This is a genomic window from Amycolatopsis sp. NPDC049253 (genome assembly GCF_040678995.1).
GTDB lineage: Bacteria > Actinomycetota > Actinomycetes > Mycobacteriales > Pseudonocardiaceae > Amycolatopsis.
Genome location: NZ_JBFAQX010000004.1, coordinates 525,837 through 567,335, shown reverse-complemented (window position 1 = coordinate 567,335; position 41,499 = coordinate 525,837). Strand labels below are relative to the sequence as shown.

General features: G+C 72.0%; 20 protein-coding genes (1 of these 20 cut by a window edge). 11 read left to right on the top strand and 9 right to left on the bottom strand.

The genetic code is table 11. The features are described from left to right. Positions 1–154: 154 nt before the first annotated feature. From cutA to AB0K15_RS13135, 4 genes are all read left to right on the top strand, one after another. A complete protein-coding gene (gene cutA, locus AB0K15_RS13150; protein ID WP_364048983.1) occupies positions 155–475 on the top strand; it encodes a divalent-cation tolerance protein CutA in 321 nt (106 codons plus the stop codon). Positions 476–627: 152 nt separating this feature from the next. Further along, positions 628–1,053: a hypothetical protein gene (locus AB0K15_RS13145; RefSeq protein WP_364048981.1), complete on the top strand. Its 426-nt coding sequence runs from the start codon at positions 628–630 to the stop codon at positions 1,051–1,053. Positions 1,054–2,008: 955 nt separating this feature from the next. Then, the gene (locus tag AB0K15_RS13140) at positions 2,009–2,650 is read left to right on the top strand and encodes a hypothetical protein (protein ID WP_364048979.1); all 642 of its coding nucleotides are present in this window, start codon (positions 2,009–2,011) and stop codon (positions 2,648–2,650) included. Positions 2,651–2,991: 341 nt separating this feature from the next. Continuing rightward, the gene (locus AB0K15_RS13135; protein ID WP_364048977.1) at positions 2,992–3,342 is read left to right on the top strand and encodes a hypothetical protein; all 351 of its coding nucleotides are present in this window, start codon (positions 2,992–2,994) and stop codon (positions 3,340–3,342) included. 581 nt (positions 3,343–3,923) lie between these two features. Here AB0K15_RS13135 and AB0K15_RS13130 read toward each other — a convergent pair. After that, positions 3,924–5,585, bottom strand: coding sequence for an MBL fold metallo-hydrolase (locus tag AB0K15_RS13130; protein WP_364048975.1), 1,662 nt, complete (start codon positions 5,583–5,585; stop codon positions 3,924–3,926). Between AB0K15_RS13130 and AB0K15_RS13125 the strand changes: the two genes are divergently transcribed. Beyond that, the gene (locus AB0K15_RS13125) at positions 5,466–6,059 is read left to right on the top strand and encodes an LLM class flavin-dependent oxidoreductase (protein WP_364048973.1); all 594 of its coding nucleotides are present in this window, start codon (positions 5,466–5,468) and stop codon (positions 6,057–6,059) included. The genes AB0K15_RS13130 and AB0K15_RS13125 overlap by 120 nt on opposite strands. 129 nt (positions 6,060–6,188) lie before the next feature. Here the strand turns inward: AB0K15_RS13125 and AB0K15_RS13120 are convergent, their stop codons facing one another. From AB0K15_RS13120 to AB0K15_RS13110, 3 genes are all read right to left on the bottom strand, one after another. Then, the gene (locus AB0K15_RS13120; RefSeq protein ID WP_364048971.1) at positions 6,189–6,872 is read right to left on the bottom strand and encodes a hypothetical protein; all 684 of its coding nucleotides are present in this window, start codon (positions 6,870–6,872) and stop codon (positions 6,189–6,191) included. Beyond that, positions 6,869–6,994, bottom strand: coding sequence for a hypothetical protein (locus tag AB0K15_RS13115; RefSeq protein ID WP_364048969.1), 126 nt, complete (start codon positions 6,992–6,994; stop codon positions 6,869–6,871). The genes AB0K15_RS13120 and AB0K15_RS13115 overlap by 4 nt, the downstream gene beginning before the upstream one ends. A gap of 221 nt (positions 6,995–7,215) precedes the next feature. After that, a complete protein-coding gene (locus AB0K15_RS13110; protein ID WP_364048967.1) occupies positions 7,216–8,391 on the bottom strand; it encodes an alginate lyase family protein in 1,176 nt (391 codons plus the stop codon). Between the two features lie 208 nt (positions 8,392–8,599). On the opposite strand from AB0K15_RS13110, the gene AB0K15_RS13105 reads away from it, so the two are divergent. Next, the gene (locus AB0K15_RS13105) at positions 8,600–9,172 is read left to right on the top strand and encodes an RNA polymerase sigma factor (RefSeq protein WP_364048965.1); all 573 of its coding nucleotides are present in this window, start codon (positions 8,600–8,602) and stop codon (positions 9,170–9,172) included. Then, on the top strand, positions 9,165–10,034 hold the full coding sequence (locus AB0K15_RS13100; RefSeq protein WP_364048963.1) for a CU044_5270 family protein: 870 nt from the start codon (positions 9,165–9,167) through the stop codon (positions 10,032–10,034). The genes AB0K15_RS13105 and AB0K15_RS13100 overlap by 8 nt, the downstream gene beginning before the upstream one ends. Positions 10,035–10,038: 4 nt before the next feature. Here AB0K15_RS13100 and AB0K15_RS13095 read toward each other — a convergent pair whose 3' ends face one another. Beyond that, a complete protein-coding gene (locus AB0K15_RS13095; RefSeq protein WP_364048961.1) occupies positions 10,039–10,809 on the bottom strand; it encodes an enoyl-CoA hydratase/isomerase family protein in 771 nt (256 codons plus the stop codon). Then, entirely contained in the window at positions 10,806–11,717 is a 912-nt protein-coding gene (locus tag AB0K15_RS13090) for a PaaX family transcriptional regulator C-terminal domain-containing protein (RefSeq protein WP_364048959.1), read from the bottom strand. Before AB0K15_RS13090 ends, AB0K15_RS13095 begins: the two co-directional genes overlap by 4 nt. Before the next feature lie 132 nt (positions 11,718–11,849). On the opposite strand from AB0K15_RS13090, the gene AB0K15_RS13085 reads away from it, so the two are divergent. Beyond that, entirely contained in the window at positions 11,850–13,487 is a 1,638-nt protein-coding gene (locus AB0K15_RS13085; RefSeq protein WP_364048957.1) for an ABC-F family ATP-binding cassette domain-containing protein, read from the top strand. A gap of 226 nt (positions 13,488–13,713) precedes the next feature. Here AB0K15_RS13085 and AB0K15_RS13080 read toward each other — a convergent pair whose 3' ends face one another. Together AB0K15_RS13080 and AB0K15_RS13075 are read right to left on the bottom strand one after the other, a co-directional pair. Next, positions 13,714–14,142 (bottom strand): PPOX class F420-dependent oxidoreductase, encoded by a 429-nt coding sequence (locus AB0K15_RS13080; protein WP_364048955.1) that lies wholly within the window; start codon positions 14,140–14,142, stop codon positions 13,714–13,716. A 116-nt stretch (positions 14,143–14,258) separates the two neighbouring features. After that, positions 14,259–15,206 (bottom strand): methionyl-tRNA formyltransferase, encoded by a 948-nt coding sequence (locus AB0K15_RS13075; RefSeq protein WP_364048953.1) that lies wholly within the window; start codon positions 15,204–15,206, stop codon positions 14,259–14,261. Between the two features lie 148 nt (positions 15,207–15,354). On the opposite strand from AB0K15_RS13075, the gene AB0K15_RS13070 reads away from it, so the two are divergent. The 3 genes from AB0K15_RS13070 to AB0K15_RS13060 are packed head-to-tail and all read left to right on the top strand — an operon-like array spanning position 15,355 to position 40,449. Beyond that, a complete protein-coding gene (locus AB0K15_RS13070; protein WP_364048951.1) occupies positions 15,355–16,695 on the top strand; it encodes a lysine N(6)-hydroxylase/L-ornithine N(5)-oxygenase family protein in 1,341 nt (446 codons plus the stop codon). A gap of 50 nt (positions 16,696–16,745) precedes the next feature. Continuing rightward, positions 16,746–40,226: a non-ribosomal peptide synthase/polyketide synthase gene (locus AB0K15_RS13065; RefSeq protein ID WP_364048949.1), complete on the top strand. Its 23,481-nt coding sequence runs from the start codon at positions 16,746–16,748 to the stop codon at positions 40,224–40,226. 13 nt (positions 40,227–40,239) lie between these two features. Next, positions 40,240–40,449: an MbtH family protein gene (locus AB0K15_RS13060; RefSeq protein WP_364048947.1), complete on the top strand. Its 210-nt coding sequence runs from the start codon at positions 40,240–40,242 to the stop codon at positions 40,447–40,449. 127 nt (positions 40,450–40,576) lie between these two features. Here the strand turns inward: AB0K15_RS13060 and AB0K15_RS13055 are convergent, their stop codons facing one another. Continuing rightward, positions 40,577–41,499, bottom strand: the 3' portion of a protein-coding gene (locus AB0K15_RS13055) for an iron-siderophore ABC transporter substrate-binding protein (protein ID WP_364048945.1). The gene runs 154 nt beyond the window's last position; the window shows 923 of its 1,077 coding nt (coding positions 155–1,077); its start codon lies off the right edge, out of view; it ends in the stop codon at positions 40,577–40,579.

Here is a 41,499-nt window from a genome sequence, read left to right as displayed (position 1 = left end):
GCTTGTTCGGGCTCCAGCTCATGGACGAAGACCTCGGGCCGGCGAGCCATGGACACCACCTCCACCAGGCAGCCTGCCAGGCCTGATCAGCCAGCCGATCCGGAGGCCATTACCTCGCCAACCTTCTGAGGTGCGGCACTAGTAGCCTGGCGGGATGAGTGAGGTCTGGCTGGTTCAGGTCGCGGCGCCGACCGAAGCCGTCGCGTTGAAGCTGGCCCAGGGGGCCGTTGAGGCGCGACTGGCCGCCGGCGGGCAAGTGGTCGGTCCGGTGACGAGCGTGTTCTGGCATGAGGGCGAGTTCGGTACCGGCGAGGAGTGGCAGACGATCCTCAAGACCACTGATGAGCGCTACGCGGACCTTGAGCGGTTCCTGGTTGAGAACCACGAGTGGACGAATCCGGAGATCACGGCACTTCCGCTAGTTGCCGGCCTCGCGCCGTACCTCGCTTGGGTTCAGCGGACGACGAGCCAGTAGCGCGCCGACGCCCGGCTCGGTCTGGAATGCCGTCAGTCGGTCGAGCACATCACCAAGCCGCTCAGCCGGAGGAACGCAAAGACGGCCTTTGGTTAGACCGAAATCACTGGACGGTTCCTCTGATTGGTGCCCTACTTGGTTTCTGTGGGTTGTTGGCGTGGTCGATCATTGACGCGAATCCAGTAGTGCTGGCTGCAGCCAAGCAGCCAGTGCGGCAGCAGATCTACTCTTCTCTTGCCAGCTCGTCAGGATCGCTGCTCGGTTTTACGATCGCCGCAGTGACGATTCTTGCTGCTTTTGGCCAGGTAAAAATGCCATCGCGCGAACAGCGAGGACGCGAGAAAGACCTAGCAAAGGCGCGAGAAATTGTATCCGGTGCACTTCTTGTGTCCGCACTTCTGCTCTTAGCGGTCCTGCTGGTGTCCACGGTTCTTATTGGAGTAGATAGCTCCGAGCATGCGCCCGAAACCTGGATAATTATTGACTTGTCACTATCGCTCGGCGCAGTTCTTGGTTTGATTATCGGTGGTTTTGGTTTGGCGCTAGCTATTCTTGAGCGAAATAGATTGGTTCCATAAGCTCCCACCTACAAGTGGGTGGCCTCTTCGCCATCTCGTCGACCTGGCGTAGCCCGATCACGTCGTGTCAAGGGGGCGCCTTCGTGCGGTCCGTAGCGCGCCGGCATGACTGCCCCCTTGACGCGGCGTGATAGCCCTTGTGGAGGTCGGCGAGATGGCGGCAGGCCGCTCACGAACGCGACGTGCCCGCTCTGCCACCCATCTCGGAGACCTGCCCGTCCGGCGAGGACATGTTCTTCTCTCTTGTCGTCGGCCCCGGTGCAGCCGCCGGCCGGTCGCGTGGGGTGCCGGAGGCGGGGCCCCGCGCGTGCCGGCCGATAGCGGCGCGGCCCCGGAGGGGCCGCCTTGAAGAAGAAGAGAAACTCTGAACAGTGGTCGTCGGCTGTGTGGCCTCCGGCGGGCGATGTCCGCCAGGCGTCCGACAGTTGATGCGCGACGCTAGCTGCCAGGGTTGCACTTCGGCCGGGATGTCCCGCTTTAGCAAGCTCCAGCGCACGGGGAGCGCTCAGGCGGCGGACTTGGACATTCTGGCCGTACGGTTCGACCGTGCTCGCGTTTGAAGTTGCTGATGACGAAGCGTGGCTGGATGCCTTCGGCGTGCTGCCGGAGACCGAGGAGGCATCTGGGGACGAATACGTTCGCGAGCTACGCATCCCGGTCGGCCCGGCGGAGCTGCTTCACCTCACCTGGGACGTGAATGATGGCAGTGTTCGCGTCCGACACCAGAGGCACGGACACATCGTCGTTGACCTGTTCCACGAACTGGCAACCCGACTGCTTGTCGAACGCCGCAGTCAGTCGGTCGTTGCCGGATCCAAGTCGGCCCCGCAGTGGTTATCGCGGACACACTCAGCTCGTCGACGCTACGCCGGTGCCGGGAAGTTTGCCCTGTTCATCCTGTTCACACGGCGGAGTGTGATTCACTACGGCTTTGCCCGTCGAGAGGACTTGAACCGTGGTTGCCGAACGGCTGAACGCGACCGACCAGGCGGCACCCGCCGTCGACGTGTACGACCTCGACTTTCCCGGTCAGCACAAGCGGTGGGTCGCAGCGATCGAGAACTCGGCTGCGACTCCGGTGTGGCTTGGTCACCGTACCGACGACGGGGCCCAGGCGGCGCTGGTGGGCACTCTGCCGCGGAATGCGTTCCCCTCTGGTACGGCACCGTTGGAGTGGCGTGCGCCCGGTATGGCGCTCGGTCAGCTGATGAACGTCATTGAGCCAACCTCCCTCAGCGCCGAACGTGCTGCTCTCGGCAGGGCGGTTCAGGCGCATCTCATCGAGCGGGCCACCAACGTGGCCGGCTGGCCGCGGGCGACGTGGACGGTGGGCGATGCCCTCGTGCGGGCGGCGGTGCTGCATTTCGCGGGAGCCTGGCTCGCACTCACCAACGAACTGCCGGATGCGTATCTCGTCGCTATCGGCGTGGGGCTCTCTCACGATGGGCTGCAGTTCCGTAAGACCCACGGCGAAAAATACGGGGTCGACTTCTCAGCACCCCTGACAGTCGGGGAGCTTCACCGCCTGCCCGTCGAGCAGATGCCGCACCCACCCCAGCCTCACCCGGACCTGCTCCGACTTCTCACCCATCGCTGACATGGTGGTGGGCGTGGACCAGACGTGGACCACCACACCCGCGACAGGTGCGAAACACGCAAGTCGAGGAGACTCACCTGAGCGCCTGCATCGCTGTTTTCGCAGGTCACGCACGCTGCGAAATCCTGGGGGTCAAGGGGTCGCAGGTTCGAATCCTGTCAGCCCGACCGGACAAAAGAGCCGTTTGACTTGGTTAGAGTGCCAGGTCAAATGGCTTTTTTGATATCACGCTCTTGATCTTGCTGACGAGCGCTGCGCTGCAGCTTGGGACCATCGTCGAACGTGCTGGGCCGATCCGGTGACCATGAGCGCCCCACTCGATTGAGCATGTGGCGCGTCGCTTGACCGTAACCAACGGTGCGATGGAGGATTATTCGGTGGCGAAAGAACCGACCGACGAGCTGACCCTCGAGATCATGCGCCACCTCGAGATTGACCAGCAGTGGGTGCGGCACTTCGACCCGACGAACGTCAATGGCATCGCTGAGGCGCGAGCAGCAGGCCGCCGAGCAGGGCGTGGGCTCCAGCTCAAAGTACTGACCCACCAAAGCAAACCCGAAGATCGCGACGACAACCGAGTTGTCGTCATCGTTGTCGTAAACCAAGAACGGTCACCGGAAGACGAAGAACGCCTGCAGGAACGCGCACGGCTCCTCCTTGACGAGGCGTACAAGCACTTCCGCACTCCGTGATCAGACCGCGCGCAGTCTGGCTGGCTGTGGCGATCGCAGGGCCGTCCTGGCCGAAAACGTGCATGCCATGGCCACTGCCGAGGACGGCGGCCACCTTCACGTCGACTACTTCCCCGGGCACCCCTACCTTGTCGAGGGATCGCTGCCCTTGGTGATACAGCCCGCACGGAGGTATGCCGGCCCGGTGAACCACTTTCCGCGCTTGCAGGCGGGGCCAACGCGGGGCTCGGCACGGGGTTGGCCCGCAGTGTGTTCCGCAAAGGCCTCCGGCACAGGGCGGCCAGGCCGGTGTCGAGGACGACTGGCGCGTAGTCGGTGCAGTGCCTGACTGACGAAGAGCGGCACGACGGTGGCCCAGAGCCCTGGTCCGGTCAAGGTGTGGCACCGGCAGCTGTGGCCGAACAACCCGGGCACTGCTCGTGCGCGGCATCGCCCAAGTCGGGCAGGGCGCGGGTCTTTCTCGTCGCCGATCGAGTCGTGCCGCTGCACCTCAAGTCGCCGATGTCTCGGGACTTCCGGTGGCGGACCGTGCGATCTCTTCCCGGGCGGCTGTACGTTTCCGCGGTGCCGAGGTCCAGCACTCAGTCGATCATCCCGGCAACGGTGACGCCCGCGAGTTCCGAGTAGATGACGAACTTGAACGGGGCCGTCTGCTGGTTGCGTTCCACCAGCCGGATCAGCGTCGTCTGGCGGAGTTCGGCGGCCGCCGCGCTGTCAGGGTGGTGCTCAAGTGCGGCGTCGGCCAGTCTCAGGGCCAGGGTGAGGTCGTCGCGTTCGAGCAGGTCTTCGATGGCGGCGAGGTAGGCCTCGACCTTGCCGCCGCTGAGTATGGCCAGGACGGCGTTCCATTCCGCCGGGGAGATGAGGTCGATGCTGTCGAGCTCTGGCCGCCAGTAGCCGGTGCGTTGCCGTTGGACGCGTCGGATCACGTTGTCCCGTAGCAGGATGTAGGGCAGAGCCGAGTCGGGGTGGGAGCGCAGGACGTCGGGCATGTGGTTGCGGCCGAGGATGTCGTGCACCGAGCGTCCGGCTGCGATGTCGCTGCGGATCACCTGGTGCAGGTCCTCCAGCGCGGGAGACAGCCCGGTCAGCGCGGCCGGGGTGAAGCTCGCGGTCAGGGGTGCGTGTCCGTGGATCAGCAGGGCGGGTTCGAGGTCTTGCAGCAGCTGGAGAGTGTCGAGCAGAGCTTCGAGGGAACTTTCGGTGAAGAACGGCGCGCCCAGATGCGGCATCAGGATGTCGCCGGCAAACACGATGCCGCGTTCTGGCAGGTGGATGAGCAACGCGTCGTGCGTTTCCCCTCCGTGCACGGGAATCAGCCGCAGTTCGACGCCTCCCACGGTCAGCGATTCCGGGTGCTCGACCAGCCGATCCGGCACCACGTCGTGCCGATGTCCGGCGCCGGCGGGGAGGAATCTGGTCCAGGGCAGGGACCCCGCGTTCTGCGACTCGACCTCGGAAGCGAACCCGGCTTGGGCGATGACCTCGGTGCCGGGGCCGCGGAGCGCGTCCACGCCTCCGATGTGGTCCCAGTGGCCGTGCGTCAGAATCACGTGGCTGACCGGCAGGCCGGAGATCTCGCGCATCGCCCGCAGCGCCGCACGGGCCTGGTCGATGGTGCCACCGCTGTCGATCACGACCAGCGAGGTGGCGGTGACGACGAACCCGATCTCACCGAACCCGAAGCCCTGGGTGACGAAGACGCCCTCCGCCAATTCACGGAACTGCCGTGGCGCGAACCGGAAGCCGTCCTCGTCGTTGACCCAGTAGTCGGTGACGAGCTGCGGCAGGTCCGGCCGAGCCTCCAGTCCTGCTTTCCGCCGTGCATCGGCTGCGTCCTCTGCCCGCCCCAGCAGCTCGTAGGCCTTGGCGAGAGCGCGAAACGCACCGCGCCTCAAGCCGGGCGGCACACCGTCGGTCAGCGCGAGGACGGCCAGCAGATCGGCGACGGCGCGTTCCGCGTGCACCGGCACCTCCGCCAGCACCAGGCCGCGGAAGTAGTTCGTCAGGCCAGGCGCGGCTTCGACCGCCGCGTCCAGCTCGTCGACGGCGTGCTCGAGCTCGCCGGGCAGCCTCGCCTGGAACGTCGCGGCGACGGCCGAGAGCAGGGGCTGATCAGGGCGTTGCTCGGACAGTTCGCGGAAGAAGCTGGAGGCCTCACCGAATCTGCGGCCCGCAGTCAAGGTTCCCGCCAGTGCCAGCACGAGCTGCGGCGAGGCGTTCGGCCACCGCGCCGCGGCCATCAAGGCCTCCGCGGTCAGGTTCCGCGAGATCCTCGGCTTGGGAGAGGTTCATGGTGTCTCCAGAGGGAAAGACGTCACGCCGGCCCACCCGTGTGGATCGGCGGCCACAGCGACGTCGCTCTGCGTCGTGCGCTGCGGTTCGGTGACGGCTGGTACGGCACCGGCGCGGACGTCGCGGAGGTCGCCGGCCTGCGCCGCCGCCTGCGCGAACTCGCCGCCGACACAGCGGATTCCGGCCGCTTGACGCTCGCTTCGGCCGCGTTCCTCACCCCACCCGGCATCCCCGCGGCGGTGCTGTCTCCGGGACAGCCGCTCGGCGGCGTTTCGCCTACCGCAACGAGCGTCGCCGACGCCCTCGGGCGGCTCGTCGAGGAGGGACTTACCGCCTGCACCCTGTGGCTGCCCGTTGCGGCCGAGCATGTGGAGAAGGCGATGGAGTGGATCGCAGCCGAGGTCATGCCGCAGCTCGCCTGATGCCGAGAAAAACGGGGTTGATCTTCAATGGATCGCCATGGTGTGCACATCGGGAAACATCGTCGGCGATGGGAATCAACGGGCCTGCTTCGAAGCCACGCCTCCACCCCGCGCGTGGTTACGTGGTCCCTAGCCGGGGCTTGGTGATGTCGTCGTGGACGGAGCCGGCCAGTTTTCGGTGTGTCCGATGAACATTTCCGTCACGTCGACGGGCCACCGGGGCTTGTCCACGACGTCGAACTCGGCGCAGTACTCCCAAGGACTGGTCTTGGGGTGGGCACTGGGATGGCCGGCGACGTCGCCGAACTCAGCGACGACGAGGCCGAACACGGCGGCGCTGCCGGTGAGGAACAGCGTCCCAGCGTGCAGGTGGTGCACGAAGCGGTCCCGATTCTCGCGGTACCGGAGCTGGGGATACTCCTGATCGAGGCGGGTCCGCAGTGCTTCGTCGGGCAGGTCCACGGTCTGTGGGCGGCCGGCGCCGAGGCTTCGCCGGATCTGCGGCCACGCCGAGGGCCGTAATTGCAGGGAGTGGTGAACGAGGACCAAATCCAACGCGGGCATCTCGGCTTGCCAGCCCGATTCGGTGTCCAGAGCGTTGCCCCGGAGGGGAAGGTGGACGATCGAGCTCGGTGATCGTGCTGCCAGTTCCCACAGGCCGGCGAACTGCCAGGCTGTTGCCTGGTCCAGGCGCAGGTGGAAGCACGTCTGCGCATCCCGAAGCGTCGCGTGCAGGGGAAGGGGTCGTGGTCGGACGACCCGATACTGCCTGGAGCCGATCCAGACCTGGTGCCTGGTGACGCGAAGTTTCACAGCCGCCGCACGACGAGGATGGCACCGTTGTACCCGATCACCGCGATCTGGGTGGTACGTGTCGTCTCGGGGTCGCGGGGGACATCGAACGCCTCGGCGACAGTTTCGTGTATGCGGCGCACCTCGTGGGCCTCACTGGGCTTGAGTTCGGGTTGCTTGCCGCACTTTACCGGTGGTGATGGCAGTGCCCGGCCCGATATGGTCCTCAGCACCGGGTCACGCCGAGCCGCAGTTCCGGCGTCGTCTGGGTCGTGAGCCACGAAGTCGTTGACACCGCGTACCTCACCGCCACGGAGGACAAGCCCCGAGGCCCGCCGAAGAGCCCCGGGGCAACCACTCGACCTCAGTTCGGGTTGTCGGCGTGCGTCAATGTCTGCCAGGCGACGAACAGGTTGTTCGTCCCCGCCGGGCGTTGGCGTTCGGTCAGGGTCTGGGTGTTGGTCATGGCGATGCCGAGGCGGCCGTGGAGTGCGTTGAAGCCCACTTCGGTCACCGGGCCGAGGCCGAGGGTCAGCGAGCCTCCGCAGAGGTTCGAGGGGACGGCCGCGCCGAGTTCGTACTTGGACTGGAAGCCGAGGGCCTGGCGGAGGCGTTCGCCGACGTCCGTGGAGTACAGGTCCTGGCCCTGGATGCGCGAGGTCTCGGCGACGTCGGCGATGGAGGCGATGCCGTAGCCGGTGTGGACGAAGTCGCGGCAGGTTTCTTGGGTGAGGCCGGTGGTGAAGGTGCCCTGTTTCTGCCAGTAGTTGACGATCTGGTCGCGGGTCGACAGCCCGCTGCCGGGCACCGTGTGGGGGAGCGCGCCGTCCGTGGACAGGTAGACGTACGCGGCGACGCGGTTGCGGTAGCGGGTCATGGCGGAGTCGTAGCTGGACTTGTCGTCGAGGAAGACGGAGATGCCGACGGCGGCTTCCGTCATGACCAGCTCCCAGTTGCCGTTGCTGTTGGAACCGGCCAGAAGCTTCGGCAGGTAGACGTTGCGCAGCATCGTCGCGAAGCGGCCGGAGTTGGGCCAGCTCGAGTAGGTCGACTTGATGAGCTCCGCGGCGCGTGACCACGACGCGCCGGCCCAGCCCGTCTGGAGGGGCGCGTTGCTGTTGGTGTGGCTGGTGATCGTCGCGGACCACGCGTCCATGAGCGCGATGGCCTTCTGGGCGTAGCGCGCGTCCTGCGTGAGGTACCAGGCCAGCGCGTCGGTGTAGGCGGCGATGGCGTCTTCGCGTTCGTCGGTGCAGCCGTTGTTCGGGTTGGAGTACGAGCCGCACTCCACGACGGCGCGGGGTTTCGCCGTGCGCGTGAGCGAGGCGTACTTGCTGCCCATCATCTGGTCGAACGCGCTCTTCCACGGCTGCGCGCCGGCGTTCACCTCGGCGCGCACGAAATCCAGCTGCGGACGGCTCACGAGCACGCCCGGGTGGGTGAACGTCGCGGGAGCGGCGGAAGCCGGTGCGGTCAGCAGTCCCAGCGCGACGGGGATCGCCGCGACCAGCGACGCGAGTTTTCGGGCCCGAAAGGACATGGCTCTCCTCGGTGAGGGGGAAGGGAGGTCGTCGTCGATCTCGGTCACCGGTGAGCGCTGCGCACCAGTGTCGTGGTCCAGACCACCTCACGTCAAGCACACACGTGGACATCATTCGCATTCGAAACGTGCGTTCAGCCCGCTGAATGAACTCGAATGGCGGCTGCTGCGGATAACCCGTGACACTGCATCCGAGAAGGGGTGATCGATGGACGACGCGGGGGTGATCGGCCGGTCCTTGGCCGAGCCCGACCTGTTCGCCGCCATCTTCGACCGGCACGCACCGCACATCCACCGCTACCTCGCGCGGCGGCTGGGCCGGGACGTGGCCGACGACGCGCTGGCGGACACGTTCCTGGTCGCGTTCGGCAAACGGGCCCGCTACGACGGCACCCGGCCCGACGCGCGCCCGTGGCTCTACGGCATCGCGACCAACATCGTGAGCCGCCACCGCCGCGACGAGGTGCGCCAGTACCGCCTGCTGCGCGCCGTCGGCCCGCAGGCCGCGGTCGACGGGCACGCCGACCGGGTGGCGGCCCAGGTCAGTGCCCAGGCACGCGGGCCGGAGCTCGGCGCCGCGCTGGCGGCGTTGTCTTCCAAGGACCGCGACGTCGTCCTGCTCGTGGCCGCCGAGCAGCTCGCCTACGAGGAGGTGGCCCAGGCGCTGGGGATCCCGGTCGGGACCGTGCGGTCCCGGCTCAATCGCGCCCGCCGCCAGCTGCGCGCTGCCCTCGGCGGCGCCGAACACCCCGACGTGAAGGAGGTCCCGTCCCATGGATGAGCTTCAGCTGGTCCGCGACCGCGCGGTCGACGTCCCGCTGCCCGACCTGGCCGAGCTGGGTGCCGCCCGCGCCCGCCTGCTCGCGGCCGCCGCGAACGAATCCCGCCGCAAGACCGCGAAACGCCGGTGGCAGGCCGGTGCCGCGACGCTGGGGCTCGCGGCGGCCGTCACCGCCGTCGTCTCGTTCGCGCCCACCGGCGACGGGCCACTGACTCCTCCGCGGGCCGCGGCCGACCCCGCGCGGGTGTTGCACGGTGCCGCGGCCCAGGCCCTGAAGCTGCCCGACACCCCGCCGCGGCCCGACCAGTTCGTCTACGTCAAGACGCAGTACGCGAACAGCAACCGCGAGGCCTGGATCTCCGCCGACGGCAAGCACGACGGCTATGTCAAGCAGGACGGCCGGACGCTGACCCTGCCGGGGTGCGTCGACGGCAAGTACCGCGTCGAGGGCGCCAACAATCCTGCCGCGAACGGCACCGAAGAACCGTGTGTGGTGACGCCGGCCTACCGCACCGATCTGCCGACCACCGCCGACGCGATGTTCGGCTACCTGAACAAGAACCACAGCGGCGACGCCGGTGACGCGAACGCCATGGGCAAGGACGTGCAGCTGCTCGCCGGCGAGGCCTACCTGCCGCCGCGGACGAAAGCCGCGCTGTTCGAAGCGGCCGCGGAGATGCCCGGCCTGCAGGCCGTGGACCACGTGACCGACGCGGCGGGCCGCCCGGGCGTCGGCATCACCTGGCCCGGCCACGGCGTGACCCTGGTCTTCGACGCGAAGACCTACGCCTACCGCGGCACCACGCAGGGCGCCGTGGTCGGCTACGGGATCGTCGACCACGTGGGGCAGCTGCCGCGCTGAGGTCTCAGCGGCCGGTGAAGCTCGCCTTGCCGGGCCCCTCGGTGAGGAACGACTTCACCGCGCCCCGCAGGTCCTCGGTGTCGAACAGCTCCGCGGCGATCGCCGTGACGTGGGCGTTGGCCTCGGGCACACCACCGTGCTCGAAGTGGGCCAGCACGCGTTTGGTGGCCGCGTGCGCCTGCGTGGGGCCCGCGGCGAGGCGCGCGGTGAACTCGCGCGCCGCGGCGTCGAAGCCCTCGTCGGGCAGCACCCGGTTCACCACGTTCCAGCGTTCGAGCGTCTCGGCCGAGTAGGTGTCGCCGGTGAACACGAACTCCTTGGCCCGGGCCACTCCGGCGCGGGCGGCGAGGCGCTGGGTGCCGCCCATCGTCGGCGTCAGGCCCACCACCTTCTCCACGAGCCCGAATTTCGCGCGTGAAGCGGCCAGCAGCAGGTCGCACGCGACGGCGACCTCGAACGCCCACGTGAGGCACAGGCCGTGCGCGGCGAACACCGTGGGGAACGGCAACGCGGCGATACGGTCGGGCACCGTGAGCAGCTCGTCGAAGAACATCTTCGCCTCGGCCGGTGAGCCCTGGGCGTCGAACAGCGCGACGTCCACACCGCCGCTGACCACGCGGCCCTCGGCGCGGATGAGCAACGCCCGAGCCGGCCGGGCTTCCAGGGCGGCGATGGCTTCGAGCAGGTCGCGTTGCAGCGAAGCGGTGTAGAGGTTGAGCGGCGGCGCGTCGATCGTCAGCACCGCCAGGCCGTCTTCGCGGTCGAGCCGGGTCACGCCTTCTCCTCGTTGTCCAGCAGGGTGTCCCAGTAAGCCTGGGCCGCGGGCCGCCACTCCACGTGCTTGCGGTGGAACAGCTCGCTCGCCTTGCGCCCGCTCCATTCGGCGGGCAGCAGCTCGGCGGGCAGCCGCGGGTCGAGGAACGGGAAGCGCCGCCATTCGTGCACCAGCTCGGTCTGCGCGCGCAGCACGGCCGGGTCGCCCGTGGGGCGCAGGCCGGTGAAGCGGTCGATGAAGTCTTCGTAGCGGTCGGTCAGGTCCGAGAGGTCCCACGACCGCTCGACCATGCTCTCCTGCTCGCCGACCTCGCCGTACGCGGCCGTGAACGACATCGCCTGGGCGTCGAGCTGCAGCTCCGCCACGATCTGCTGCGCTTCGTGCTGCCGGCTCGGGTCGGGGCTCACCCACACACCCGCGACGGGTGACCCGAACCCAGCCCACGTCAGGCGGGTTCGCAGCCGGTGGCGCAGGTCGCGCTTGGCTTCGGGCACCGACACGATGAGCATCAGCCAGCGGCCCTCCCACGCGACGGCCTCGCGCCCGAACGCGTAGATCCGCTCCGCGCCTTCGGTGAGCAGCCGCCGGCCCGGCGGGGTGAGCGACCAGCGCACGCGCCGGCCGACGCGTTCGGACACCAGCCAGCCTTCGGCGGCCGAGCGCGCGAGGGCCTGGCGTGCCGACTTCTCCTCGATGTCCAGCATGCCCAGCGCTTCGACGAGCATCGACGTCCACACGGGACGGTCGCGGGGCAGCACGTACTCGCCCAGCACGGTCATCAACAGGGACCGGGCACTCGCGTGGCTCACCTCGCGGCGCCTGCTGACCGTCGGCCGCGGCGCCGCCGGGCGGGGTTCCCGCTGCTTCGCGCGCTGGCCGAGCGTGACCGACGTGGCGGGTTCCGCCATCGCTTTCACCGACCTCACTGCTCCGTGGTTCGTAACCTGCCCAGGTTACCCACGTTGAGTGACCGGGACGACACTCGACACACTGGGAGTGCGTCCGCGACCGGAGCGCGCACCCGTAGAATCGGCCGGGAAATGAGCGCAACACTCGTCGCGAAGGGCCTGGCCTCCGGCCACGGCGACCGCATCCTGTTCTCCGGCCTCGACCTGGTCGTCGCTCCCGGCGACGTCGTCGGGCTGGTCGGCGTCAACGGCGCCGGCAAGTCCACGCTGCTGCGCACCCTCGCGGGCCTGCAGCCGCCCGAGTCGGGGGAGATCCGGCTGAACCCGCCGACGGCCACCGTCGGTCACCTCCCGCAGGAGCCCGAGCGGCGGCCGGGGGAGTCGGTGCGGCAGTTCCTCGCGCGCCGCACCGGGGTCGCCGAAGCGCAGCGTGAGCTCGACGCCGCCACCGAAGCGCTCACCGAAGGTGCCGCCGGTGCCGACGACACGTACGGCACGGCACTCGACCGCTGGCTCGCGCTGGGCGGCGCCGACCTGGACGACCGTGCCGGCGAGGTGGCGGCGGAGCTCGGCCTCGCCGTGGATCTCGACCAGCCGATGATCTCGCTCTCCGGCGGACAGGCGGCTCGCGCCGGGCTCGCGTCGCTGCTGCTGAGCCGGTACGACATCTTCCTGCTCGACGAGCCCACCAACGACCTCGACCTCGACGGCCTCACCCGCCTCGAGCGGTTCGTCACCGGCCTGCGCGCCGGCACGGTGCTCGTGAGCCACGACCGCGAGTTCCTCGCGCGCACCGTGGACCGCGTCGTGGAGCTGGATCTCGCGCAGCAGCAGGTGAACGCCTACGGCGGCGGCTACGAGTCCTATTTGGAAGAACGCGCTGTCGCGCGCCGCCACGCGCGCGAGGACTACGAGGAGTACGCCGCCACACGCTCCGCGCTGGAGGCGCGCGGGCAGATGCAGCGCTCGTGGATGGAGAAGGGCGTCAAGAACGCCCGGCGCAAGCAGACCGACAACGACAAGGTCGGCCGCAAGTTCCGCAGTGAGGCCACGGAGAAGCAGGCGTCGAAGGCGCGCCAGACCGAGCGCATGATCGAGCGCCTGGAGGTGGTGGACGAGCCGCGCAAGGAGTGGGAGCTGCGCATGGAGATCGCGGCGGCCCCGCGTGCCGGCGCGGTCGTCGCCACGCTGCGCGGCGCCGTCGTGCACCGCGGTCCCTTCACCCTCGGTCCCGTCGACCTCCAGGTGGACTGGGCGGACAAGGTCGCCATCACGGGCGCCAACGGCGCGGGCAAGTCCACGCTGCTGGCGGCCCTGCTCGGCCGGCTGTCCCTCGACGAGGGCAGTGCGGCGCTCGGCCCCGGCGTCGTCGTCGGCGAGGTCGACCAGGCCCGCCGGCTGTTCCTCGACGACGTCCCGCTGGCCGACGCGTTCGCACGCGAGGTCCCGGAGCTGCCCGACGCCGAGGTCCGCACCCTGCTCGCGAAGTTCGGCCTCAAGGCCGCGCACGTACTGCGCCCCGCGGCCACGCTCTCGCCGGGCGAGCGCACCCGCGCCGCCCTCGCGTTGCTGCAGGCGCGCGGGGTGAACCTGCTCGTGCTCGACGAGCCGACCAACCACCTCGACCTGCCCGCGATCGAGCAGCTCGAGTCCGCTTTGGACCGTTACCCCGGCACGCTGCTGCTCGTGACCCACGACCGCCGCATGCTCGACGCCGTCTCGGTCACGCGGCGCTTCGAAGTGGCGGACGGGAAAGTCACCGAGTCCTGACGCGTCAGCCGGAACGGCTCCCGGCGGCAGCTCGCCGGGCCGCGCCGAACACCGCGACGGCGGAACAGCTCGCGCCGGCCGTCGCGATCGGTGCTCGACGCGGCGGCGGGACGGCCGTGTGCGAGACCGGCGGCGCGGTGGCCGGGAGTCGCAACAGGGGTTTCCCGGTCGAAGGCACGTTTGCGGCGCCAGGCGAAACCGGCGGAGTTCCGCTGATCGGGACGCGTCAGCCGGCCACGGCGTCGACCCCCGTGGTGTGCGTCGGGTGGACCACCACGAGGACCTTGCCCGGCGAGGTGGCGTAGCCGAGGAACTGGTCCACGCCTTCGGCGGGCAGGTAGCGGCGCGCGATGGTTTCCGAACCGCTGCGCACGCGCGCGGGGTCGGTGACGATCTCGGCCGTCCCGTTCACCGAGACGAAGCTGTAGGGCGGCACGTCGTCGTGCACCGTGAGCGCGACCTCGGACGAAGCGGCGATCGCGCGGCCTTTCACGCTGTCCTGGGTGATGTTGACCAGCAGGTCCTCGCCGTCGGGGGCGAACCAGACGGGGACGGCGTGCGGGCGGCCGTCGGCACGGACGGTGACGAGGATGGCGCTGCGGCTGCCTTCCGCGAGGAAGGCGCGGGCACGTTCGGCGGACATCGGGGTGGCCATCTCGGGTTCCTCCAGTGGTCGGGCCCGGCGCGCTCACGCCGGGTCACGGTTGCGGCCACCGTAACCCGGCGCACCGACAAACCCGGCTCATCCGGAAGTTTCAGCCGATCGGCACATCACGGCCGGTCGGTGAGATACCCGCCCATCGTCGTGAAGTAGTCGGCCGCCGCCAGCTCCGTGCCGTCCTCCGTGCGGACGCGTTCGACCAAGAGCCCGGGGGAGTGACCGCGCCGCGCCTCGGGACCGGCGACGATCACCACGCCGTCGCCCTCCTTGATGAAGATGCGCCCCGGAGTGCCGCCGTAGTGCCCGGCCGACACCGACGCGCCCACGATCCGCAGCCGCGCCCCGCGGTGGTAGGCGAACGCGTTGGGGTACGGGTCGGACTGCGCGCGCACCAGCCGGTCGATGTCCGCGGCGGGCCACGTCCAGTCGATGAGACTGTCTCGTGGCGCGCGTTTGTGGAAGAAGCTCGCCTTCGACCGGTCCTGGGCGATCGGCACCACGGTGCCCGTCTCGATGAGCGAGAGCGCTTCGGCGACGATCGGCTCGATGAGATCCACCGTGCGGTGGAACAGATCCGTGGTCGTGTCCTTCGGCCCGACCGGGACCGCGCGCTGCACCACGATGTCGCCGGCATCGAGCTGGGCATTCATCATGTGGGCGGTCACGCCGACCTCGGGTTCGCCGTTGACCAGCGCCCAGATCAGCGGCGAGAAGCCGGCGTACGCGGGCAGCAGCGAGTCGTGGACGTTGAGCGTGCCGTGCGGCGGCAGGTCGAAGATCTCCGGCGGCAGCCAGGTCCGCCAGTTGTTCGCCACGATCAGCTCCGGCTCCGCGGCCTTGAGCTCGGCCAGCAGCTCGGGATCGTCGGGGCGGTTGCGCAGCAGGGCGCGGATCCCGTTGGCCTCGGCCAGCTCGGCCACCGAATCGTCCCAGATCTTCTCGTACGCGTGGTCGCTCTTCGGGTGCGTGACCACGAGGACGACCTCGTGACCAGCGTCGATGAGGGCCCGCAAGGTGCGGTACCCCCAGGTCTGGTAGCCGAACATGGCCACGCGCATCGGCGAATCCCTTTCCCGGTCGAGGGGACGAACATCACCCACAAGGTACTAGCTGAGGCTGTCCTAAGTTAGGTTAGGGTTTCCTGAGCTTTTTCGAGTGGGAGCTGAGCCGAACCGAGATGCGGCAGTGCCGCGCTAGGGGACTTTCATGTCACGAGCAGTGGTCGATGGCCAGGTGCCGGTGTACGACGTGGTCGGGGTGGGGTTCGGACCATCGAACCTCGCCCTCGCGATCGCGCTGACCGAGCACAACGCCGCGCCCGGGTCCGGCGACACGGTCACCGCGCACTTCCTCGAGCGCCAGCCGCGGTTCGGCTGGCACCGCGGGATGCTGATCGACACCGCCACGATGCAGGTCTCGTTCCTCAAGGACCTCGCGACCATGCGCAACCCGACGAGCGAGTTCAGCTTCCTCAACTACCTGCACGCCAAGGGGCGGCTGATCGACTTCATCAACCACAAGAACCTCTTCCCGCTGCGGATCGAGTTCCACGACTACTTCGAGTGGGCGGCGGCCAAGGTCGACGACGTCGTGTCCTACGGCACCGAGGTGCTGTCGGTGGAGCCGGTCCGCGACGGCGACGAGGTGGTCTTCTTCGACGTCCGGGCGAAGTCCGACAAAGAGATCGTGGAGCTGCGTGCGCGCAACCTCGTGCTGGGCACCGGACTGCGGCCCAATCTGCCCGAGGGCGTCACCGGCGGTGAGCGGATCTGGCACAACAGCCAGCTGCTGCCCCGCGTCGAACGGCTGCGCGGTACCGAACCGAAGCGGTTCGTGGTGGTCGGCGCCGGACAGAGCGCGGCCGAGGTCGCGGCCCTGCTGCACGACGAGTTCCCGCGCGCCGAGGTGTGCGCGGTCTTCGCGCGCTACGGCTACAGCCCGGCCGACGACAGCTCGTTCGCCAACCGGATCTTCGACCCCGAGGCGGTCGACCACTTCTACGGCGCGAGCGAGCCGGTGAAGGACCGGCTCATGCGCTACCACGGCGCCACCAACTACTCCGCGGTCGACCTCGACCTGATCGACGAGCTCTACCGCCGCGTGTACCAGGAGAAGGTGCTCGGCGTGGAGCGCTTGCGGTTGTTCAACGTCTCCCGGCCCGTGGACGTGACCGACCGCGGCGCCCACGTGCGCGCGACCGTCGAATCGCTGACCACCGGTGACCGCGCGGTGCTCGACGCCGACGCGGTCGTGTACGCCACCGGGTACCTGCCCGCGGACCCGACGCCGCTGCTCGGTGAGCTCGCCGCGGGCTGCCTGCGCGACGCCGAAGGCCGGCTGCGCGTGGAGCGCGACTACCGCATCACCACCGACGCCGCCGTGCGCGGCGGGCTCTACTTGCAGGGCGGCACCGAGCACACGCACGGCATCACGTCGTCGCTGCTGTCGAACACCGCGGTCCGCGTGGGCGAGATCCTGCAGTCCATTGTGGATCGCCGAGCGGCCGTGGCGCACCTGCCCGAGTACGCGGTGAGCGGCACGCGCTGACGGCGCGGCACCCAGTCAGTCCAGCTTCAGTCAACGGTGGAGGCTCCCAGATGACCGGCGTCGTGCCCGGTTCCCCCTTGACCGCGGCGCAGGCCGGGGTCTTCTTCGCGCAGTCGCTCGCCCCGGCGGACCCGGCGTACCGCATCGGCTGGTACGCCGACGTGCGCGGCCGTGTCGACCCGGCGCGGCTCGCGGACGCGGTGCGCCGGGCGGTCGGGGAAGCCGAGGGGCTGCACGTGACGGCCGCGGCCGACGAGAGCGGCGTGCCGCGGCAGTACCCGGCGCCGCGGGCGGCCGAGGTGCCGGTGGTGGACCTGTCCGGCGAGCCCGACCCCGAGGCGGCGGCGCACGCGTGGGTGCGGGCGGCGCTGGCGGAGCCGGTCGACCTCGCGCGCGGGCCGTTGACCGCGCACGCGGTGCTGGTACTGGGACCGGACCGCGTGTGGTGGGCGCAGACGTACCACCACCTGGTGCTGGACGCGTACGGCCAGGCGGTGCTCACCCGGCGCGCCGCGGAGCTCTACGACGGCGCCGCGTCCACTGTGGACTGGTCGGTGGCGCCGCTCCTGGCCGCCGACCGCGAGTACCGGGATTCGGCGGCCTGCGAAGCGGACCGCGCGTACTGGCGCGAAAAGCTCGCCGGCCGGCCCGATCCGGTGCGGCTGGCCGGAGGGGACGGTGAGGTGGTCCGGCGGTCGGTCACGCTGCCGGCCGCCCGCGCCGACGCGCTGCGGAAGTTCGCCGGCGACCACGGCACCCGCCTGTCGCGCGTGGCGATCGCCGCACTGGCCGCCTACGCGCACCGCGTGACCGGCGCCGAGGACCTCGTGCTCGGCCTGCCGGTCGCGGCGCGGACCGACGCCGCGCTGCGCGACCGGCCCGGGATGCTGTCCAACCTCTTGCCGCTGCGGGTTTCCGCGCGGCCCTCGACGACGCCGGCCGAGCTGGTCGCCGCGGTCACCCGTGAGGTCGCGGACGTGCTCGACCACAGCCGCTACCGCGGCGAGGACCTCGCGCGCGAGCAGAACCTGACCGGCGGGATGCACGAGCTCACCGGGCTGAGCCTCAACTTCCTGCCGGAGGTCTCGGTCGCGTTCGGCGAAGCCGCCGCCACGGTGCAGAGCGTCGCGCTCGGTCCCGTCACCGATCTCGCCGTGACCGCACACGACGCCGGCGCGGGCGGCGGGCTGCGGCTCGAGTTCGCGGCCGCCGGCACCCCCGAGGCGCTCGCCGGGCACGAGCGCCGGTTCCTCGCGGTGCTCGACGCGGTGGCCGCCCACGCCGACCGGCCGATCGCGGCGATCGACCTGCTCACCGAGCACGAACGGCAGCGGGTGCTGACGGACTTCGCGACGTCGCCCGCCACGCCACCGGAGCTGAACTGGCCCGAGGCGTTCGCCCACGTCGTCGCCCGGCAGCCGGACGCCGTCGCCGTGGTGTGCGAGGGCGAGCGGCTCACCTACGCCGAGCTCGACGCCGCCGCGAACCGCCTGGCGCGCCTGCTCGCCGCCCGCGGCGTGGGGGCCGAGGACGTGGTGGCGGTGGCGCTGCCGCGCTCGATCGACCTGGTCGTGGGCCTGCTGGGCGTGCTCAAGGCCGGCGCCGCGTACCTGCCGCTGGACCTCGACCTGCCCGAGGACCGCCTGGCTTACCTCCTGACCGACTCGGGCGCCCGCGTCGTCCTGTCGGTCGCCGGATCCGCCGATCAGCTGCCCGCGGTCGGCGACGTCGTGCTGCTGGACGATCCCGCTGTGCGCGCCGAGCTCACCGCCCTGGACGGCGGGCCTGTCGACCTCAGCGGGTTGCGCCTCGACCGCGCCGCCTACGTCATCTACACCTCCGGGTCCACCGGCAAGCCCAAGGGCGTGGTCCTCTCGCACGACGGCATCGGCAGCCTGATCGTCACGGCCACCGAGCGGATCGGGATCACGGCCGAGAGCCGGGTCGTGCAGTTCGCGTCGGCCGGGTTCGACGTGACGGTGTGGGACCTTGTGATGTCGCTGTGCGTGGGCGGGCGCGTGATCGTGGTGCCGTCGCACCGCCGGGTCGCCGGCGTCGAGCTCACCGGCTACATCGCCGACAACGCCGCCACGCACATGATCCTGCCGCCCTCGCTGGTGGCCGCGCTGCCGGCCGACTGCGAGCTGCCGAAGGGCGCGGTGCTCGTGGTCGGCACCGAGACCGTGCCGCCCGAGCTGATCGCGCGCTGGGCGAAGGACCTGCGCGTGGTCGCGGCGTACGGGCTCACCGAAGCGACGGTGAACTCCACGCTGTGGCCGGCGGAAGCGGACTGGACCGGGCCGATCCCGATCGGCCGCCCCGACCCCAACACCCGCTGCTACGTGCTGGACACCGCGCTCAACCCCGTGCCGCCGGGCGTCGAGGGTGAGCTCTACGTCGGTGGCCGCGGCCTCGCGCGTGGGTACGTCGGACGCGCCGCGCTCACGGCGGAGCGGTTCGTGGCCGACCCGTTCGCCGGGCCGGGCGAGCGCATGTACCGCACGGGCGACCGCGTGCGCTGGCGCGCCGACGGGAACCTCGACTTCCTCGGCCGCGCCGACCACCAGGTCAAGATCCGAGGTTTCCGCGTGGAGCCCGGTGAGATCGAGTCGGTGATCGCGGCGCACAACGGCGTCGCCCGCGTGGCCGTGGTGCCGCGCGAGGTCAAGCCGGGGGACCGGCGGCTGGTCGCGTACGTGGTGCCGGAGAGGGCGCCGGGCACCGACCGGGACGCGGCGCGGGAGGCTGCGCAGGTCGGCCGCTGGAAGGACGTACACGAGCTGCTCTACTCGGTGGCCGACCGCGACCCGTTCGACGAGGGGTTCACCGGCTGGAACTCCAGCTACGACGGCGAACCGCTGTCGCTGGGCGACATGCGCTCTTGGCGGGAATCCACTGTGGACTCGATCCGGGCGTTGCGGCCGCGTCGCGTGCTGGAGCTCGGCGTCGGCAGCGGGCTGCTGCTGTCGAAGCTCGCGCCGGGCACCGACGAGTACTGGGCGCTGGACCTGTCCGAAGAAGTGGTGCGGCTGCTGGAAACCCGCGTCGCGGACCGGCCGGAGCTGGCGGGCAAGGTGCACCTGCGCGCACGGCCGGCGCACGAACTCGGCGACCTGCCGGCCGGGCACTTCGACACCGTGGTGATCAACTCGGTGGTGCAGTACTTCCCGAGCGCCGAGTACCTCGTCGACGTGCTGCGTCAAGTCGCGGACCTGCTCGCGCCCGGTGGCTCGGTCTTCGTGGGTGACGTGCGGAACCTGAGCCTGCAGCGCGTGCTGCGCGCGGGCATCGCGGCCGCGCAAGGGGAGGCGTCGCTTGCGGCGGTCGACGCGGCCGTGGCCCGCGAGGACGAGCTGGTGCTGGACCCGGGCTTCTTCGCCGCGCTGCCCGGGCGGATCGCCGCGTTCACCGAGGCCGACGTCCGGCTGAAGCGCGCGACGTACGAGAACGAGCTCAGCCGGTACCGCTACGACGTCGTGCTCCGGACGGAACCCGCGGCCTCGCGCGAAGTCCCGGCGGTGCCGTGGGCCGGGCTGGGCTCGTCCGGCGCGTTCGTGGCCCACCTCGGCGAGCGGCAGCCGGCCGCGCTGCGCGTCACGGCGATTCCCAACGAGCGGCTGATCCCGGACCTCACCGCGTTGCGGGCGCTCGGCGCGGAGCCGGCGTCGACCGCCGGCGCGGCCGTGGACCCGGACGTGCTGGTCGAGCTGGCGGGCGCGGCCGGCTACCGCGCGGCCGCCACGTGGTCGGGGGAGGCGGCGACGGCGTTCGACCTCGTGCTGTCACGCGAGGAGCCGATCGCGACGTACACCGGCGCGACCGGCGGTCCCTTCGCCAACGTGCCGGTGGTCTACCGCGATCCGGCGTCGCTGATGAAGGACCTGCGCACGCGTGTGGAAGAGGCGTTGCCGCACTACATGGTGCCTTCGGCGTTCGTGCCGCTGGACCGCCTGCCGATCATGACCAACGGCAAGCTCGACCGCGCCGCGCTGCCCCTGCCCGACTTCGGCGCGCTGGCGCGGGGCCGCTCGCCGCGGACGCCGCGCGAGGCCGCGTTGTGCGCCGTGATGGCCGACGTGCTCGGTGTCCCGTCGGCCGGCGCGGACGACGACTTCTTCGCGCTCGGCGGCGACAGCATCTCGTCGATCCGGCTCGTGCTCGGCGCCGCCCGGCACGGCCTCGCCCTCACACCGCGCCAGGTGTTCCAGCACCGCACCGCGGAGGCGCTCGCCTCGTGCGCCGGTGAAGTGACCACAGCCGACGAATCGGCCGAGCCGCTGCTGGAGCTGTCCGAATCGGACTCGGCCGCTCTGGGCCCGCACGCCGAGGTGCTGCCGGTGACCCCGTTGCAGCAAGGGTTCTTCTTCCACGCCGCGTTCGAGGACGACGACGTCTACACCGTCCAGGAGATCTTCGACCTCGCCGGACCGGTGGACCCGCCGGCCCTGCGCCGCGCCGTGCAGAACCTCCTCGACCGCCATTCGTCGCTGCGGTCGGGTTTCCGCCAGCTCGCCGACGGCCGGGTCGTCCAGGTCGTGGCCGCGCACGCCGAGCTGCCGTGGCGGGAGGTCTCGCCCGAGTCCGCCGCCGACGCGCTCGCCGCCGATCGCGACCGACGTTTCGCCCTCGACCGGCCCCCGCTGCTGCGGGCCACGCTCATCGGGCGCGAGCGGCTCGTCCTGACGTTCCACCACATCGTGGCCGACGGCTGGTCGGTCGCCGTGATGGTGCGTGAGATCCTCGCCCGCTACGGCGCAACCGAACCGCTTCGGCCCGAGCCCGCCTCGCGGACGGCGCACCTGCGCCGGCTGGCCGCGCGGGACCACGACGCCGCGCGGCAGGCGTGGCGCACGGCGCTCGCGGGCATCGAGGAACCGACCCGGCTGGTGACCACGCCCGCCGGGGTGGCACCGAGGCGTCCGTCGCGCGTGCACTTCGCCCTCGACGCGGCGACCACCGCCCGCGTGGGCGCGTTCGTGCGCGGGCACGGGCTCACGCTCGGCACCGTGCTGCACGGCGCGTGGGGCCTGCTGCTCGGCCGCCTGACCGGACGCGGGGACCTGGTCTTCGGCAGCACCGTGTCGGGCCGCGACCCCGGTGTCGCGGGGATCGAGGACGCCGTCGGCCTGTACATCAACACCTTGCCCGTGCGGGTTCGCTGGACCGGGGGCGACACCGTCGCCGGGCTGCTGCGGCGGCTGCAGGACGAGCAGGCCGCGCTGCTGGACCACCAGCACCTCGGGCTCGCGCAGCTGCAGCGGATCGCCGGTGTGGGCCAGGAGGAGCTCTTCGACACGCTCGTCGTGGTCGAGAACTACCCGCGCGAGAACGACGACGCGGGTGCGCTGCGGGTGACCGGCGTCGAGGTCGTGGACGCGGTGCACTACCCGGTCGCGCTCATCGCCACGCCGGGCGACACACTGGAGTTCGGCCTGAAGTTCGACGCGGCGCGCCTCGACGCGCGGGCGGCCGAGCGGCTCGCGGAGCGGTTCGTGCGTGTGCTCGAAGCGTTCGCCGCGGCCCCGGACACGCCGGCGGCGCACGTGGACCTCGTCTCGGCAGCGGAGCTGGAGCGGCTGGGCGAGCTGAACGCGACCGCGGTTTCCGTGCCGGAGCAGACGCTGCTCACGGCGTTCGAGCGGCGCGTGACCGAGACTCCGGACGCGACCGCCGTGCTGTTCGCCGACGAGCGGCTGTCCTACGGTGACCTCGATGCTCGCGCGGCCGTGCTGGCCCGGCGGCTGCGGGCCCGCGGCGCGCGGCCCGGGTCGGTGGTCGCCGTCGCCGTGCCGCGCTCGGCCGAGCTGATGGTGGCGCTGCTGGGCGTGCTGAAGTCCGGTGCGGCCTACCTGCCGCTCGATCTCGACTACCCGGCCGAACGGCTGGAGTACATGCTCGCGGCCTCCGGGGCCGCGCTGGTGGTCACCGAACCGGGGACGGCCGCGCAGGTTCCGGCGGGCCCGGAGCAGGTGCCCGTCGACGGTCCCGGGGACGGCCCCGATGACGGCCCCGAGGACGGCACTGCCGCCGCCGAGCCCGGCCCGGACGACGCCGCGTACCTGATCTACACATCCGGTTCGACCGGCCGGCCCAAGGGCGTCGTGGTCACGCACCGCGCGATCGTCAACCGGCTCGCGTGGATGCAGCACGAGTACCGGCTGGGCGCCGACGACCGCGTGCTGCAGAAGACCCCGTCGAGCTTCGACGTGTCCGTGTGGGAGTTCTTCTGGGCGCTGCGGGAGGGTGCGGCGGTGGTGTTCGCGCGGCCCGACGGCCACCGCGACCCGGCGTACCTCGCCGGCGTGATCCGCACCCACGGCGTGACGACAGTGCACTTCGTGCCGTCGATGCTGGCCGCGTTCTTCTCCGTCGAGGAGGTCACCGGGGACCCGCGCTGGGCCGCGTCGCTGCGCCGCGTCTTCACCAGCGGCGAGGCGCTGCCCGGCGAGGCCGCCGCACGCTGGCGGCGGCTGACGGGGGTGCCCCTGCACAACCTGTACGGCCCCACCGAGGCGGCCGTGGACGTGTCGTACTTCCCGTTCCGCGACGGTCCGGACACGACTGTCCCCATCGGACGTCCGGTGTGGAACACGCGCCTGCTGGTGCTGGACACGTGCCTGCGCCCCGTACCCGACGGTGTGGCGGGAGAGCTCTACCTCGCCGGCGTGCAGCTCGCGCGGGGCTACCACGGCCAGTCCGCGCTGACGGCGGAACGGTTCGTGGCCGACCCGTTCGGCGAGCCCGGCGCGCGGATGTACCGCACCGGCGACCTCGTGCAACGGCGCGCCGACGGCGAGCTGGAGTACCTGGGCCGTACCGACCGGCAGGTGAAGATCCGCGGCAACCGCATCGAGCCGGGCGAGATCGAGGCCGTGCTCGCGGCGCAGCCCGGCGTCCGCGCGGCCGCGGTCGTGGTGCGCGACGGCGCCCTGGTCGGTTACGCGGCCGGTTCCGCGGGCGCCGACGAGCTGCGGGCCGCACTGATCGCGGCGTTGCCCGCGACGATGGTGCCGAACGCCCTCGTGGTGCTCGAGGAGTTCCCGCTGACCCCGAGCGGCAAGCTCGACACCCGCGCCCTGCCCGCGCCGGCCGTCCCCGCGGCGGCGGCGCGGCGCGGCGACGACCGCGAGTCCGCGCTGGCGGCGATCTTCGCCGACGTGCTCGGGCTGGCCGAGGTCGGCGCGGACGGCGACTTCTTCCTGCTGGGCGGCGACAGCATCAGCTCGATCAGCGTGTCGAGCCGCGCCCGCCGGGCCGGGTTCGACCTGAGCCCGAAGGACGTGTTCACCCACCGCACGCCCGCCGCGCTGGCCCAGCTCGGCGGCGCGCCCGTGGCGCAGGGGCCGGCGGCCGACCCGGACGGGGTCGGCGACGTGCCGCTGCTGCCCGAGGTCCACCGCCTGCGCGAACTCGGCGACGGCGGGGCCGAGTCGATCCAGCTGCGCCTTCCGGCCGGCGCGGACACCGAAAGCCTCGCTACCGCGCTGCAGGCGGTGCTCGACCACCACGACGGGCTGCGCCTCACGCGCAGCCGCGTCGCGTCCGTGCTGTGGTCGCTCGAAACGCGCCCGGCCGGCGCGGTCGACGCCGCCGAAGTGCTCCTCGGTGAGGACTCGGCAGCCGGGTTCGATCCGGACGCCGGGATCCTGCTGCGGGCCGTCCGGTCCGGCGACCGGCTCCTGCTCACCGCCCACCCATTGCTGCTCGACGCGCCGTCGTGGCGCACGATCGCGGCCGACCTGGCCACGGCGTGGACGGCGGTGCAGGCCGGGCGCACGCCGGTGTTCGCCGCGGTGGAAACGTCGCTGCGCACCCACGCCCGCGCCGTCACGGAGCGGGCGCAGGCACCCGAGCTGCTGGCGGACCTGGAGCACTGGGCCGCGACGCTGGCGCCGGGCGCCGCGACGGTCCCCGTCGCCGGGCCGCAGTCCGAACGCACCGTGCGGTTCCCGATCGAGCAGAGCCGGGCCCTCGTCGAGCAGCTGCCGGCGTCCGTGCGCGGCGACGTGACCGACGTGCTGCTCACGGCCCTCACGAGGGCCGGGGGCGAGCTGATCGTCGACGTGCTCGACCGTCCCGAAGGGACCCCCGCCGGGGTGGGCGCGCTGCACACCGCGTGCCCGGTGCGGCTGACCGCCCGGGACCTCAAGCAGGTCAAGGACCTCGTCCGCGCGGCTCCGGACGCGCTCGGCTACGGACTGCTGCGTCACCTCAACCCGCAGGCCGTGCCGTTGTTCGCGCAGCTCGCCCGCGCCGAGGTGCTGCTGCGGTACGCGGGCCATGTGCCGTCCGGTACGCAGGACTGGGACTTCGCGGCCGGCCCGGGCGCACCGGTCGGCGCGCACGCGCTGCGCATCGGCGCGGTCTGCGAGGACACACCGGACGGACCGGTGCTGGCGCTCACCTTCGCCGGTGCCACGCCCGAGTTCGTCGACAGCGTGGTCGCCGCACTGGCCGACCTCGCCGCGACGGACGTGGCCACGGCCGGGCTGACCACGTCGGACCTCACGCTGATCGAACTGGCGCAGGACGAGATCGAGCACGTCGAACGGCTGAGCCCGCTGCCACTGTCGGACATCTGGCCGCTCTCGCCGTTGCAGGAAGGCCTGTTCTTCCACTCCAATTACGATCAGTCGCGCATCGACGTCTACACGATCCAGGAGGCCGTCGACCTCGACCGGCACCTCGACGCCGACCGGTTGCGCGCCGCGTGCGCGGCCCTGCTGGACCGCACGCCGAGCCTGCGTGCGGGCTTCACCAGCGAAGGCCTGCGCGGGCCGGTGCAGTTCGTCACCGCCGGCTTCCCGGCGCCCGTGACCGAAGTCGACCTGCGCGAGCTGTCCGAAGCGGACCGTGAGCGGCGGCTGGCCGAGCTGATGGAGCGCGACCGGACGACCCGGTTCGACCTCGCGAACCCGCCGCTGTTCCGGATCACGCTCGTACGCCTCGGCGCCGACCGCGACCGCGTCGTCCTCAACCGGCACCTGCTGCTGTGGGACGGCTGGTCCGCGTGGCTGTTCCTCGAGCAGCTCTTCGCGCGCTACGAGGGCGGCGGGCAGCCGGCCGGCGGATCCTATGTGGACTACCTGGAGTGGTTGTCCCGCCAGGACGTCGAGGAGGCCACCGCGGCGTGGCGCTCCGCGTTGTCCGGGCTGGGCGAGCCGACGCTGATCGGCCCCGACACGCAGGGCCTGGAACCCGTCACGCCGGTCAACCTCGACGCGCACCTGACGCCGGAGCTGACCGAGCGGCTGCGCGACGAGGCCCGCCGCCACGGGCTCACCGTGAACTCGGTGCTCAACGGGGCGTGGGCGCTCGTGCTGTCCACGATGGTCGGCCGCCAGGACGTGGTGTTCGGCGCCGCCGTCGCCGGGCGCCCCGCCGCCGTGCCGGACATCGAGACCACGATCGGCCTGTTCCTCAACACCGTGCCCACACGCGTGCGGCTCGTGCCCGACGAGCCGGTGCTCGACCTGCTGCGCCGCATCCAGTCCGAGCGCGTGGACCTCACGCCGTACGAGTTCATGAGCCTCGGCGTGCTGCAGCGCGAGGCCGGCCACCGCGTGCTGTTCGACACGCTGTTCGTGCTGCGCGGCGCGGACGGCGACGAGCGCTACGCCGGCCTGCGGCACCGCCACGGCATCACGAGCGTCGTGAACGTCGACGCCACGCACTACCCGCTGACCCTGGTGGTCACGCCGGGGCAGTCGATGCGCGTGACGCTGTCCTATCGCGACGACGTGATCGCGGCCGACGAGGCCGCGGTGCTGCTGAGCCGGTTCACCGGCCTCGTCGAGCAGCTCGTCGGCGACCTGACCGCACCCGTCGGCTCGCTGGAGACGGTGTCGGCCGCGCGCCGCGCGGAGCTGGCGGAGATCTGGTCGGCCACCGAGCACCCGATGGTGCCCGACACCATCGCCGACCTGCTCGCGGCCCAGGCTGTCCGCACGCCCGACGCCACCGCCCTCGTGTTCGGCGAGCAGACGCTGACCTACGCGGAGCTGGACGAAGCCGTGAACCGCATGGCGCGGTTGCTGCTTTCCCGCGGCGCCGAGCCGGAACGCGTGATCGCGCTCGGCCTGCCGCGTTCGATCGACATGGTCGTGGCGCTGTTCGCGGTGCTGCGCACAGGCGCGGCGTACCTGCCCCTCGAACTCGACTACCCGGCCGACCGCCTCGCGCTGATGCTCGACGACGCCGGTCCGCTCTGCCTGGTCACGACCACGGCCGTCGCGCAGGATCTGCCGCAGGACCTGCCGCGGGTGCTGCTCGACAGCACCGAAACGAAAGCCGAACAGGCGGCGTTGTCCGGCGGCGAACTCGTGGACGCCGAGCGCCCGTTGTTCGGCCGAGACCAGGCCGATCGGATGGAGCACCCCGCGTACGTCATCTACACTTCCGGGTCCACGGGCAAGCCGAAGGGTGTCGTCACGCCGTACCGCGGCCTGACGAACATGCAGCTCAACCACCAGGAGGCGATCTTCGGGCCGGCCATCGCATCGGCCGGTGGGCGGCGCCTCCGGATCGCGCACACCGTGTCGTTCGCGTTCGACATGTCGTGGGAAGAGCTGCTGTGGCTCGTGGAGGGCCACGAGGTGCACGTGTGCGACGAGGAGCTGCGCCGCGACGCCCGCGCGCTCGTGGCGTACTGCGACCGGCACCGCGTCGACGTGGTGAACGTGACCCCGACCTACGCGCACCTGCTCATCGAGGAAGGCCTGATCGAGGAAGGCACCGTGCGCCACCGGCCCGCGTTGGTCCTGCTCGGCGGCGAAGCCGTGTCCGAATCGGTCTGGAACCGCCTGCGCGACGCCGAAGGCGTCTACGGCTACAACCTCTACGGCCCCACCGAGTACACGATCAACACCCTCGGCGGCGGTACGACCGACAGCGCCACCCCGACCGTCGGCAAGCCCATCTGGAACACCCGCGCCTACATCGTGGACGACTGGCTGCGGCCGGTTCCCGACGGCGTGCCGGGCGAGCTCTACATCGCCGGTACCGGCCTGGCCCGCGGCTACCTCGGCCGCGCGGCACTCACGGCGGAGCGGTTCGTCGCGGATCCCTTCGGCGAGCCCGGCGCGCGCATGTACCGCACGGGTGACCTCGTGCGCCGGCGGCCGGACGGGAACCTCGACTTCCTCGGCCGCACCGACGACCAGGTGAAGATCCGCGGCTACCGCGTGGAGCTGGGCGAGATCGAGACGGCGCTGGCGCGGCACCCGCAGGTCGCGCAGGCGGCCGTGATCGCGCGGCCCGACCCGTCGGCGCCGGGGCTGCAGCGGCTCGTCGGCTACGTCGTGCCGGCCGAGCTCAGCGGCGACGAGCGCGACGCGGCCGAGGCCGACCAGGTCGGCGAGTGGCGGCAGATCTACTCCGACGAGTACACCGAGATCCCGACCGCGCTGTTCACCGAGGACTTCGCCGGCTGGGACTCCAGCTACGACGGCACACCGATTCCGTTGGCGCACATGCGGGAGTGGCGAGCGGCCACCGTCGCGCGCATCGGGGAGCTGGCGCCGCGGCGGATCCTGGAGATCGGCGTGGGCACCGGCCTGCTGATGGGACAGCTGGCGCCGCACGCGCAGGAGTACTGGGGCACCGACCTCGCCGCGCCGGTGATCGGGAAGCTCGAGCGTGAGCTGGCACGCGATCCGGCGCTGGCCGCCAAGGTCACGCTGCGGGCGCAGCCGGCACACGAGTTCGGCGGCCTCCCGCGCGGGCACTTCGACACCGTCGTGATCAACTCCGTCATCCAGTACTTCCCGAGCGCCGACTACCTCACGCAGGTGCTGACCACGGCCCTGGACCTGCTCGCACCCGGGGGTTCGGTGTTCGTCGGCGACGTGCGGAACCTGCGGCTGGCGCGGTCGTTCCACACAGCCGTCCAGCTGACGCGCGCCGACGCGACGTCCGATCTCTCCCGGCTGCGTCGCGCGATTGAACGCGGCGCGGCGCTGGAGAAGGAGCTCCTGCTCGACCCGGACTACTTCACGGCACTCGCGCACACGCTGCCCGGTGTCGGTGCGCGCGTGCGCGTGAAGCGGGCCGAACTGCACAACGAGCTCAGCCGTTACCGCTACGACGTCGTCCTCACCAAGGACCCCACCGGTGAGGTTCCGGTGGCGCCTGCCCCGCGCGTGCTGTGGGACGAGGTCGGCTCGCTCGCCGAGCTGGAGCGCCGGCTGACCGGGAACCAGCTGCGTGTCAGCCGGATCCCGGACGCGCGGCTCGCCGCGGAGTTCGCCGCCATGCGGGCGCTCGACGCGGGCGCGCCGCTGCTCGACGTGCTGGATCGCTTGCACGGCCGAGCTGACGGCGTCGAACCCGAAGCGGTGCACCGCCTCGGCGAGCGCCTCGGCTACGCCGTGCACACGACGTGGTCGACCGGCGTGGACGGGGTGTTCGACGCCGTGTTCGTCCGTGCGGAAGCCCCGGTCTCCGGCTTGTACGTGCCCGCGGCGACCGGCACCGACCTCACGCGGTTCGCCAACCGCCCCACCGCCGCGCGCGGCAGCGCCGAACTGGTCCAGGAGCTGCGCGACGAGCTGAAGCGGCAGCTGCCCGACTACATGGTCCCGGCCGCGTTCGTGACGCTGGGCAGCCTGCCCCTGACCGACAACGGCAAGCTCAACGTCCGCGCCCTGCCCGACGCCGAACCCGCCGTGACGCTCGCGGAGAGCCGGCCCGCGGCCTCGCGCGAGGAAGAGGTGCTCTGTGAGCTGTTCGCCGAGGTCCTCGGGCTCGAGAGCGTGGGCGTGGAGGACTCGTTCTTCGACCTGGGCGGGCACTCGCTGCTGGCCACCCGCCTGATCAGCCGGGCGCGCACCGAGCTCGGGGCCGAGCTGGCGATCAAGGACCTGTTCGAGGCGCCGACCGTCGCGGAGCTGGCGGCCCGGGCGGGCACGGGGGTGCCGGCGCGGCCGGCCGTCGTCGCGCGCGAGCGGCCGGAGCGGATCCCGTTGTCGTTCGCGCAGCAGCGGATGTGGGTGCTCGACCGCATGGACACCACGGCGGCGTATACGTACCCGCTGTTCGTGCGGGTGCGTGGTCACCTGGAGGCCGAGGCGCTGCGGCTCGCGTTCGGGGATGTGCTGGCGCGGCACGAGGTGCTGCGCACCGTGCTGGCCGAGCACGAGGGGCTGCCGATTCAATCCATTGCGGACTCACCCGAGATCCCGTTCTCCGTGCTGGAATGCGCCGCCGCCGAGGTGGACACCCGCGTCGCGGAGCTGGCCGAGCGGCGGTTCGATCTCGCGCGGGAGCTGCCGGTGCGGATCGACGTGCTGCGAGTCGGCGACGACGACCACGTCGTGGCCATGCTCCTGCACCACGGAGTGACGGACGAATGGTCCGACCGGCCGTTCCTCACGGACCTGGGCACCGCGTACGAGGCCCGGTTGCTCGGTTCGGCTCCCCAGTGGACTCCGCTGCCCGTGCAGTACGCGGACTTCGCCTTGTGGCAGCGGGACTTCCTCGCCGAAGCGGAGCCCGGACAGCTGGGCTACTGGACCGACGTGCTGCGCGGGCTGCCCGACGAGATCCCGTTGCCGGCGGATCGGCCGCGGCCCCCGCAGCCGACCGGCCGGGGCGGGAAGGTCCGGCTGCCGCTCGACCGGGCGCTCGCCGAAGCCGTGCGCTCGTTGTCGGCGGACGCCGGGGCGAGCCTGTTCATGGTGCTGCAGTCGGCTGTCGCGGCGCTGCTGCATCGGGTCGGCGCGGGCGACGACGTCCCGCTGGGCGCGCCCATCGCGGGCCGCACCGACGCCGCCCTCGACGACCTGGTCGGGTTCTTCGTCAACACGCTGGTGCTGCGCACGGACGTGAGCGGCGAGCCGACGTTCCGTGAGCTGCTGGAGCGGGTGAAGGCCGCGGACCTGGCCGCGTTCTCGCACCAGGACCTGCCCTTCGAGCGCGTGGTGGAGGCGCTGAACCCGCCGCGGGTGCCCGGCCGGAACCCGCTGTTCCAGGTCATGGTCGGCTACCACTACCGGCCCGACGGCGACCCCGACGTGCTCGGGCTGCCCACGACGTGGCTCGAACCCGCGCACGCGACGGCCAAGTTCGACCTGCACTTCACACTCGTCGACGAGGCCGGCGAGGGCCCGCTCACGCTGATGCTCGAATACGCGGCCGACCGCTGGACGGCGGAGTCGGCGTGGCGGCTGCTCGCCCGGCTGGGCTCCTTGCTGGCGCGGGCGGCGGCCGAGCCGTCGATCGCGGTGGCGGCACTCGACGTGGTGGCCGAAGGGGAACTGGCGCGCCTGCAGGCCTGGAACGCGACCGCGCACGACGTGCCGGAGGTGACGCTGCCGGAGTTGTTCGAGGCGCAGGTGGCGCGGACGCCGGATGCCCCGGCTGTCGTGTTCGAAGGTGCGTGTCTGTCGTACGCGGAGCTGAACTCGCGGGCGAACCGGCTGGCGCGGTGGCTCCGGCAGCGCGGTGCGGGACCCGAAGCGGTGGTGGCGGTGTCCTTGCCGCGCTCGCCGGAGCTGGTGGTGGCGTTGTACGCGATCCACAAGGCGGGGGCGGCGTACCTGCCGCTGGACCCCGACTACCCGGCGGAGCGGCGTGCGTTCATGCTCGCCGACGCGGCGCCGGTCGTGGTGCTGGACGGTCCGGTCGACGTCGGCGGGTACGACTCGGCGGGTCTCGGCGTCCGCGTCGCCCCGAGCGCGCCGGCGTACGTGATCTATACGTCGGGTTCGACCGGACGGCCGAAGGGCGTCGTGGTTCCGCACGAAGGGATCGTGAACCGCCTGCTGTGGATGCAGGACGAATACGGCCTGACCGCGGACGACCGGGTGCTGCAGAAGACACCGTCCAGCTTCGACGTGTCCGTGTGGGAGTTCTTCTGGCCCCTCGTCACCGGCGCGACGCTGGTCGTGGCGAAGCCGGAGGGGCACAAGGAGCCCGCGTACCTGGCTCGGCTGATCCGGGACGAGCGGGTGACGACGGTCCACTTCGTCCCGTCGATGCTGCGGATGTTCCTGGACGAAGCCGCGGGGTGCACCGGGCTGCGCCGGGTGCTGTGCAGCGGTGAGGCGTTGCCGTCCGACGTCGCCACGCGGTTCGCCGAGCTGCTCCCGGCCGAGCTGCACAACCTGTACGGGCCGACGGAGGCGTCCGTCGACGTGACGGCGTTCGCGGCGACCGGTCCGTTCGACGCCCCGGGTGTCCCGCTGGGCCGCCCGATCTGGAACACCGGCACCCACGTGCTCGACGCGCGCCTGCGGCCCGTGCCCCCGGGGGTGCCGGGCGAGCTGTACCTGTCGGGCGTCCAGCTCGCGCGGGGGTATCTCGCGCGGCCGGGGCTGACGGCGGAACGGTTCGTGGCGAACCCGTTCGGCGGGCCGGGGGAGCGGATGTACCGCACGGGCGACCTCGCGCGGTGGTCGGCCGGCGGTGTGCTCGAGTTCCTCGGCCGCGTCGACCACCAGGTGAAGGTCCGCGGCTTCCGGGTCGAGCTCGGCGAGATCGAGTCGGCGCTCACCGCGCTCGACGGGGTCACCGGCGCCGTCGTGGTGGCGCGGGACGAGCGGCTGGTCGCCTACCTCACCGGCACGCCGGGTGACGTGCGGGCCGAGCTGGCGAAGACCCTGCCGGAACACCTGGTCCCGGCGGTCGTCGTGCCGCTCGACGAGTTCCCCGTGACGCCCAACGGCAAACTGGACCGTGCCGCCCTGCCGGACCCGGAGTTCACCGCGACCGGCGGTCGTGAGCCGCGGACCGAGCGGGAACACGAGCTGCGCGACTTGTTCTCGGCGGTGCTCGGTGTGCCGGCGCCGTCGATCGACGACGACTTCTTCGCCCTCGGCGGCCATTCGCTGCTCGTCATGCGGCTGGTCTCGCGGATCCGCGCGGCCGGTGCCGAGGTCGGCGTGCGGGACGTCTTCGAGGCACCGACGGTCGCGTCGCTGGCCGAGCGGCTGACCGCGCCGGCCGGTGACCGCCCCGAACTGGTCGCGGGGGAACGGCCCGACGTGCTGCCGCTTTCGGCGGCGCAGCAGCGGCTGTGGTTCCTCTACCGGTTGGCAGGTCCGACGACCACGTATTCGCTGCCCGCCGCGTGGCGGCTGCGGGGTGCGCTGGACCTCGACGCATTGCGCGCGGCGTTCGGCGACGTCGTCACCCGGCACGAGGTGCTGCGCACGGTCTTCGAGGAGCACGACGGCGTCCCGGCGCAGCGGATCCTCGACGGCGCGCCGCTCGACTTCGCGGCCGAGCGGGTGACCGACGTGGCCGCGGCGATCCGGTCCGAAGTGGATGTTCCGTTCCGGCTCGACGAGGCGCCGCCGGTGCGTGTGCGGGTGTTCACCGTGGCCGGCGACGAGCACGTGCTGCTCGTGCTGCTGCACCACGTGGTCACCGACGAGTGGTCCGAAGGCCCGCTGCTAGCCGACCTCGCGACGGCCTACCGCGCGCGGCTCGACGGCGTCGCTGCCGAGTGGACGCCGCTGCCGGTGCAGTACGCGGACTACGCGTTGTGGCACCAGGCCGTGCTCGACGGCGAGCAGGAAAGCCAGACCGCGTTCTGGCGCGACACGCTCGCCGGGCTGCCGGAGGAGCTGGACCTGCCCGCCGACCGGCCGCGGCCGGCGGAGTCCAGCCACCGCGGCGCCACGGTGACGTTCGAGGTGCCGGCCGAGCTCACGGCGCGGCTGCGCGCGGTGGCGATCGAGCACGACACCAGCATGTTCATGCTCAGCCAGGCCGCGGTCGCCACGCTGCTGCACCGCCTGGGCGCCGGCACCGACCTCCCGCTGGGCGCGCCGGTGTCCGGCCGCACGGACGAGCGGCTCACGGACCTGGTCGGGTTCTTCGTGAACTCGCTGGTCCTGCGCACGGATCTGGCGGGTGATCCCGCGTTCGGCGAGCTGCTGCGCCGGGTGCGGGCGACGGACCTGGCCGCGTTCTCGCACCAGGACCTGCCGTTCGACCGCGTGGTCGAGACGGCCGACCCCGAACGTTCGCTGGCGCGGCACCCGCTGTTCCAGACCATGGTCGTGTACCTGCCGGAGGGCGCGGACACACCGCGGCTGCCGGGCCTGGCGGCCGTGCGTGAGGACGTGCCGCAGGACGTCGCGAAGTTCGACCTCGAGTTCGGGTTCCTGGAGCAACCGGGCGGCGCGATCGCCGGTGCGGTGGAGTACAGCGCGGACCTGTTCGACCGTGCGACCGCGGAGTCGTTCGCGACGCGGCTCGTGCGGGTGCTGGAGCAGGTGGCCGCCGATCCCTCGGTGCCGGTCGGGTCGCTCGACGTGCTGGCGGACGGTGAGTCCGCGCTGCTGAAGACGTGGAACGCCACGGATCACGACGTGCTCCCGGCGACACTGCCCGAGCTGTTCGAGGCGCAGGTGGCGCGGACACCGGAGGCTCCCGCGGTCGTGTTCGAAGGTGTGTCGCTGTCGTACGGGGAGCTGAACGCGCGGGCCAACCGGCTCGCGCGGTGGCTGCGCGAGCAGGGCGCGGGGCCGGAATCCGTGGTCGCGGTGTCGCTGCCGCGGTCGCCGGACCTCGTGGTGGCGTTGTACGCGATCCACAAGGCGGGCGCGGCCTACCTGCCGCTCGACCCGGACTACCCGGCCGACCGGCGTGAGTTCATGCTGGCCGACGCGGCGCCCGCCGTCGTGCTCGACGGCCCGCTCGATGCGTCCGGTTACGACAGCTCGAACCTGGCGCTGACGGTCGCGCCGGACGCGCCCGCGTACGTGATCTACACGTCGGGCTCGACCGGGCGGCCCAAGGGCGTCGTGGTGCCGCACGCCGGGATCGTGAACCGGCTGCGGTGGATGCAGGACGAGTACGCGCTGACCGCCGCCGACCGCGTGCTGCAGAAGACACCGTCGAGTTTCGACGTGTCGGTGTGGGAGTTCTTCTGGCCGCTGCTCACCGGCGCCACGCTGGTGGTCGCGAAACCCGAGGGCCACCGGGATCCCGCATACCTCGCGGGGCTGATCCAGCGCGAAGGCGTGACGACCGTCCACTTCGTCCCGTCGATGCTGGAGGCGTTCCTCGGCGAACCGGGTGCCCGCGCGTGCGCGAGCCTGCGGCGCGTGCTGTGCAGTGGCGAGGCCCTGCCCGCCGACCTCGTCGCGAGGTTCGACCTCGACACCGAACTGCACAACCTCTACGGGCCCACGGAGGCGTCGGTCGACGTCACCGCGGCGCCCGCGCGGGTGGCGCCGTCGGGCCGGGTCCCGATCGGACGTCCGGTGTGGAACACCCGCACCCATGTCCTCGACGCGCGCCTGCGGCCCGTGCCCCCGGGCGTGGCGGGGGAGCTGTACCTGTCGGGCGTGCAGCTGGCGCGCGGCTACCACGCGCGCCCGGGCCTGACGGCGCAACGGTTCGTCGCGAACCCGTTCGGCGCGCCCGGCGAGCGGATGTACCGCACCGGCGACCTCGCGCGCTGGATGGCGGAGGGGGAGCTCGAGTTCCTGGGCCGGGCCGACGACCAGGTCAAGATCCGCGGCTTCCGCGTGGAGCTCGGCGAGATCGAGGCCGCGCTGGGCACGCACCCCGCCGTCGCGCAGGCGCGCGTGATCGTCCACGAAGGACGGCAGCTCGTCGCGTACGTCGTCGCGAACGGGGCCACGGGGGATCTCCTCGACCACGTCGCGAAGACACTGCCCGAGCACATGGTCCCGGCCGCCGTGGTGCCGCTGGCCGGGCTGCCGCTCACCCCGAGCGGCAAGCTCGACCGCCGCGCGCTGCCCGCACCGGAGTTCGAGGCCGGCGACGACGTTCCGGCGACGCCCCGCGAGGAGGTGCTCGCCCAGCTGGTGGCCGGCGTGCTCGGGCTGCCGCGCGTCGGTGTGCGCGCCGACTTCTTCCGCCTCGGCGGCGACAGCATCGTCGCGATGCAGCTCGTCGCCCGGGCCCGGGCCGCCGGTCTCCTGCTCGGCGCGCGGGACGTGTTCCGCCATCGCACGGTGACCGCGCTGGCCCAGGTCGCGGGGGAGGTGGCGGCGACGCCGTCGTCGGACGACGGCCGCCCGTTGCTGGACCTGACCGACGCGGAACGCGCGGAGCTGCGGGCGACCGCACCCGGCGCGGCGGAGGTCTGGCCGCTCACGCCGTTGCAGTCGGGGCTGCTGTTCCTGGCCGCGGCCGACACCGAGGGCCCCGACGTCTACACGGTGCAGTTCGGGTTCGACCTCGCCGGCCCGCTCGACCGTTCCCGGCTGAGGCAGGCGGTCCGGACGCTGCTGGAGCGCCACCCGAACCTGCGCACGAGCTACCGGTACCTGGCCTCCGGGCGACCGGTCGCGCTCGTCGCTCGTTCGGCCGAGCCCGAGTGGCGGGAAGCCACCGACGACGCTCTCGACGCGGAGCTCGCGCACGAGCGCCGCCGGTTCGACGTCACCGCCGGGCCGCTGCTGCGGTTCCTGCTCGTGCGCTTCGCCGACGGGCACCACCGGCTCGTGGTGTCGCACCAGCACCTGCTGCTCGACGGCTGGTCCGTGCCGCAGCTGCTGGCCGAGCTGTCGGCACTGTATGCGGGCCGGGAGCTGCCGCCCGCGCTGCCGTACCGCGGTTACCTGGGCTGGCTGCGTGACCAGGACGAAGCCACGGCCGAGGCGGCCTGGCGCGACGCGCTCGCCGGGCTGGCCGAGCCGACCCGGCTCGCGCCCGTGGACCCGGATCGCGCGCCCGTCCTGCCTCGACGGCGGACGCTGGAACTGCCCCGCGAGGCGACGGCCGAGCTGACGCGGCTGGCGCGCGAGCGCGGGCTCACGGTGAACACGCTGGTCCAGACGGCGTGGGGCCTGCTGCTCGCGTCGCTCACCGGGCGCACCGACGTGGTGTTCGGCGCGACGGTCGCGGGCCGGCCGCCGGAGCTGCCCGGCGTGGAGCGGATGCTCGGGCTGTTCATCAACACCGTGCCGGTGCGCGTGCGCCACGACCCGACGGAGCCGCTGTCCGCGCTGCTGGAGCGCGTGCAGGAGGAGCAGTCCGCGCTCCTGCCGCACCAGCACACCGGCCTGGCCGACATCCAGCGCGAGGCCGGGCTGGGCGAGCTGTTCGACACCCTCGTGGTGTTCGAGAGCTACCCCGGCGCCGAGGGCGACCCGGACGACGGGCTGCGGGCGACGATCGTGGACCACCGCGACTCCACGCACTACCCGCTGACGTGGGCCGTCGAACCGGCCGGGCGGCTCCGGCTCACGGCCGAGTACCGCGCGGACCTGTTCACCGACGAGGACGCGGAGCGCCTGCTCGCCGGCATGGAGCTGTTGCTCGGCGCGATGGTGTCCGAAGTGGACCGTCCGGCTGGGACGGTCGACGTGCTGCCGGCGGCGCTGGCGCAGCGGATCCTGCGCGACTGGAACGACACCGCGCTCGCCGTGGCGCCGTCGACCGTCGCGGGCCTGTTCGAGGCGCAGGTGCGGCGCTCGCCCGGCGCGGTCGCGGTCGTCGGCGAGGCGCGGTGGACGTATGCGGAGCTGAACGCGCGGGCCAACCGGCTCGCGCGGGCGCTGGTCGAGCGCGGCGCGGGACCGGAGACGCTGGTGGCGCTCGCGCTGCCGAGGTCGGCCGAGGTGCTGCTGGCGATCCTCGCCGTGCACAAGGCCGGCGCGGGCTACCTGCCGCTCGACCCGGACTACCCGGCCGAACGGCTCGCCGCGATGCTGGCCGACGCCCGGCCCGGGCTGCTGGTCACCGTCGCGGAGGTCCGCGGCGTCCTGCCGGAGTTCGGCGACACGGTGCTGCTGCCGGATCTCCTGGCGGCCGAAGTGTCCGAAGCGGACTTGACGGACGCCGACCGGCTGCGTCCGCTTCGGCCCGAGAACCCGGCGTACGTGATCTACACGTCCGGCTCGACGGGCACGCCGAAGGGTGTCGTGGTGCCGCACTCGGGGCTGGTGAACCTGTTCCACAGCCACCGGGCGGCGCTGCACCGGCCGGCCGTGGCGCGCGCCGGGCGCGAGCACCTGCGGGTGGGGCACGCGTGGTCGTTCTCGTTCGACGCGTCGTGGCAGCCGCAGCTGTGGCTGCTCGACGGCCACGCCGTGCACGTGGTGCCCGACGAGGTGCGCCGCGACCCGGAACAGCTCGCCGACCTGATCCGGCGCGAGGGGCTCGACTTCATCGAGGTCACGCCGTCGCTGTTCACGCAGCTGGCCGACGCCGGGCTCGTCGAGGGCGACCGGTGCCCGCTGGCCCTGGTCGGCGTCGGCGGCGAGGCGGTGCCGGACTCCCTCTGGCGCCGGCTGGCCGAGCTGGAGGGGACGGAGGCGGTCAACCTCTACGGGCCGACGGAGTCCACAGTGGACGCGCTGGTCGCGCGGATCGGCGACAGCGAGCGGCCGCTCGTGGGCCGGCCGGTGGCCAACACCCGCGCGTACGTGCTCGACGGTTCGCTGCGGCCCGTCCCGCCGGGCGTGACCGGGGAGCTGTACCTGGCCGGCGGCGGCCTGGCCCGCGGGTACCTCGGCCGCCCGGCGCTCACGGCCGAGCGGTTCGTGGCCGACCCGTACGGCGAACCCGGCACGCGCATGTACCGCACGGGCGACCTCGCGCGATGGACGCCCGACGGCCGGCTCGACTTCGGCGGCCGCGCCGACGACCAGGTGAAGATCCGCGGCTTCCGCGTGGAGCCCGCGGAGATCGAAGCGGCGCTGGACCGGCACGCGGCCGTGGCGCAGTCGGTGGTCGTGGTGCGCGCGGCGCGGGTGAAGCAGCTGGTGGCCTACGTGGTGCCGGCGGCGCCGGTGGACGCGACGCAGCTGCGGCAGTACGCCGTTTCGGCGTTGCCCGACCACCTGGTCCCGGCGGCGTTCGTGGTGCTGGAGCGGCTTCCGGTGCTGGCCAGCGGGAAGCTCGACCGCGCGGCCCTGCCCGCGCCGGACTTCTCGGCCCAGGCCGGCGGCCGCGCGCCCTCGACGGACCGGGAGCGCGAGCTGTGCGCGCTGGTCGGTGAGGTGCTCGGCGTGCCGGGCCTCGGCGTCGACGACGACTTCTTCGCGCTGGGCGGCGACAGCATCGTGGCCATGCAGCTGGTGGCCCGCGTCCGCGCGGGTGGCCTGCGGATTTCGCCGCGCGACATCTTCCGGCACCGGACGGTGGCGGGGCTCGCGACGGTGGCCACCGAGGCCGGCGTGGCGAAGGCGGTCTCCGACGACGGCACCGGCACCGTCGGCCTGACCCCGATCATGCACGCCCTGCGGGAGCTGGGCGGACCGATCGCCGGCTACCACCAGGCGGCGCTGCTGATCACACCGGCCGAGGTGACGAGCGAGAGCCTCACCGCCGTGCTGCGGGCCGTGGTCGACCGGCACCCGATGCTGCGGGCCCGGCTCGACCGGGAGCCGGCGCGGTGGGCACTGCGGGTGCCCGAGCCGGTGGACGTGAATGGCTGGGTGTCGCGAGTGGACGTTCGCGGGCTCACGGGCGAGGACCTGCACCGCGTGATCGAGGAGGCGACCCTGGCCACGCGGGCGCGGCTCGACCCGGACGCCGGCGCGATGCTGCGGGCGACCTGGTTCGACGCCGGGCCCGAGCGGGGCCGGCTGCTGGTGCTGGTGCACCACCTCGTGATCGACGGGGTGTCGTGGCGGGTGCTGCTGCCCGACTTCGCGGCGGCGTGGGAGGCGGTGGCCGCCGGGCGCAAGCCGCAGCTGCCGCCGGTGGACGTGTCGTTCCGGCAGTGGTCCGACGAGCTCGCGGCGCGCGCGGTGGAGCCCGCTCGCGAGGCCGAGCTGGACCGGTGGCGCTCGGTGCTCGCCGGTGGCGATCCGTTGCCGCTGCTGCGTTCGCGTGATCCGGAGGTGGACGTCGAGTCCGGGCTGGCGGTGCTGTCGCTGACCTTGCCGGCGGCGCTGACGGGCCCGCTGCTGGGTCGCGTCCCGGCGGCACTGCGGGCGACGGTGAACGACGTGTTGCTCACCGGCCTCGCGCTCGCGGTGGCCGACTGGCGGCGCCGCCACGGCGCCGGCGAGGGCACGGCGACGCTGGTCGACCTCGAGGGCCACGGCCGCGAGGACGAGCTCGCCGGTGGTGCGGACCTGTCGCGGACGGTCGGCTGGTTCACCAGCGTCGTGCCCGTCTGTCTCGACCTGGGCGAGCTCGACCTCGCCGACGCGCTGGCGGGCGGCCCGGCGGCGCGCACCGCACTCGAGCGCGTGCGGGCGGAGCTGGACGCGGCGTCCGTCGCGGGCACGGGCTTCGGGCTGCTGCGGTACCTGAACCCCGGGACGGGGCCGGAGCTCGCGGCGCTGCCGGCGCCGGAGATCGAGTTCAACTACATGGGCCGGTTCGGCCACGCCGGCGGGGGCGACTGGGAGTACGCGCCCGAGGGCGATGCCGCCGACCTCGGTGCCGACCCGGGCAAGCGCGTCTCCCACGCCCTGACCGTCAACGCGCTGGCCGAAGACCGGCCCGACGGCCCCGCCCTGGCGGCCTACTGGTCCTGGCCCGCGGCCCTCGCACCCGAAGAGCGGGTGCGCGACCTGGCCGAAACGTGGTTCCGCGCGCTGGGCGCCCTGGTGCGTCACGCCTCCGGCGATCGATCAGACTCGCAGTGAGAAAGGAAAAACCGTGACCAACCCCTTCGAAAACCCCGACGGCACCTACCTCGTGCTCGTCAACGACGAGGGCCAGCACAGCCTGTGGCCGCAGTTCGTCGCCGTTCCGGCGGGCTGGACCACCGCCTTCGGCCCGGACGCCCGCAAGCCGTGCCTCGACTACGTGGAGCGGAACTGGACGGACCTGCGGCCGAAGTCGCTCATCGAGGCCATGGAGTCCTGACCCGGCTACGCGGAACCGCCCGGCCCGACAAGCTCCGGCCGGGCGCCGCGCCGGAAACCCTGTGCACCACACGACAACGCCCGGCCGGAGGAGTTCTCCGGGCCGGGCGTTGTGGCGTGCGGGGGGATCAGGCCGCGGGCTTGACGTCCGTGGCCGGGTTGCCGTCGACGGCGGCGCTGAGCTGGGGGACGATCCGCTCGAGCGTGTAGGGCAGGCTGAGCACGCTGACGAACGACGTGGCGCTGCCGTAGGTGCTCGGGTCCTCGATGAAGACCTCACGCTTCTGCTTCGCGACGTTCAGGCCCGAGTACAGCTTGTCCTTCGCGAGTGCCGCCTGGCCGCCCGGGATGGTGTCGACGATCCAGACCAGGGCGTCGACGTCGAGCAGGTCGGTCCGTTCCGCGCTGATGTTCGCGCCGAACTTGTCGCCGATCAGCTGGTCGAGGTTCAAGGGCAGCTTGAAGCCCAGCGAGGTGAGGATGCGCGAGCGCGGGTCCTCGCTGCCGTAGACGAAGTAGCCGTCGTACTGGGTGGCCATCAGGGCGCTCTTGCCGGCGAACTCCGGGTGCGCGGCGCGGGCCTTGGCGAACTGGTCCTCGACGCCGGCCACGAGCGCGTCGGCTTCCTTCGCCTTGCCCACGGCCCGGCCGACCGTCTTGGTCGTCTCCTGCCACGGGATGCCGTAGTCGTTGTACTGCTTGGGCTGCGCGATCGTCGGCGCGATCTTCGACAGGGTCGTGTACTGCTCCTGCGTGAGCGCGGAGTACAGGCCGATGATGAGGTCCGGCTTGAGGGCGGCGATCTTCTCGTACTGCGGCCCGTCGGTGTCCTTCAGGACAGTCGGCAACGGCGCGTTGCCGAGCTTCGCCTTGGCCCAGGGGGCGATGGCGCCGGGGAAGTTGCCGAGCCAGTCGGTGGTGCCGACGGGCACGACGCCGAGCGCGAGCAGCGAGTCCTGCTCGGTGAGGCCGACGGTGACCACTCGCTGCGGCGCCTTCTCGATCGTGGTCGAGCCGTACTTGTGCTCGATGGTGACCGGGAACGCGCCGG

Excerpts from the sequence above, each read along its gene's own strand:
- cutA (WP_364048983.1), top strand. The coding sequence starts at position 155 with ATGAGTGAGGTCTGGCTGGTTCAGGTCGCGGCGCCGACCGAAGCCGTC.
- AB0K15_RS13130 (WP_364048975.1), bottom strand. The coding sequence starts at position 5,585 with ATGGCCGCGGCGCGGTGGCCGAACGCCTCGCCGCAGCTCGTGCTGGCA.
- AB0K15_RS13110 (WP_364048967.1), bottom strand. The coding sequence starts at position 8,391 with ATGTCCTTTCGGGCCCGAAAACTCGCGTCGCTGGTCGCGGCGATCCCC.
- AB0K15_RS13105 (WP_364048965.1), top strand. The coding sequence starts at position 8,600 with ATGGACGACGCGGGGGTGATCGGCCGGTCCTTGGCCGAGCCCGACCTG.
- AB0K15_RS13100 (WP_364048963.1), top strand. The coding sequence starts at position 9,165 with ATGGATGAGCTTCAGCTGGTCCGCGACCGCGCGGTCGACGTCCCGCTG.
- AB0K15_RS13090 (WP_364048959.1), bottom strand. The coding sequence starts at position 11,717 with ATGGCGGAACCCGCCACGTCGGTCACGCTCGGCCAGCGCGCGAAGCAG.
- AB0K15_RS13085 (WP_364048957.1), top strand. The coding sequence starts at position 11,850 with ATGAGCGCAACACTCGTCGCGAAGGGCCTGGCCTCCGGCCACGGCGAC.
- AB0K15_RS13080 (WP_364048955.1), bottom strand. The coding sequence starts at position 14,142 with ATGGCCACCCCGATGTCCGCCGAACGTGCCCGCGCCTTCCTCGCGGAA.
- AB0K15_RS13075 (WP_364048953.1), bottom strand. The coding sequence starts at position 15,206 with ATGCGCGTGGCCATGTTCGGCTACCAGACCTGGGGGTACCGCACCTTG.
- AB0K15_RS13070 (WP_364048951.1), top strand. The coding sequence starts at position 15,355 with ATGTCACGAGCAGTGGTCGATGGCCAGGTGCCGGTGTACGACGTGGTC.
- AB0K15_RS13065 (WP_364048949.1), top strand. The coding sequence starts at position 16,746 with ATGACCGGCGTCGTGCCCGGTTCCCCCTTGACCGCGGCGCAGGCCGGG.